This is a genomic window from Amycolatopsis pigmentata, from assembly GCF_042684065.1.
GTDB lineage: Bacteria > Actinomycetota > Actinomycetes > Mycobacteriales > Pseudonocardiaceae > Amycolatopsis_E > Amycolatopsis_E pigmentata.
The window spans coordinates 1-57,671 of the sequence record NZ_JBHUKR010000012.1; the positions used below are offsets into that span (position 1 = coordinate 1).

Consider the following 57,671-nt stretch of genomic DNA (forward strand, 5'->3'; position numbering starts at 1 on the left):
TGATGTGGCGGGTGGGGGGAAGTTGCCGGGGTTGGGTGAGCATGGCGGCGGTGAGCATGGTGGTGAGCATGGTGGTGTTGGGCAGTGGGGTGAGGCGCCGCCTCCGTATTCGCGGGAGGTGCCGGAGGGGCACAAGTCATTTCTTCCTCTTGACCAGCCCCAGCAGGTCACTCAAATTCCGGAAATCGGGCAGCCGGACCACCAAGGGCAGCAAGGGGAGCAGAACCAGCAAAGCCAACAGGGCCAGACCGCGCAACAGAACCAGCAAGGCCAAGGTGGTCACCAAAGCCAGCAGGATCAACAAAACCAGGCTGGGCAGCAAAGTCAGAGCCAGGCCGGGCAGCAGGGCCACACCGGTGCGCAGAGCCAGGCTGGGCAGCAGGGGCAGCACGCCCAGACCGGGCAGCAAGGCCGGCCGGACCAGGCCGGACAGCAGAGCCAGCAAGGCCATGGCGGGCAGCAAGGTCGGCATGCCGAGGCCGGGCAGCCGGGCCAGGGCCATGGCGGGCAGCAAGCTCAAGCGGGGCAACGCGGCGGGCATGGTCGGGTTGGTGAGCTGGCCCAGGCGGGTGAGCAGGCCCAAGGCGGGGCGCACGGGGGACAGCAGGGGCAGCAGGGCCATCGGCTGGGTGGGAGCGGGACGGAGGTCTCGGCTGGTTCCGGTCGTGGGGTGGTCGGTGGCGGTGAGTCCGCTGGTGTGGCCGGTGGTGTTGGCCGGGGTGAGTCTCCGGGTGTGGCCGGTGGTGAGTCCGGTGGTGGTTCTGCTGGTCGTGGTGATGGTGTGGCGGGCGTGGATGCGGGGGTTGGTGGTCGGCGGATGGGAGTGTTGTTCGCGGCGCCGTCTGGGGTGGGCGCCGGGGAGATCGCGCGTCCGGTGGTGGTGGTTTCGGATGGTGCGAGGGTGGTCGATGTCGGGGGTGGGCAGGTTGCGCAGGCGATGCCGATGGGGTCGGTGGGTCAGCCGAAGGTGGTGTCGGTTCCCGGAGCGTCGTCGTTGGTGTCGTCGCCGACGTCGTCCGGGCATGGCCTGTCTTCGTCCCCCACCTCGTCCGGGCATGGCCTGTCTTCGTCCCCCACCTCGTCCGGGCATGGCCTGTCTTCGTCCCCCACCTCGTCCGGGCATGGCCTGTCTTCGTCCCCGACGTCGGCTGGGAACGGCGGGGGAGTTCCGGGGGGCGGTCGTCCGTCGGTGGTGGCTGGTCCGGGAGCGGGTGGGCGACCGGAAACCAGCGTGACGCCCACAGCGGACGGCGAACACGCCGTCTCCGGTGGGAATGGCTCGCGGACCGTGCCGGTGACGACCAGCACCGGCACGCGTGATTTCTTGGTGGGTGAGCAGTCCAAGCCCCAGTCCGTCGTGGCGGGTCCCGGGGATCATGGTGGCCAGACCGGTGCGGGCAGCCCGGCGGGGGCGGCTCGCGGCAACGACTCCTTGACATCAGGGGCGGGAAACGGCCCGGCCCGGCCCGCCACCGTCCCGTCGTCCGGCCCGCGTCAGACGACTGACCCGGCCGTGAGGACGAATCCGCAGGCCTCTTCGGCGGAACGGCCCGCCGGAGCCCATCCACAGTCCATTGTGGATGGTTCGAGGCCGGTGAGTGACGGCCGGGGACCCGAGGGGCGCGCGGGGCGTGGCGACCAGACCACGACCGGTGAGCGACCGGTTTACCCGCACGGTGAGCCGCCCGCGACGGCGAGGGCGCCGGAGTGGCGAAAGCGGGTGGAGGCGGCGGAGTCCGCGCTGTTCACGGGAGACTTGCCACCGGAACGGCTCAACGCGGCGGTAAACCACGCCAGGACCGCCATCGGGGCCGTCGACCCCCGGGACGGTCGCGCGCCGGAGCACTGGGCCGACGTGCACGACGAACTGCTCACCGTGACCGCCGCGGACCTGCTCAAGGTGTGGGACGGCCGCACGAACGAGCCGAGCGCGGCGGGGATGACCGCCGTCACCAGGATGGCGCGGCAACTCCGCGATCAGCTGGGTCTGCCCGGCGCCACCCGGCCCGAAACCGGCCTGTCCCCGACGTCTCGTCCCAGCACGGTCTCCGGTTCGTCCCGTCCGGATACGCCGGGCACCGATCGCGGGGGTGTCTCGGAGCGCCACGGCGATCCAGTTCAGCCGGACAGGTCCGAACCGAAGGAAGCGGTGGCTTCCGCCGGCGAACCGGCTGGACGGGTGCCGGGTGACCGTCGGGGTGAGCAGGAGACCCGCCCGCGGTTCCGTCCTGAGCCGCCGGAGAAGCTCGACGAGTTCGAGCGGTCGGCGGTCGCTTCGGAGCTGGCTCGCCAGTTGAAACGGCCGGTGTCGCGTGAGGATGTCGACAACGTCTACCGAAGGTACCGAAGCCGGCGTCCGGAGGAAATGCCGGTCCCGAGCAAGGCCAGTGACTTCGCGTTCGACGTGGTCTCCGTTGGTTTGGTCAGTCATCGGGCGGGGTTGTTCGGCGCCGGATTGGGGGGTGAGTTCGAGGTCAATGTGGGGGTCAGTGGTTCGGACTTCCTGGTGAAGGGGCCCGGGTTCAAGCTGGTGTCCGACGAGTGGAAGAACCCGGTGACGGGGAAGGTCCAGCAGGTGTTCGAGATCGTCACCGAACCGGCGGGCATTGTGCGGGGTGAGCAGGCTCGCCGGAGCGAACACGAGTTGTGGACCGGGGTCGCTGACGCGTTGTCCCGGTTGCGCGGTGCGGTTCCGGGGACACGTCTCGACGAGGTCTTCCCGTCGGACGGCGGCTACGAGGTCGTCTCGGGTGGGCAGCTCAAGATCGAGCGGGCGAACGAGACGCAGCAGATCGATCCGCAGTTCACCGTGGGGGTTTCGGTCTACGGGCTGCGGGACCTGTTCGACGAGATCGCCCGGAGACCCGAGATAGCCCGGCTCGGGTCCGGGGACTTCGTGAAGAAGGCGTTCGGCGCGGCGCGGGAGTTCGGCAAGTCGCTCGCGGACGAGTTCCGGGCGAGCAGGCCCGAGCCGCCGGAGGGTGACGCGGTGGCGCGTGCGGCCGCGGAGAGTGATGCGCGGGCGCTGGAGGGGTACGCGACGCTGGTCTATACACAGCTCGCGGCCGGCACCGTCGGCCGGGCGAACAGTACGGGCATCACCCTGGCCAAGAGCAGTCTGCTCGGTCTTTCCCGTCCGCCGATGGGCGCGATTCACGAGGCTCTTCCCGCGTCCGCTGGGAATTTCCTGCGCGGGCGGGCCGATGAGTTGGTGTCGCGGGCGGAGGCACGGTTGCGGAGCGACCATCCGGACCAGTTCCGTGAGGTGGAGGCGCGCCTGCGTACGAACGACAAGAAGTCCGGCCGCACCGCGCTCGACCGACACATGTGGCGTGTGACCGACGGACCGAGGCCGACTTATCGGGAGTGGCTGCGTGATGCGTGGGACCCGGCTCGGAAGAACCGCGACAAGTTCAGTCAGGAAGCCGTTGTCGGCACTATGAAGTGGGCTCCGCAGGAGCTCGACGACGTCGGCGGGACGCGCTCCGAATTGCCTTTGATCCCGATCGAGTTGCGTTTCTTCGAAACGGCGCACGGGAAGACGAGTCTGGCGAAGGTCGCGGAGACCTTCGGTCATTGGGCCGACATCGCCCGGAATATCGACGAGCAGGCATGGGCCTCGTTGGCCGCTTCACGGGCGGGAGAGGAAGGAGGCAAGGCTCCTGTTCTGCCCGAGGCGTTGAAGCCGTCGCCTCCGGTGGCGATCCCTTATCACGTGGATCCGGTGGGGGTCCGGTTCCCGGAGCGTCACAGCGATGGTGCGGATCTGGACGCGAACCAGCGCAACGAGTTGTCGGAGTTCGTCGACGACGCCGAGGCCGCGGCGCGGCGGCTCCGTGAACTCGGCGCGACGGGGATGCGGGTGCGGGTCGAAGGTGGTGGCAATGGTCCGGCCATCGGCCGGCACGGGGGCGTGGCCTCGGGGCAGCGCCGGGCGGACGCTGTCGCCGCCCGGCTGGATGGTGATCTGCGAGGTGTCCGTCACCGTCTCGGCCCCGGGTTCTCCATCGAGGTACGGGCGACGTCCCGGGGATCGGGGCCCGGTGTTTCGCCGGGGTGGCGGCCCGAGTCGCAGGCGGACCACCGCGAGGTGCGGGTCTGGCTCGAACCGGTCGGCCTGAAGACCACGCGGGTGGCCGGTGACGAGGCGGCCGCCGCGGCGATGGCGGGTGATCACGCGACGCAGGCGGCGGTGATCGCGCCGTTCGTCCAGGCCCGGTTGGACGACGCCCGCCAGGACGCCGGCCTCGACCCGGTGGGGCGGCTGGGGAGTGACGAGGTCGCTTATGAGATCGGCCGGATGGCCCGGGACGAGGACGTCACCGCGCGGCCCACGCCGGAACTGATCGACGAAGTAGTGCGGCGCATCGTGGCCAACGATCTCAAGGCGTCCCAGGCCGGGGAACTGTCCATCAAGGGCAAGGGGCCGGAGCGGGCTCGGCCTGCGGAGGCCTTGGACGAGCACACCCGCGCGGACATCGCGAGCGCCTTGCGCAACCGGGGTGAGGAGCCGACCCGGGCCACGACACAGTCGGTCTACGACGCTTACCGCCGCCGCTGGCATGCCGGGCTGCCCACTCCGGGCAACCCCCGCCAGCGTGTCGACCAGATCGTCGCACTCGGGCGTGACGGGACCCTTCCCACGCGCACCCTGGGAGGAGCGCCAGGAGACGCTCCGCGGTCACCGTCCTCGCCGAGCGGCGAGCCCTCGGTTCCCCGGCGGGGGCCCGATGAGTCCGCGGGGGGAACAACGGCACCGGAAGTACACCGCTCCTCCACCGGCCCGGCGTCACGACCACCACGGACAAGGACCGGAGAACACGAACCGGCGCGACCGTTGCTGACCAGGATACGGAACCTGGTCCTGCCCGATGCGGTGGCGAAGCCGGTGGCAAGCCTGGGCAAAGACGTGTTCGGCTTTATGCGCCCACCGTCCGCACCGGACTTCCTGCGTCGTGAGAACGGTGGTGCCTACGATTTCGCCGCGCTCAAGGCTGACAAGCGGTCGGCGTTCTTCGAACAGATCGACCTGGCGCGGCTCGGCGGGGGCGTGTCCCGGGCTTCGTTGGCGCCGGACCGCTTGCCCAGCCGGGTGGACCGGGTGTCGGAGGGCCGGCCGGCCCTCAGCAGCAGGGGGTTGCCGAAAAGCCGCCGTGTGCCGCACCTGTTGCACTCGGTCTGGATCGGCGGCCCGTTGTTCGACGACGGGGAGAACGGGAGCCGTAAGCAGTTCCGGGACAATGTGGCCGAGGCGGCGCGGAACAACCCGGATTTCGATGTCGTGGTGTGGACCGACGTGGCTCGGGCGGAGATCGAAGAAGCCTCCGCGACGCTCCGGGCGGACGGTTTCGACGGCCTGACCGGGCGGGCCCGGGAAACCGCGGACATGCTGCGGTGGGCCCGCGAGTCCGGGGTACGTCTGGTGAACGTCGATGAGGTCTTCTCGGCGGATACGCCGCCGAGATTGGCCGCGGCGGGACGCGCCGAGCGGGCACGGCTCATCGGTGCCGGTTATGCCGCTTACAGCGATGTCGTGCGAGTGGAAATACTTGACCGTTTCGGTGGTATCTATTCCGACGGCGATAACCGCGTCGTCGGTCGTCTGCGGGATGTGGCCCGTGCCGTGGCTCGTTCTCGTGACGGCTTCGCGATGGTCACCGACAATCAGGGGAAGGTGAACAACGCGGCGATGGCGTCGGCCGCCCACATGCGGGCGACTCAGGAATATCTCAACGTGCTGGAAAACCGGTCCGGGAAGCCCATCGCGGAGTTGTACCGGGAAGAACACGGACGTAGTGCCGTCTTTGTTTCGCCCGAGTACGAAACACCGTTGCGCACCGGCACCGCTCACGGAGAGGTTGCCCGTGCTCTCGGTTACGAGGGCGTGAAGGAGCTGTCGCGGATTCCGGCGAGCCATATCGAGGTCAACGAAGACCACGCGTGGCACAGCACGCCTCCGCGTTCGCACGACCACGAGGACTTCACCGCCGAAATCACCAAGGCCGCTGTGCTGGAATTGCACCGGCAGCTCTGGAATTTCCAGGGGACGCTGCATTTGCAGGCCATCGCGGCGCAACTGAAGCAGATCGGTGACGCGGGGGAGCACGAAGAGGCCTGGCGAGCGGCGCTGACGACCTTCGCCGAGACGCTCGCGCCCGGAGAACATCCGGCCGTCATCAACACCGCGGCGCCAGGACTGGCGCACACCTCTCCGGTGCCGCGACCGATCCGCGATCTGCTCGGCACGCTCTTCCCCGGCACCGTTGTCGACGGGACGCGGCTGGACCTGGTGATCGCGCCGTTGGTCGAGGCCCGGTTGGACGATGCCCGCCGGGACGCCGGCCTTGACCCGGTGGGGTGGCTGGGCAGTGACGAGGTCGCTTATGAGATCGGCCGGATGTCCCGGGACGAGGACGTCGCCGGGCGGCCCACGCCGGAGCTGATCGATGAGGTATTGCGGCGCATTCTGGCTAAGGATCTGGAGGCGGCCCAGGCTGGGGGATTGTCCGGCAAGGGTAAGGGGCCGGAGCGGGCTCGGCCTGCGGAGGTCTTGGACGAGCACACCCGCGCGGACATCGCGAGCGCCTTGCGCAACCGGGGTGAGGAGCCGACCCGGGCCACGACACAGTCGGTCTACGACGCTTACCGCCGCCGCTGGCACGCCGGGCTGCCCACACCGGGAAGCCCCGGCGAGCGCGTCGGCCAGATCGTGTCACTCGGGCGCGACGGAACCCTTCCGGGCTTGCGGGGCGGCGCGCCCGGAGATGCCTCGCGGCCGCCGTCCTCGCCGAGCGGCGAGCCCTCGGTTCCCCGGCGGGAACCCGGCGAGTCCTCGGCCGCGAGCGAACCGCCGACTCGCAGCAGGGGCGCCGTGACAAAGCATCTGCGTCGGGTGAACGAGCAGCTGAAGAATGCTCCGGAGGACCGCGACCTGCTGCGGCAGAAGCACGATCTCGAACAGGAAATGCGCCGGGCGCGGGACAGGGAGAACGCGGTCGTGCGGGCGCGGTCGGGCAAGGCGGCGACCGCGCAGGCGGATCGGGAACGGGTGTCGCAGGCCTTGCACGACGAGAATCTGACGTCGGAGCAGCGGGCGGCGTTGGAACGCGACGCAGCCGACCTCGCCAAGCAGGAGGCCGCGCGGCGGGAAAGACTGGACGCGCAAGCGAAGGGGAAGAGGGAGAGACGGCAAACGCGGCAGGCTCCGCTTGAACCGGTAAGTGAATGGAAAGGATCGGTCAAGGAGGAAGACGGGGTACCGCGTCTTCGAGACGACGACATCGAGCGGCTGAAGCCGGTAGCCGCGAAACTGGTCCAGGAGGCGGCGCGGCGACGCGAAAACCCCGACGACCCCATACCGGTCCAGGACGTCCGGGTCCATGTCTGGACGCCGCGAGATTATTCCCAAGACCAGCGGAACGCGCTTTTCGACGCGGTCGTCGACACCATTACCGATCTCGGCGGGGATCCGGCGCTGAAAAAGGAGCACTTCACTCATGTTCCGGTCGACAAGAAGGACGGCGAGCGGCTGAAAGCCGCTGCTACCCCCACGGTCGAGGTGACGACGCATGACACCGGTGACCACCGCGCACAGGCCTACCGCGACGGGAGTGTGGTCCGTGAAGGTGGCGTCGGGTTGGATTTCCTGCCTCTTCGCGACACCTTGCCGGTTGCCGCGGCCGAACGACTGGACCTGGTGATCGGGGGGTTCACCGACCGCTCACTCGACGGAGCCCCGGACCGCCTCCGGATGGATGTCACGGCCACGGGACCCAGGGCCGCCAAGCGCATGGACACCATTTCCGGCACCGTGGAAAAGAGTGTGTGGAAGGAGGTGGACAAGAAGTTTCCGTACTCCTCCGACGAAGACCGGGCCGCCCAGGTGGCGAAAGTGCTGGCCAAGATCGAATTCCGGAAGGCGGGATTCGCGAAGGACAACGGTGGACATGCCCTGAGGGTCCGGGCGGCGGACGAGTCCGGAAAGGTGGCCGTCAACCGTCCGCGGCGTCCACCGGCCGACGACGGGGCCGCTGAGAACTCCGGGAATCGCGGCTTTGCGGGTTTCGGTGGTCTGTTGCCCGATGGTGGACTTGGTCTGGATTTCGAGCGGTTTCACGACATTCTGAAACCCGATGCCGAGACGCAACTGCACGACGTGCTCCAGCATTTCACCGAGCAGGCACTCGAAAACGCCGGCGGCCGCCTCAGGCTGGACGTGGTGGCAAAGGGTACGAAGGCCGCGAGCCGCAAGACGACCTTGCACGACCTTGTGCGGTCGACCGTGCCGGCAACGGTCGACCGACTGCTGGACGATTTGCCCCCCGAGGTACGCGCCGTCCGGGCGGCCGCAGTCGCGGCCAGGATCGACATCCGGCCGGTGGGATCTCTGAAGGAAATCGGAGGGCACTCCCTGAGAATCCGGTTGACCGATGACGACGGAGTGTTCGTCGTGGCAGGACGACGGCGTGCTGGACGCCGTCCTGCCGCGGAGTCGTCGGGCGCGCTCCTGGCCGATGCCGGAGAACCGGCGGAATCGCTTGCCACCACGGGTGGGCGAGGCCATGAGGACGGAATCGTGCCTGGTGAGAGCGCGCTGCGCGGCCTTGGGGAAAGCGCGATCCGGACCAGGCTGAAGTTGGTGAACGCACAACTGGCGGAGGCGGCTCCCGATGTCGCGCCCCGGCTCGACCAGCGGCGCCGGCAACTGGACGACCGGTTACGGCAACTGGCGGCCGAGCGGTCGAGCGAGCGTCGGAAGGAGAAGGGCAAGGAGAGAGCGAAGGGAAAGGAGAGCGGGAAGCGCAAGGGCCAGAGGAAGAGGATCGTCGGTCTTGCCCGGTATGCGGCGGCAGGCGAGTCGGAGATCCGCACTTCGAAAACGGTGCGGAAATACGTGAACGAACTGGCGGGTCAGCTGGCGGCTGCCGACCCTGCCCAGCGGCCCGCGTTGCTGGAATTGATGGAGGGGCTGACGCGGGAACTACGCCGGGCCTACGACAGGGAAAACGCCCTCAACCACCAGAAGGTGGCCGAGGGGAAGGCCGCTGAGCCGCGACTCCAACAAGTGCTGCGTGAGCTGGAGGACGAGAACCTGGAGTCCGATCAGCGTGCGGCCAAACTGAAGGAGAAGGCCGAACTCGAGAAGAAGATCGACGCCTGGCAGCGGTTCCGGGAGTCGAAGGCGAAGTACGAGCGGTACAAGAGGGTCAAACCCCAGCGGACGAACGCCGGGCTGTCGATCCGACCCCCTGAGCGCGTGGTGAAATGGACGGCCCCGATCAAGGAAGGCAGGTCGGGGCCGGGACTGTGGGTCGACGGTCTCGAGGCCCTCGCTCCGGTGGCCAGGGACTTCAACGACGAGGCGGCACGGCGACTCGGCGACGAGAACGGTCCGATCCCGATCCAGGACATGCAGGTCCACATCTGGGCTCCGAAGCACTATTCCCAGGAAAAGCGGGACGAGTTCTTCGATCACGTCGTCTCTTCGCTGATCGAGTCGGCCGGTGAGCATTCCGTCCTCACCAAGGACGATTTCACCCAGGTCCCCGTGTACGAGAAGGACGGCGTCAAGCTGCGCGAAAGCGACCATCCCCAGGCCGAGATCGTGGAGCACCACACCGACGACCGTCCCGAGCGGGAGTTCCGGGATGGAACCGTGTTGCGGGGACGTGGCCTGGCGATGGATTTCGTGCACGGGCAGGTCCGTTTGCCGGTCGCCGTGCGGAGACGGCTGGCGTTGGTGGTCGAGGGTTTCACTTCGCGGGCGCTCGCCGGCTCCACGGACGACCTTCGGATCTTCGTCACGGCGATGGGACCGAAGCGCCCGAAGATGTTGCGCGAAAACATCATGTCGGAAGTACAGGCACGGGTGGACAAGATTCCCTACCTGTACCAGCAGGAACGCGCCGCCCGGGTCGCGGAGGTGATGGCCAGGATCGATATCCGGCCGTTGCCCTACAGCTTCCGCAGGCACCACCTGTTGCTCAAGGTGGTCGACGAGGCCGCACGGGCCGCGGAAGTGGAAGCGCGGCGCCCGGAAACGGGAGTTGTCGCCGGATCTTCTTCCGGTCCTCGTGCCACTACGCCGGAGCCGATGGACGAATCGAGGGACACCTCCGATTCGGAGGATTCGGACGTGGTGATGGAGGACATCTCGCGGACGCCGGATGTCGAGATGGAGGAGGGGCCGGACCACAATGACCCGTGGGGACATCACCCGGACGTGACCGGTCCGGAAGCCACCGGGCTCCTGGCCGGCATGGGGAGTATGGCCGAGGGCGGCCATCAGTCGCCGCGCGACCCGGACGCGCTCGGCGATTATCCCGACGACTTCGATCCGGAAGCGTTCACGTGGTATCCGGACATATTTGATCCCGACGCGTTCATGAATGATCCGGATTTCCTTGATCCGGACGCGTTCGTGAGCGATCCGGAAAGCTTGGGCTCGGATGCGTTCATGAACGATCTGGAGAATTTCGATCTGGATTCGTTCATGAACGACCCCGGCTTCTTTTCCATGGATCCGTCCGGGGAAGCCGGGTGGCCGGATCGCGGTGACTCGCTCGGTACGGGCAGTGTTTCCGGGGGCTCGCACGACGCCCGTTCACCGGGTCCGGCCCATGATGATTTCCTGACGGGTCCGGACACGCCGGAAGCGGTCCGGGACGCGACCGAGCAGGTGGCCGACGGGAGTGGCCAGGCTGCCAGGAGCGAAGCGTCGCAGGCCGCTGATCTCCTTTTCGGACAATGGAGTTCCCGGTCGTCCTTGGCGGCGAGCGAACTGGAACGGCTTCCCGCCGCCGAGGCGGAGCAGGCGAGGGCCTGGGCGAGGACCGTGCTCGGTCCGGTCGACGCACCCCTCGGCGAACCGGCCGGGAGGCTGGCGAAGCTGCTTCATCAGCAGCTGGTCGATGTGGTCGCGGTGGACTGGATCGGGTCGGCCCCGGACGCGGCCCACAGAGGCGCGAACCTCGCCGAAACGCTCGCGGGCACCGAAGAAATGCGTGCGGATCTTTCGGTCTTCTACGCGCGTTTCGTGAACCCGCGGGCGGGATCGGACGCGCTGGACGCGTTCGCCCGCAATGGGGTGTGGCGTAGGCATGTGAACCGGACGACCCACGTGCATCACTGGCTCGACCGTGCCCAGAACATGCTGGAGCATTCGGAGGATGGCCTGGGCGAACGGGCTCGTCAGGCGCTGTCCGGCATGGCGACCATCGTGGCGTGGCGGTTGGCGCAAAGGTCGGCGGGACTGGCGCTTTCGCCTGGTGTCGCGCAGGAAGCAATCGCCCTTGACGCCGAGTTCGAGCGTGTCTTCGTGCGTGGTGATGTGCCGGAAGAGGAGGTTCTGCGCTTCGAGTCGAGGCTGTCGGGCGCGGAGCGGGCCTGGAACCAGTTGACTGCCCGGGAGGCCGCGGCCGAACGGTGGCGTGAACAGGCGGAGCGGCTGCTGGGCGTGCCCGAGGAGCGAGTTGCCGTGCCGGCTGACCGGGAGCCGAACCGACACGAGGAAACCGCGCTGCGTGAGCAGGAACTGCGCGGGCAGATGGTGGACGTGGTCGCCGCGTCCCTGCTGCGGCAGGACGAGACCAGGGTCCTGGCGGCGCGGTTCGCCGAGGCGTTCGCGGGGTTCTGGGACGCGGACCCGAGCACCCTGCGGGCTTGGCAACGGGACGGGCTCAGCGTTCTGGGCTTGCCGGAGCTGGCCAGGGAGAAGCGCGCCGTTCAGGTCCCGGAGGAGGTCGCGGCGATGGCCACCGCGGTCGGTTACCTCGCGGCGAACGGCTCTCCGTTGACCGAGTCCGAGACCGCCGTGTTCGGGCGAGCGGCGCGGGCGGCGACTCTGGCGTTCGCGGAGGCGTCGCCGGAGATGCGCGCACGGTGGGCACGGGAAGGCCATCGGCTGCTCGAGCGGACGGACCCGGATCTGGTGGCGTTGGATTCCAGCATCCAGGCACGGGTGCGCTACGGGCTGACAGCGGGCGTGCTGGGACAGCAGATGATGGCGGCGGGCGACCCCGAGGCGATCGCACGGGACCTGCGCACGCAGTTCGACGCAGTGCACCGTCGCTTCGACCCGCCGCACTATGTCCTGCGGGACCGTGTCGAGCGGGCCGCCCCGGCAGCCGGAGACGAGGCTGTGACCGCGCCGGAGGAGCGGCCCGCCGGTGCGGAAGCCGGGGGCGCCGGCGAACCGTCGCGCGGCGTGGCCTGGTTGTTCGAGCGCCGGTGGGAAAGCGCCCTGGACGATAGCCAACAGCGGCTCAACAACCTTGACGACGGCGAACGGGCCCGCTTGCTCGCGGAGGCGGCACGGATACTGGGAGATCCGCCGGAAGTCCAGGACGGCATGGCGCTGTCCGCGGCGGAGCGCGACCGCTTGTGGCAGCAGATGACGACCATGGTGGCCGGGTGGGCGGACCTGGTGGAATACCAGCGCCGCCAACGGATGGCCCAGGACGTCATCGACCGGCAACGGGACTGGAACGACGAGCGGACGGCCCAGCTGCGCGCCGGTTTCGAACGGCTGCTGCGCGACGAGAGTTCGCCGGTACAGCTCTGGGAGGATTTCAGGGAAGCGTTCGACCGGGATGTCAGTGACAACGACGACGTTCTCGCCGAGCACGAGGCGGAAACGGTGGACGCGGCCCGCGCGGTCGCCAGGACGATGCTCGGTCCGGAGCCGGCCGAGGTGCCGGGCGGGCTGGGGGCGGTTGAGCGCCGGGGCCTGTACGGAGACCTGGTGGACGGTGTGGCCGCCGGTCTGCTCAGGAACGACCGGCCCGTCACGGATTCGGTCGCGGCGCGGGAGGCGTGGTCGCACACCGCCGATCTTCGTGAGGGGGCGGACAGAGTCCTGCGGCAGACCCGGTTCGGTCCGCTACCGCCTGGATCCGGTGGAGCGTTCATGGTCCCGGAGGACGTCGCCGTGGAACGGCATCTCGACGCGACCGACCCGCACCGGCTGGATCTCGCGGCGCGGACCTTCGAAGACCACTGGGGACCTCACCTCGAGGCGGCCCGCCGGCTGCGGCAGCAGTTCGCCCAGCGGGCCGCCGAAACGCAGGCGCTGTACGACGAGGCGAGCGGACGCCTTGGCGGACCGCTGCCCTCCGGGCACGCCGAACGGGACCTGCTGGCACGGCAACTCGCCGCTACGGCTCATCGCCTGTCTCAGACCGACAGGCAGGCGGGCGAGCGGTACTGGGAGAACGCGGTGAGGCTGTGGCGACAGCGTCGGATCGCGGAACTGTCCGGACCCGAACTGGACGTCGCGGTCCGGCGGGCGCACGAGGCGCTGGAGCGCGGACGATTCGGGCCGCCGTTCGTCGAGGCGGGCCTGCGGGTCGATCCCATTGCCGCCTATCGCCGGGTCGCGGGCCGTGTCCTCGGTGGACTTCCGCTGGAGGGAGGCCGGAATGTGGACCTGCTCGCGGGAGCGATCGGTGCCCGCGTGTGGTACCTGCCTCCCGACCAACAGCGGGGCTTCGGCGAACTGGCGCGACAGCTCTGGCAACGGTACGAAATCCCGTACCTGGACGGCGAGACGCGGGTGCAGGCGATTCGCGATGTGGTCAGCGAGCTCCAGAAGTGGCCGTCGGTCTGGAGCGATGCGATGCAGCACGCGGTCCGGCGCGATCCCGCCCAGTTCGGGGACGCGGACTGGGCGAGTGCCGCACAGGTGCTCGGACAGCTTCCGCCCCGGGGTGACCGGAACCGGGATGTGCTGGCGGGGGCGATCGGTTCCGTCCGGGGAACGCTGCCCCCGCCCCTGCGTAACGCGTTCGACCGGATCGCCCGGACCATGTGGCACCGGGAGCGGCTCTCGGAGCTGTCCGGCGCGCTGGACGAGCCGGTGATGCGGGTCTACTCGGAGCTGCGGGTGACCGCGACACAGTTCAACGATGGCTGGAACCTGATCCGGCGCGAATATCTCGAACAGTGGGCACGGGAGACGCTCGATGTTCGCGACCCGGCAGGCACGCGACGAGTGGGAGCGCTTCCGCTCGACCGGGCCCGCGACTTCTACGACCGCGCGGTGGCGCTGGTCGCCCAGCAGATTCGTGATTACCCTGCCGACGAGCACCAGGTTCAGGCGGTCGCGCGCGAACTGCGCAACGGGACGATCGAGGACGGTAGCCATGTCCCGGGGCTCCGGGACATGCTGGACTGGCATTCACCGGAGACTGACGACATCGGCGCGCTGGGCACCTTCGACGTGCCCGCGATAGCCGATCGTGGCGGGGTCGCGCCGCGGGAAACCGAGGCGCCACCGCCGTATGACGTGGAGTTGGAGCGGGCGGCGGCCGAATGGTCGCATGTGCTGGACGCGGTCCCCGAACAGGCCCAAGGGGACCTGCGCCAGGATGCCATGGCGGCCCGGGGCCGGGGTTTCGTGCGGGCGATGCTGGGCCCGCCTCCGACCCGGTCGGCCGGTGCGTGGGCCGGGTTGCACCGGCGCATGGAGCGGGCGCTCCGGCACGCGTACCTGTATGACCGCCGGGGGTTCCGCGACCCGATCTCGGCCGAGACGGATTTGCCGGACCCCAATCAGACGATCCCGGCCGGTGGCCTGCTGGCGCGGATGTGGACGTCGATCGGGCCGGTGCTTCCCGTGGAGCCGCCTGAGTTGACGGCTCAGCGGCCGTGGTTGCACACCGTGGAATGGCATGCCGGCGAGTTCGCGACCCTTCCGGCGGAGGTCGCGGATCGGTGGCGGGCGGCGCTGCTGGACGAAGTGGCCGCGCGGACCGGCCTCGGACCGGATCGCCTCGACGCCCGTTTCGGCCCGGTGAGCCGGGCGGTGGATGCCTTGGCACATCAGGCTTATCTGGCCCGGGAGGCACCGGATCCGTTGGCCGTTCCGAGGCGGTTCGCCGGAGCCCTCCGGGACCTGGGCCTGGCCGGCCGTCTGGCGGCGGACACTGTGGTCGACGGTCCGGTGGACGACGCGCGTGGCGCGTTGCACGAGTTGTTCTCGGGGGTGGCCGGTGGGCCGAGCGAGCTGGGCAGGGCGGCGGCAGGGCTGAGTGATGTGCTGGACGGCGAGCACGGGCCGATCGCGCCTGAGCATCTCGAGTACGCCGAGAGGCTGGTCGGCCCGAGACCGGATTCCGGCCATTTCGAGTGGACTTCGATCCATGATCGCATGCGGACCGCGGTGGCGGACGCTTACCGGACAGGCGGTGAGGATGCCGCGCTGAGCGTTGTGTCGCGGCTGTGGATGGCGTTGGGTCCGCTGGCGCCGGCGGAGCATGCGGTGCAGGGGACCACCCGCGCGATGGGTGCCCATCAGATGGGTTTCTTGGGACTGCCCGAGGACGTGGCGAACGAGTGGTTGCGGCGAGTGGAGGGGCAACTGCCCGTGCGTTCCGAGCCGAGCCACCCGGCACTGGCCGCCGAAGCGATGGAAGCCTTGGCTCACCGGGCTTATCTGGATCGCGATGCGGCCGATCCGTGGGCGGGTGTCCGCAGGCTGGCCACGAATGCCAGGAACGACGAGTTCGTGATCGACTGGCTGACGGACGCGGCAGCCGAGCACGGCCCTTTTTCCCAGGACGCGATCGCGGCCGCGCATCGCGAACTGCGCGATTTGTTCACGGCTTTGGCCGATGTCCGTACCCCGCTGGGACGGGCCGTGGCACGGGCGGACGTGCCGGAGGCCGGGCACCGGCCGGCTTCGGAGCACCATGTCCAGCGTGCCGGGGAACTGCTGGGTCCATCTCCTGTGGACGGTCATGCCGAGTGGGCCGCGGTGCACGAGCGAATGGTGGCCGCGGTGGCACGGGCCGGGGAGGACGCCGCCCGGACCGCGGAGGCCGACGCCGAGCGGCGGATCCGGTCGGAGAGCGCGGAATGGGGTGGTGGCCGGGCTAGCGCGGCCGCGCAGGCCTGGTACTGGCACGCGAGTGAGTTGGGCAGGCTGGGGCCGGAGGAAGCCGGTCATTGGCGGGATACCGTGCGCGGCGAGCTGGCGCGGCGCACCGGCGCCGATGCGCTGACCGGCTCGCCGATGGTGTCGCGGGTGGTGGACGCGATGGCCCACCTGGCGTATCTGGACCGTGCGTCGGGAGACCAGTGGAGCCGCGTTCGGCGGTTCGCTGGAGCCGCTCGTGAGCTGGGGCTCGCGGAGGTGTTCGCGGAGACGGAGCCGAAGTCGGTCGACGCGCCGGCGCGCGAGGCGCGGGATGTGCTGGACCGGATGCTGTCGGCGATGGCCGAGCCGCCTGACGGGCAGGGGGTGGCTTCGCACGTGGTGCCGGAACGGGTTCGGCGGACGGTTCGTGAGGCCGGGGAGACCGCTGCCCGCGAAGCGATGGAGAGCGCGGCGGCGCGCTTCTGGTCGGTTGTCGGTCCGGAAGTGCCGCGGGAAAGCCCTGAGATCACGGCCCGGCGGCCGTGGGCGGCGACGGTGAACTGGCTTGCGAGCGGGTTGCCGGACGGGGCGGCCGGCGAGCGGTTACGGGTTCTGCCGTCGCTGATTCCGGACGACGCGATGAGCGCGGCGGAGTTGCGGCGGGCGCGTCCGGTGCGGCACGGGCTGCTGGACGCGTTGGCTCACCTGGCGCACGAGGACCGGGCCGCCGGCGATCCACTCGGGCGGGTGAGGTCCTTTTTGGACGCTTGGCGGGAGGCTGGGCGTGATGCCTTGCTGGTCGACTCCGCCCCCAGCCGGATCAGTGTGCCGGAGGATCCGGCACACGCGTGGCTGGACCGGGCCTTCGACACCGCACTGTCCCGCACGCCGTCCGAACCGGTACCCGATCTGTCCACTGTGGATGGTCTGGTCGAGCGGGCTCGTGAGGCCGAACGGGAACCGCACGGATTGTCCCGGCGCGAGCGCGAAGCCCTGAGCAGGCGGGCGGAGGAATTGCTGCCGCGGCGGCCGTCTGTGCGGGAGCGGTTCGAACCGGGCAGCCGTGACGGTCTGGGGCGGATGGGCCGCCGGGTGGTCGCGCACGAAGTGCTGCTGTCGGCGCGGCGGCAGGGAATCCCGGTGGACTCCTTCCGGCTCGACCTTTCCTCGGCGCGGGCGGTCGCCGTGCAGGTCTCGGCACTCTTGAGCCGTGAGACCGAGAGCGGGCCTGTCTCTCGCGCCTCGGACGAGGTGCGGGGGGATCACCGGCTGCAATCGTTGCTGGGTGCGGTGGAGGTGGCTTTGGAGGGGCTGCCGGAGTCGCGGGCGGAGTTGCGGGATCGGCTGCGGGGTGTGGTCGATGACGCGGTGCTGGCGGCGGCGCAGGTGCCGTCGCGTGAGGTGCCGGGCGCCTCGGGCGCGCCGCGGCTGTCTCCGGCTCACTTGCGGGCCTTGCTGGACGATATCGGCCGGACTGTGGTGCGGGGCGGGGATCCGTTCGCGGACGAGGGGTCGATGCTGGCGGGCGTCGACTACCGTCCGGGCGATCCGGAATCCTTGGCGGACGCGTTGGCCACCGGCGCGGTTCCTGATCACGATCAGGAGGCGCACCCGGATTCCGGGGCCGACGACGGGGTCCGGGTGTGGTCCCGGGAGAATTTCGCCACCGATGAGGACGCCGCCGCGGCGGCGAGGATGTCGTTCCCGGATTTGGTGGGAGTGAACCGGGAGCGTTTCGTGGCGGGCGAGCGCGGGTTCCGGACGAACTGCGTGCGGGCGGCGATCGCGGGATTCAACACCTTTTTCCGGGTGGAGGGCCGGACGCATCAGGCCGAGGCCGCTCCGGAACAGACGCCCGGCAGGCCGGCCGGTGAGCCTCGGGCGGTGCTGGAACGCGAGTTCGGTCGCGCGTTCCAGCCGGTGCGCGATCTGGGCGTGGTGGAGCAGTATCTGCGGTGGCAGGAGCCGGGTTCCGGCTACGGCCATGTGCGGGAGACGTTGCCCAGTGGCGCGGGCCATGTGATCACGGTGTTCCGTGACGAGGACGGCTCGATCAAGTATTTCGACATGCAGGCCGGCACGTTCGCCTCGCTCGAAGGGGTGACCGGGTTGAAGTTCCAGCCCGTCGCCCCACCCGAACGCCGGCCGGCCGCACCGGGGGGCGACCACGATCCGGATTACGACAGTGATCACTCCGCCGACCACGACTATGTCCAAGGCGACCGGGACGACGCGGTGGCGGGCCGGAATCCGGACGCGCCCGGCAGGGCGGATGAACCTCCAGGATCCGAGCCGCTGCTCGCCGCGGACGTCCTTTTCGGACAATCACGTGCCCTCGCCGACCAGGCGACGAGGGAACTGGAGCGGCTCCGGCGACCGGAGGCGGAGCGGGCGAGGGCATGGGCGAGGGCGGTGCTCGGTCCGGTGGATGTCCCGGCGGACATACCCGCCGGGAGGCTGGTGAACCACCTGCACGAGCGGCTGGTCGAGATGGTCGCGCTGTCCTGGGTTCGTTCCGCGCCGAATCCGCAAGACCGTGGCAGGAACGTGGAAGAAACCCTCGCCGCGACACAGCCGATTCGTGCCGCGCTTTCGGATCTCTATGCGCGGTTCGTGGGTCCCCAGGCGCGGTTGGATGTGCTGGACGCGTTCGAACGGGACCCGGGTTGGCGTCACATCGCGAGCCACACGGCTCGTATCGATCACTGGCTCGAGCGCGCGAGTGAGATGCTGGAGCTACCGGACGAGGGGTTGAGCGAGCGGGCTCGCCAGGCACTCAGCGGTGTGGCGGCCCTCGTCGCGTGGCGCGCGGCCGAGGCAGCCGCCGGCTTGGCGGACCCGGCCGCCGTCCGCCGCGAAGCGCACGATTTGCGTGACGATTTCCACCGTCTCTTCGTTCGTGGGGACGGAGGGGAGGACGAGATCGCGCGGTTCGAGTCGCGGGCACCGGAGGCGGTGCGCGCGTGGGACGAGTTGACGGCGCGGGAGGAGGCGGCGGAACGGTGGCGTGAGGAGGCGGAGCGTCTGCTGGATCTGCCCGGAGAACGGGCGAATGTCTCGGTGGACCGGGAACCGACGGAGCAGGAGGAAGCCGCGCTGCGCGAGCAGGAACTGCGTGAGCGGATGGTGGACGTCATCGCCGCTTCCTTGCTGCGACGGGATGAGTCCCGCATAGTGGCGGAACGGTTCGCCGAGGCGTTCGCGGGCATGCGGGACGCCGACGAGCGAACGTTGCGGGACTGGCGGCGCGAAGGGCTGAGCCACCTGGATCTGCGTGGCCGCGATGAGGAAAAGCGCACGGTGGCGGTGCCGGACGAGGCGGGGGCGGTCGCGACGGCGGTGGGATACCTGGTGGCGCACGGGTCCCCGTTGACCGGTGACGAACTCGGTGTGCTGGCCCGGGCGGCGCGTGCGGCGGGCCACGCGTTCGGACAGGAGGATGTGCCGCCGTCATGGCAGCGGGAGGGCGGCCGTCTGCTGGGGGAGGCGGACCCGAACCTGCCGCGGCTATCGCGTTTGGACAGTCGGGAAAGGACGCTGTACCGGTCGTTGGCGAGCGTCTTGGGACAACAGTTCGTCGCCGGACTGGATCCCGCGCGGCACGCGCGCGATCTGCGTGCGCGGTTCGACGGGCTGCGCCGGCGGTTCGATCCGCCGCCTTCCGTCGTCGGGTCTCTGGTCGAGGCCCGGCTTGCCGGCCCCGGCGCGGCGGGGATCGGCCGATCTGAAATCCGCGAGAGCCCGGAAAACCGGCGGACCGCACCGGGGCACCGGTTCCGCGCCCTGCGTCATCCCGGGCAGGCCCTGCGAGACCTGCGTGCACGGTTCGACGGATGGCCGAGGAGGCCCGTCGCCGAAACCCGGACCGGCAACGAGAACGTTCCGGAGAGCGCACCCGTTACCGAGGAATCGCCCGGAAGGCCGGAAGCCGGACTTCCCGCCGAACTGGCGCGTGACGTTGCTTGGTTCGAACATCGGTGGGACCGTGCCTCCCGTGACGGCGAGTCGAGCCTCAACGGCTTGCCGGACGGCGAACGAGGCCGACGGCTCGACGACGCGGCCCGGTTGCTCGGTGAACGCCCTCGGGTCCCGGACAACGCCACGCTGCCTTTGGCGGAGCGGGATCGCTTGTGGCGGAGGATGACGGCCGCGGTGGTCGGCTGGACGGATGTGCCCTCGAGGATGCGCAGGCTGGGCGCGTCCCACGCCCGGCTTGAGGCGGAGCGGCGCTTGCTTCCCTCGAAGGTGAGCGAGATCCGGGCCGATTTCGAGCGCATGCTTCAGGGCGCGCGGTCGCCGGAACGGGTCTGGGACGAGTTCCGGCGGACGTTCGAGCCTGACCTTCGCGACAGCGTCGAAGCGCTCGAACAACACGGCACGGAGTCGGCGGAGTCGGCTCGGGCGTTCGCCCGGGCGATGCTGGGCCCGGAGCCGGCCGACGCTGCGCCGGGCGGGGTGGGGACCGAGGCGCGCCAGGCGCTGTACGCGGGCCTGGTGGACGCCGTTGCCGCCGGCCTGATCAGGTCCGAGCGGGACGTCACCGATCCGCTGGCGGCGCGGGACGCGTGGAGGGCCACCCACGGGCTTCGAGAGGCGGCGGACAGCGTCCTGCGGCAGACCCGGTTCGGACTTCTCCCACCCGGCGCCGATGGTCGGTTCACGGTGCCGGAAGACGTCGCGCTGCAACGGCATCTCGACGTGGCCGACCCGGACCGGCTGCACACCGCGGTTCGAACCTTCGAGTCGTACTGGCACCTTGATGACGGGTCGGTGAAGCTGCGGAACATCTTCGCCCGGAGGGAAGCCGAAGCCGAAACGCTCCGCGCGGACGCGGCGCGCATCCTCGGTGGGTTGCTGCCTTGGGGGCACGCGGGACGTGACGAGCTGGCCGAGCGGATCGCCGCGGTGTGGACGAGCTTGCGCGACTCGGCGGACGGGGACCGGACGTCGGCGTTCCTGGCGTCGGCGCGAGAACAGTGGCGGTCGCGATGGATCGCGGAGTTGTCGGGACCCGAACTGGACGCCGCCGTCCGCGATGCCCATACCGCACTGCGGGACGACTGGGGAGATCTGTTCGAGCAGGCGGATCTGAGCGGTGGCGCTGCCGCGCGCCGGGTGACCGCGACCGAACTGCTGGGCGCGTTCTCCCCCTCCGGCCATGACGGACGGGATGTCCTCGCACGGCAGATCGCCGCCACGGCTCGGCACCTCGCGCGCACCGATTCCGACGCCGCACGGGCGTTCGAGGGCGAGGCCGTGGTGACATGGTGGGACCATCGGGTCGCCGGGTTGTCGGGGCGCGAGCTGGACGAAGCGCTTGAGCGGGCGTACGAGTCGCTGGAGCGGGGACGCTGGGGGACGGCGTTCGCTGACCGGGCCCCGGAGGTCGATCGTGCCGCCGCCTATCGCCGGTACGCGCGCCGGATCCTCGGAGAGCTTCCGGTGCCCGGCGTCCGGCAGCGGGATCTTTTGGTGGCGGTGATCGGTGGCGCGTGGCTGGAGCTGCCGAGCGACCAGCGGGCCCAATTCGTGCAATTGGCGCGTACGGCATGGGACAGGACGGAAGCCGGTTCCCTGCCCACGGGCCGGCCGCTGCGGTACGCGTTGCATCTGGTGGTCGGGGCGATCCAGGGAACGTGGGCTTTACCGTTGCGCGATGCCCTTCGACGGAACCGTGAGGAGATCGACCCCACGGACCGGGAGAGCGCGGCGCGCCTGCTCGGGGACCTTCCTCCCGAGGGCGACGAGGAGCGGGACGCGCTGGTGGCGGCGATCGGCGCGCTTCACCGGACGCTGATCGACGACGCGCATCGCTCGTTCGAGGCGGCCGCGCTGAGCGGGTGGGGACCATCCTCGATCGTCTCCGCGACCGACCTCGACATCAGCGACGCGGTGCAACGCGTGACAACCGAGTTGCGATGGTCGGCGTCCCAGACGCCGGCCCGGTGGGGCCGGGCCATGACCAGAGCCGAGAACCAGGCATTCCGCGCGTATCTCGAGACGTGGGCACGGGAGACCCTCGACGTGCCGCGTCCGCATCCGGCGCGCTGGGGGCAACGCGGTCTTCCGGTCGACCGTGCCCGCGCGCTGTACGACAACGCCGTTGCCCTCACCGCCCAGGGACTGACCCAGCACGGTCAGGACTACCTGCTCGCCGGCGAGGAACTCCGCGACGGAACACTCGATCACGGTCGGCACATTCCCGGGCTGCTGGATATCGTGAACTGGCGCACGCCGGACCCGAACACGCTCGGCGACCTGGGCACCGGAGAAGTACCGCTGGCCGCCGACCGCGGTGAACTCGCGCCGCGCTGGGGGACCGAGACGCCACCGCCGCCACCGCCCTACCGGAGCGAGCGGGAGTGGGCGGCGGCCGCGGCGGCAGGTGGCCCGACCGAGCTGGACCAGGTGATCGCCAGGTTGAGCGACGTGCCCGATGCCGACTACGGACCGGTCGAGCAGGCGGACCTGGCCGTCGCCGAGAGGTTGCTCGGCGCGAGGCCGGAGTCCGGTCCTCCGGACTGGCTGGCGGTTCACGACCGGGCGCTGCGTGCCGTCGCGCATGCTCACCGCACCGGGGGCAACGCACACGCGCTCGCGGCACGGCTGGTGATGGAACTCGGTCCGGTGGCCGCGGGGCGGGTCCGGGGCTGGGCCCGCCGGACGATCGCCGCGCACCGCGACGCGTTCGCCGGTCTTCCCGCGCGGGAGCGGGAAATCTGGCGCGGGCGGATTCTCCAGCGGCTGGCCACGCCGCCGGCGATGGACGACACGACCGTTGAGAACATGGTGAACGTCTTCGCTCACCGAGCCTCTTTGGATCGTGACGCGGCCGATCCGTGGGCGGGCGTGCGACGGCTGGTCACGATGTTCGGGGACCTCGGTTTCCACGACGCACCGCTGCGGGGGATTTTCGAGGCCTTGGCCGATGCCCGCACCGGTTTGGGCCGGGTCGCCGGACTGTGGTCGGGTGTGCTGGACGTGGAGCACGGGCCACTGCCAGACGAACACACCGGCCGTGCTCGTGACCTGCTGGGTCCCTCCCCTGTGGACGGTCGTGAGTGGGGTGCGGTGTATGAGCGGCTGGCCGGGGCGGTGGCACGGGCCGGTGAGGAGGCCGCCCGCGCCGCCGAAGCGGAGACCGAGCGCCGGCTCCGGTCGGAGTCGGCGGAATGGGGTGGTGGCAGTCCGAGCGCGGCGGCGCGGGCGTGGTACTGGCATGCGGCCGAGCTGGGCAGGCTCGGTGCGGACGAGGCCGCTCGGTGGCGGAACATCGCGCTGGCGGAGGTGACCGCGCGGACGGGGATCGGTTCCGGTGCGCTGACCGGATCACCGGTGGCGTCGCGGGTGCTGGATGCGCTGGCGCATCTGGCGTATGGGGAGCGGAACGCCACGGACCGGTGGGCGCGCGCGGGACGGTTCGCCCACGCGGCAACCGAACTCGGCCTGGCGGACGTGTTCGCCGACGGAGCGCGCAAATCGGTCGACGCGCCCGTGGCCGAGGCACGGGAGACGCTGGACCGGGTCTTCGCCGCCTTGGCGGTGACGCCGGGTCGGCATGCCTTGCCGGCACGGGTCCGGCAGCAGATCCGGGAGGCGGGACAGGCCGCGGCCCGGGAGGCTGCCGAGGGTTTGGTGGCGCGGCTTTGGCCCGACATCGGCCCGGAGGTGCCGCGGGAGAGCGCCGAGGTGGTCGCGCGGCGGCCGTGGGCCGCGGTGGTGGCCTGGCACGCACGCCGACTGACCGGCCTTCCGGCCGAGGACGCGGGCCGGGCGCGGTTGCGGGTGTTGCCGTGGGTGGCCGCGGCCGAGGGCATGAGCGCCGCGGATCTGCGGCGGGCCCGGCCGGGACGGCACGCGTTGCTCGACGCGATGGCGCATCTGGCCCACGAGGACCGTGGTTCGGCCGACCCGCTGGCCCGGATAAGGTCCTTTGTGGACGCTGGAAGGGCGATCGGGCTGGACGCGCTGCTGGCCGACGCGGCTTCTGCCCACGAACCCGGCGACACCGCTCATACCGCGCTGGACGAGTTGTTCGACACCGCGATCTCCCATCAGGACCCGGAACCCGCACACGTGCCTTCCGCTCCCCCCGAAGCCGAGGCGTTGACGGTCACGGGGTTGACCGAGCGGGCACGCGAAGCCGAACGGGCACTTGCCGCGTTGACCCGGCGGGACCGTGAGGCGGCGCGGCGATTGGCGGAGGAACTGCTGCCACAGCCACAGCGGCCGCGACACCGGTTCCGGCTGGACAACGGCCGCTCCGCGGTGGGGCGGATGGGCCGTCAGGTGGTGGCGCACGAGGTACTGCTGTCGGCCCAGCGGCAGGCTGCCCGGCTGGATTCCCGCTGGCTCGACCTCACCTCCGCGCGGGCGGTCGCGAACAAGATCTCCGAGCTGATGAACCGGGAAACGGAGACCGCGGGACCGTCCGGCACCCGGCGCCGTCCGATCGGTATGCCATCGGCCGCCGCTGGGCCGGTGGCTTTCGCGGGAGTGACCTGGTCGGTGCCCCCGGCAGGGCATTTCTTCCCGCCAGGGCCGGATCCCGCACCGGCGGTGTCGGGCGTCAGTTTCGCGCCGGAGGACAAACTCGGGCACAACGCGTATCTGCAGGCGAAGTATCCAGGTTTCCAGGAGATCAACAGACTGTTCAGTCTCGCCTACTACGCGGGAGCCCCCAGGCGGGACGAGTTCGTGAGCAACTGTTTGACCGCGAACGTCGAGTTCCTCAACCTCGTCCGGACGGGCCGCCACCGCGTGGCGCTGCCCTCCGCCGCCATAACGCCGGAGGAGTACGACGCGTGGCGCTCCACCACTTTTCCCAACGCGAGGTACGAGACCTATTCCAGCGCCGCCGACGTCATGACGTACCTGCGAAGCAGGCCGCGTGGCACGTTCGTTTTCGTCACCGCGACTCCCCGGGACGAAAGCGATGCCTACGACCACCAGATGAGCGCGCACCGCCATCCTGTCGACGGCAGCGTCAACGTGCTCGATCCGCAACTGGGATCCATGCCTCGCCGCCTGGACGCCTACGAGCGGTTCGAACTGATGGACATCGGGGTGGTGCTCCCACATCCGTCTGCGGGGATAGTGGTGCCGCCCGGCGGTTTGGATGTGTCGACTCCGGGGGCGTTGGCTCAGACGGCGGTCGAAGCTCGTCAGGAGCTGGGCACGCTGCCCGGGGCCTGGCCGGATGTGCTGTTGGGTAAGGCCGAGGAGTTGCTCGCGGCGTCGCTTCATCCGGCGATGGTGGACCGTGGGGCGTGGGATGCCGCTCGGGACGTGGTAGCGCACGAGTTGTTGCGGTCGGCGGTCCGTGCGGGGATGGTCCCGTTGCTGCCGGACATCCGTTCGCGGGTTCTGCCGCCGATCCCGCAGGGGATCGAACACGTCGACACGCCTTCCGCGCTGGCGCTCGCGCAGCGTGCGGCCGGCACTCTGACCGGCGCTGGGACGAACGACGTGGTGCCGGGTGCGGCGGCGTATGCGGGCCCTTCGTCGAGCAGGCCGTTGGGCATGCCATCAGCGGCCGAGGGGCCGGTGACGCATGCTCCGGTGGGATGGGCGGTGACACCTGCCGATCATTTCTTCGCGCCTGGGACGGAACCGGCGCCGGTGGTGTCGGACTACAGTTTCGCGCCGGATGACAAGCGGGGACAGAACGCGTATCTGCAGGCGAAGTATCCCGGATACCAACGGATCAACAGGTTCCTCAATCTCGCCCATCGCTCCGGGGCCGTTGGGCGCCATGAGTTCAACTCCAACTGTTTCGCCGCGTGCGTCGAGTTCCTGAACCTTCTGCTGACCGGACGGCCTCGGGTCGCCCTCCCCAGTGATTTGGTGAAACCGGAGGAATTCGACCCCTGGTTCGAGGAAAATTTCCCCGACGCGACCCGCCATGTCTACGACAACCTTGCCGATGCCATCGATTATCTGCGGAGCAGGCCGGCGGGGACATTCGCCTTCTTGGGGCTCAACCGCGCGGACGGCCTGTCGGGTCATATGACCACCGCACACCGGCATCCGGCCGACGGCAGTGTCAATCTCCTGGATCCGCAGGCGGGTGCTTTGACCCGCCGCCTGGCCGCCTACGAGCGGTTCGAAGTGGTCGACATCGGGGTGGTGGTTCCGCTTCCCTCGGCGGAGTTGGTGCTGCCGCCCGGTGACGTCGACGTGTCCACTCCGGAGGCGCTGGACGTGGCGGCGCGCGCTGCTCGCCGGGAGTTGCGGACGGTGCCCGAAGCCTGGTCCGACACGCTACGCGCGAACGCCGAGCGGCTGCTGGCGGGTTGGCTCGATCCGGCGGCGCCGGTGGACTGGCTCCTGTCCGCCAATGCGAGAGACGCGGTCGCGCACGAGATACTGCGGTCGGCGGTCCGTGCGACCGTCATCCCGGTGCTGCCGGAGATCCGTGAGCGGATTCTCTCGCCGGTCCCGCACGGGATCGATGCCGACGACAGATCCTCGGCCTGGGCCATGGCGCGGCGTGCCGCCGATACCCTGACCGGCGGTGGCCAGGACGCCGTGGTGCGAAGCCTGCCGGGGCCCACGCACGTGGGCCCGCCGATGGGCATGCCGGCGCCGGTTCACATCCAGGTCGCGGACGGGGGAGCGGCCTGGTCGGTGCCGCCTGCCGGTCATTTCTTCCCGCCGTCGCTGGATCCGGCGCCGGTGGTGTCGGACTACAGCTTCGCGATAGACGACCAACGGGGCCAGAACGCTTATCTGCAGGCGAAATATCCCGGCTTCCAGGGAATCAACAGGTTCTTCAATCTTTCCCACCACGCCGGCACTCCCGGACGTGAGAAATTCCACCAGAACTGCTTTCCCGCGAATGTCGAGTTGCTCAACCTGCTCCGGACCGGCCGCCCGCGCGTCGCCCTGCCCAGTGATCCCACGAGCCAGGAGGAATACGATGCCTGGTTCGCGGAGAACTTTCCCCAAGCCGCGTCCGAAACCTACGACAACCTGGCTGACGTCCTGGTGCACCTGCGGAGCAAACCCGTCGGCACCTTCATGTTCGTTGTAGTGTCGGATCCGGACAAGGACTACCTGCACATCATGGCCGCGCACCGGCATCCGGCCGACCGGAGTCTCAACCTGCTGGACGGGCAGACCGGATTCTTGTCCCAGGCCATGGATTCCTACCGTTCTTTCGAAATCATCGATATCGGGGTGGTGTCGTTCGATCCTTCGGCGAAGATACTGCCGCCGCCGGGCGGGGTCGATGTGTCGACACCGGCGGCGTTGGCCACAGCCGCCGCCGAGGCGCGGCGGGATCTGACCACGGTGCCCGCGGCCTGGGCCGAGGCGATGCGGACGGTCGCCGGACGGCTGCTGGGCGAGTCACTCGGCCCTTCGGTACCGGTGCACCAGGACCGGTGGGAGGAGGCGCGGGACGCGGTCGCGCACGAGGTACTGCGGTCGGCCATCCGTGCGGCCGTTGTCCCTGTCCTGCCGGAGATCCGGGGGCGGATCCTCCGTGGAGCCCCGCACGGGATCGACGACCTCGACGCGCCTTCGGCCCGGTCTCTGGCGCGGCGCGCGGCCGCGACCTTGACCGGCGGTGGCCAGGATGCCGTGACGAGTTGAGGGGAAATAAAGTCTCGTCACCGACGATGAAGAGCATGAACGAAGCTTCACCCGCCCCGGCTGACGGAGACGTGCCGCGGCCCGACAGCGTCCATCGGCATCGGGTGGATTTCAGCCTGGTACGGGCCCGGCAGGATCCGGTCCGGCTCGAAGCCGACGTGCGGTACCACACCCGGGATCCGCACGCGATCACCATTTCCTTCTGCTACGGGCGGCTGGAGTGGGTGGAGTGGGTCTTCGCGCGTGATCTTCTCGCCAGCGGCCTGGGCGCACCTGCGGGCTCGGGTGATGTCCGCATCCGGCCGTCGGTGCGGGAGCCGGATTCCGTCTGCCTGCACCTGATCTCACCGGCCGGGACCGCGCACCTGCACGGTGATCGCTACCAGTTGACCAGGTTTCTCCAGTGCACGACCCGTCTGGTGCCCTTCGGGGACGAAGCGCGATGGCTGGACGTCGACTCGTTCCTCACGCGCGTGTTCACCGGCCGGCGCTAGCCGGGCCCCGTCGAGGGAGAAAGGCGATTTCCATGGCACTTCCGAAAATGCGGAGCCTTCGCCGTCGCGAGACGAAACCGCCCATCCGGCCCGTGGGTCACGCGTTGGTCGTGCACCGGCCGGACGGGATGACGGCCGAAGCCGGGGTACTGGCGGAATCCCTGCCCGCCGACCCCGAATGCGCGCTGGTCGTGGTGGACCTGCCCGTCGACGGCCAGACGTGGGAGTCGATCGCGGCGGCCGTCCCGGCCGACGGCCGGGCGGTGCGTCTGGTGCCGTGCGGCGAAGTGAGCCAGGTCATCCTGCCCGCGGCGCAGTTGCTGTCGGAGGGACTCGGCCGCACCGTCTTCGCCCCCGACGGTGCGGTACGGACCGGTTCCCGGGGAGTCTCGTTCCTGCCGGCAAACCGGAGCAAGGGCTGGGCCCGGTGCACGCCGGGGGACGAACCGGTCTGGGCGGGCAGGCGTTACCCCGTGCCGTCGTGGGAATCGCCCGCCGTGACGAGTCCGAGCGGAACGGGCGGCATCGGTGTGGTCGAGCCGTTGCCCGCCGGAGTGTGGATTCGCCCCGACGGCCCGGAACGCTACCTGGACGGTGGCCGGGTCAGGCTCGCGCGCTGGCTGTGCTTCCAGCCCGATGTCCTGACCGTCGTGCTCGGCGGGCACGGCACGCCGCCACTCCCGCTGGAGGACGTGGCGCGGTGGTGGGCCTCGGTGCCACCGCCAACGCGGGCCATCACACGGTTCGTGTGTTATGGCCCGGCCGTGACCCCCGAGGGGACCGCGCCCGGGCAGGCGCTCGCGGACACCCTCGACGAGGAAATCGTCTGTTACAACGGTCTTCCGGTCGGGCCTCCCGGTGCGCCGGACGTGTTCGTCCTGCGTCCGGACGGCTCCCATGGCGTGCGTACGTTCGCCGAGCAGATCGCGTACCGGCCTCGCGGCCAGGGAGCGTCCGGTTCCGCCGCGCCGGTGATCCGTCGCGCTCGTAAGCCGCTCGACGATCTGGCGGAGGTCGCGCCGGGGGTGTACCGGCATTCGTCCGGTGCGGCGGTCGAAATCGTCCAGGCCGGGCTGTGGATCCGGTCACCGCGTGACGTCACGAGGGCCACCCTGGTCCGGTCGAGGCCCGCCGACCCGGACGCGCTCGTGATCTTCCACGACGCGGACGGCGAGGAGCGGGCCGAGCGAATGCGCGCGACCGCCCTGGACCTGCTCAAGAGGCTTGAACGGCCGGGCCGGTCGATGGTCAGGATCGTCGAGACCACTTCGCTCGAAGGGTTCGGGCCCCCACCCTCGGAGGTTGTGCCGGATTCCGAAGTGGACCCTGGCCTGGACCGGACGACTCCGCTGGTGCGATTGCCGCGCCTGGCCAAACTTCTGCGGAAGGGCGCGGCCGAAGAAGCCGCCGGGGATGCCGCGCACAGTGATCCCTCCCTGAGCACGGTGAGGATCGAGTATCCCGCTGCCTCGGCGAAGACGGCCGAGATCGTCCAGCCGGTGCCCGCGCCCCGCCTGCGCGTGTGGCCTCTGGGGCCGGAGTTCGTCCCGGAACCAGACGTCGTCCGTGCGGGCCGGGAGGATGAGTTCGATGCGTGGTCAGAGCGGATCAAGGCGGGCCGGGAACTGCCGGAGGATGTAGTGACCGTGGCGGTGGCCGCCGGGCTGTATCTGTCCGGGCACGACCCCGAGGTGGATGCCGGCCTGCGCACCGCCACCGACGGCCCGCACGTGGCCTTCGGCCGCCATGTGGCGGCGGGCTTGGCGAGCCTTCCGCCGTACCGCAAGGCGGCGATGTCCGTGGTGATGCCCACCGAGGCACAGTGGGAGGCGCTTCGCGGCGAACCGGTGTTGCGGGAATGGGGATTCCTGCACTTGATCACCGAGTCGTGCGCGGTCGACGACGATGCCACCGAACTGCTCGTGTGGTCGATGACCGGACGGCGAACGGCGTTGATCGAGCCTGCGGGGGAAGGGGTCACCGGCCGGGTGGTGTTCTTGCCCGGCACCCCGTTCAAGGTGATCGAAGCGACCGAGCCGGGTGACGGAGAGCGTGGCCGGATCTTGATGCGTGAGCTGACGGCGGCCGAGTTCGACGACGGCGCCCAGGGCAGCGGTTCGCTGGACGAGGTGGTCCGGACCTCGCTGCTTCGCTTTGCCGGCCAGGTCTCCGAACCCGGCGTGGGAATACCGGACACGCAGTCGTCTCGGTTCCGGAGACTGCCCGGAATGCTGTAACCGTCCGAAAGGGAAGAAGAGGTCATGGAAGCGAGTGTCGGCGAACAGGCGGCCGGGCCCCAGGGCGAGGACGACGTCATGTTCCTCGTCGATCCGGCGTTCCTGGCCACCGAGGAACAGCCGAGCCCGCCGGTGAAGGCGCTGATCGGCGCGTGGCTGGTGGACGAGAACGGGAACAGGAGCCGGTTCCAGCCGAATCCCCTCTACGAACCGGGTTCTCCGGATTCACCGCTCGACCCGGTGGACGCGCTGCTCCGGGGACTGGCCGATGACGGCGGACTTGCCGACCATCTTCCGGTCGCGCTGCGCGATGCGATGCTCGGCATCGCGGTGGAAGAGAACGGAACCGCGCTGGTTCGGCAGGCTCCCGACGGTGTTCCTTCGGTGCTCGTCACGACCTCCTTCGGCCACCGGCGTAATCTCGTGGTGCCCCAATGGCTTGACGTCACCATCGAGGAGTTGGCGGAGGCGTTGCCCAGCGAGGGCGTGGACGTGCTGCTGAATCCGGGCGCGGCCGCCTCGATGCGGCTACTGGCCGACGCCGTCCGTGACGCGGCACGGGGCAGCGACATCGCGCGAGACTGAGGGAGACGCCTTGTCATCGACAGAGACCGCCGAGTTCGATTTCGCGCGGATGGCGAAGACGTTCGATCTGGTGCTGCCACTCTTCGAGCCGGTCACCGGCCCTCTCCTCGCCCGCGCTTCGGTGTCGGACGGTGAGTCCGTGCTGGACGTGGCGTGCGGCACCGGCGAACCCGGGCTCACGGTGGCGGAACGGTGTCCCGGTGCCGACCTTCTCGGCGTCGACGCGGCTGAGCCGATGATCGACATCGCGCGGGCGAAGGCCGGCGCGAAAGGACTGTCCAACGCGCGGTTCGAGGTGATGAAGAGCCAGGATCTCCGGATCGCGGACGACAGCGTGGACGTTGTCGTCTCCCGGTTCGGGATGCTCTCCTTCGCCAACCCTGCCGGTGACGCACGGGAAGCGGCGCGGGTACTCCGCCCCGGCGGGAGGGCCGCCATCGCGACCTGGGACGGCTTGTGCCGGAACCCGATCAGTTACGCGATGACCACGGCTGTTCGCGACTGGCTTCCGCCGGAAATCGAAACCGGATTCCGCCTGCTGGACGAGTACGCGATGCCCGGACGGCGGGAATCATGGCTCGAACGCGGCGGGCTTACGCAGGTGAGCAGCGAACCGTTCTCCTGGTCCACCGGGTTCCCGGACGAGCCGGCCCTGTGGGACTTCGCCGCCGGCCCGACCGGCCTCGGCCCGGTGCTCGACGAACTCGACGACGACCAGGTGGCGACGGCCCGGCAGGAGTTCGACCGCCTGATGATCGACTATCGCCGGCCCGACGGATCCTACGTCTTGCTCTTCACCTGCCGGCTCTTCCAGGCACGTCGGTAGGTCTGTTCGACGTCGGGTTCCGTTTCCCGGATGCGTTTGGATTCGGGTTTCGTCGTAGTGCGCCGGGTTTGGGTTCGTGGAGGTGGGCCGGGCTTGCGTGCGGTCGGCCAAGGTCGGGCGAGGGTCGGCTTGTGGCTTATGGCTTATGGCTTATGGCTTATGGCTTATGGCTTATGGCTTATGGCTTATGGCTTATGGCTTATGGCTTATGGCTTATGGCTTATGGCTTATGGCTTATGGCTTATGGTGCCACATACCAGTTCTGTCGTGGTGCGCGTCGGGCCGGTCGTGTTCGGCCGTTTTCACACGTTCCGGTGAACTGGGTCTTTACCTAGACTATCGCGTTCAAACGTTCGATAACATAGGACGCATGAGCGCACCTACCCTGCCCCCTCCGCCCGGTTTCCCGGTCCTGCCGGAGTTTCCGGAGTTTCCGGTGACTCTGGAGGGGTTGCGGCGTGAGTTGCAGGCGGCGCAGGGGTTGGTGAATCGGATACAGGCCCGGTATTTCGAGGTCCTGGCCCGTTTCGCCCGCGCCGCCGAGGAACCCGCGACCGTTCCGCAGGAACTCGCGCTCGCACTCGCCATCAGTAAGCAGGCAGCGGAAAGCCAGGTCGATCTGGCGGAGGCGTTGACCACCCGGTTGCCGCGCACGCTGGAGGCGATGCGGCGTGGCGAACTGGATGGTTTCAAGGCCTCGAAGATCCATGAGCCGACTGCGGTTCTGACCGATGAGCAGGCGCGGGAGGTCGACGCCATCATGGCCACCCGCTTGGCCGGGAAGGACCCGGGTGGTCTGCGCCGGTCTGTGAATCTGGCGGTGATCAAGGTCGATCCCGATGGTTACGCCCAGCGGTGCCGTGCCCGCCGCGCCCAGCGGCGGGTCGAGTTGATTCCCATGGATGAGGGCATGGTCCGGTTGTGCGGCGACCTCCCCGCCGAGGAGGGTGCTGCCGCTTATCGCCGTATCGACACCGAAGCCCGCCGACGACGCCGCAAGGACAAAACCAAAACCTTGGAGCAACACCGGGCCGAGGTGTACTCCGACCTGCTCCTCACCGACAACCACGGCCTCCGGGTGGGCCCGCGTGCGGAAGTGTTTGTCTACCTCGACTTTATGACCTGGCTCGGTCTCAATGACGAGCCAGGGAACCTGGCGGGGCATGGGGTGATTCCGGCGTGGCTGGCACGCAGGATCGCCTACGGCGACAACGCGACCGTCCGGCGCGTGATCACCGACCCCGACACCGGGCAAGTGGTGTCGGTGGGGCGCAACGCTTACCGGCCACCCCGAGACCTCGCCCGCCTGATCCAGGTGCGGGACAGGGAGTGCCGCTTCCCGCATTGCCACCGGCCCGCCCAGGCCAGCGACCTCGACCACAGCGAACAATGGATCGCCGACCAGGGTGAAACCGCCGACGAAAACCTCATCGCCCTCTGCCGGAAACACCATCGACTCAAAAACCAGCCAGGATGGCGATTCCACCTCGACAAAACCACCGGCCGCCTCACCGTCACCACCCCCACCGGAAACCACCACACCACCAACCCCGAACCACTCCACGAACCCAGACCAACCGACGAACCGGGTCCACCCGAACCCGACAACCGACAATCCACAATGGACGATCCGATGGCGGTCGAAGCGTCAGAGGCCAACGGCGTGCCCGAGAATCACGATAACGGCGGAGAACCACCGCCACCGGACCCCGGCACCCAAGACCCACTACTGCCCTAAGGGCTGTCTCGTAACCCCGCTGGAGGGCGGGGTGGACCAGCGTGATAGTTGATCTTGGTGTGGTGCAGTTGATTTCGGCGTCGTGTTCGGAGTGGATCGTGCCGTTCACTGGTTTGCAGCCGGGCCAGTTCCGCAAGCTGGTACGGCTGGTGGCCCAGCGCGGAGGCCCGGACATCGACGACGGGCGTCCGGGCCGGCCGTGGGCGTTGCCGCTGGCGGACCGGGTGCTGCTGGTGGCGACCTACTGGAGGACGAACCTGACCATGCGCCAGATCGGCCCGTTGTTCGGGGTGTCGCACTCGGCCGCGCACCGGGTGATCGACAGCCTGAGCCCGCTGCTGGCACTGGCCCCGGTCCGCACACGGCGAGTGGACTCGGTCGCATCGTGGACGGCACCCTGGTCCCCACCAGGGATCACCGCGTGGCCGCGCGGAGTAAAAACTACCGATACTCCACCAACGTGCAGGTCGCCATCGACGCCGAGACCCGCCTGGTGATCGCCACCGGCAACCGGGCAACCGCAACGACTGCACCGTCTACCGCGACTCGGGTATCGCTGACACACTCGCCGGCCGGCCGGTCATGGCCGACGGCGGCTACCAGGGAAACCCGAGCGTGATCATGCCCTACCGCGAACCGGCCGACGGCAGCGATCTGCCCGAATGGAAACAAGAACTCAACGCCACCCACCGCAGCATCCGCGCCCGGGCCGAACACGCCTTGGCCCGCCTCAAGTGCTGGAACATCCTGCGCGACTACCGCCGCGCCGCCCACACCCTCGCCGACACCGTCTCCGGAATCGCCCACCTCCACAACATCTGCCTCCTCGGCTGACCACAATCCCCAACCCCACCAACAACAAGATCAATTACGAGACATCCCTTAGTGATTCGTCAACGTTGGTTGCAGTGGATCAACCGCACGGCGAAGGACCGGGTGCGGTTGCGGCGGGCGATGCGGGTGCTCGACCTCTGCGACCATCCGCCTGCCGAGGGACGGGTGATCCGTGCGGACGAGTTCGGGCCGCTGAACCTGATGCCCCGCAAGGGCAAGCGCGGCGGCCGCTCCGGCACCCGAAGCGACACCGCAAAGCCCTGCGCCGACGCCGGCCCGGCCAGCGCCTGTATCTCGTGGTGGACAACTACGGACCCCACGGAGCCCAAGATGGCTGCACGCGCGTCTTACCCCCGGGCAGCAGAGGTTCCAGGACCCCCACTGCTCGTCGGCGAAGGAATCGGCCCGTCGCCACTACGCTGAAACGCGAACCGGCTCCGAAGCCTGGCGGAGCGGGACTTCCCGGATGCGGCAGGCCGCGGCGAAACCGAGCGCGCCGACCACGGCCGCCACGAGGAAGATGCGGGTCTCGCCTTCGACGACTCCGCTCACGACGGAGCGTCCGGCTCCCGTGCTCGCGGTCAGCAGCGCGCCGAAGACCGACGTGCCGACCGCGCCGCCGATGGTGCGGAACATCGTCGTGTTGGCCGTGGCGACGCCGATTTCCTCGACGGGGACGGTGTTCTGGGCGATGAGGGTCATCATCTGCGTGGCGAACCCGAGCCCGAACCCGACGAGCACCAGGGCCAGGCTGGTGACCAGCACGGGCGTGTCGGCGCGGCCGGTGGCCAGGACGGCGCAGCCGGCGGTCAGCAACGCCGTGCCCAGGACCGGGAAAAGCTTGTACCGGCCGGTGCGGCTGCTCACCCGTCCGGCGATCTGCGACGCGACCACCACGGCCCCGGTCATCGGCAGGAGCAACGTGCCGGAGCCTGACGCGGAGGCGCCCTGCACGGTTTGCTGGAACAACGGCACGAAGGTCACCGTCCCGAAGCTCACCACGCCCACCACGAAAATGATGGCCGTGGTCAGCACGATGTTGCGGTGGCCGAACAGGTTCAGGGGCAGCACCGGTTCGCGGGCGCGTCGTTCGGCCGGCACGAACAGGGCCAGCGCGAGGACCGCGATGCCGAGCAGGACGCCGGGCGGCAGCGGCGCGCCGCCCTGCCCCGCCGTGCTGGTGAACAGCAACAGCGCGGTGATCGCCACGGTGAGCAGGAACGCGCCCGCGAGATCGAGGTGCACCCGCCTGCGGGGCACCGGCGGCACCACCAGGACGACGGCGGTGGCGGCCAGCACGGTAAGGCCCAGTGGCAGGTTGAGATAGAAGGTCCAGCGCCAGCCCAACAGGCTCGTGACCACCCCGCCGAACAACGGCCCGCCGATCTGCCCGGCGGCCATGACGCTGGCCATCATTCCCTGGTAGCGCCCGCGATCCCTCGGCGGCACGAGGACACCGATCAGCGACAGCGCGCCGACGGTGAGCCCGCCCGCGCCGACACCCTGCACGGCGCGGAACGCGATCAGTTCGGTCATGTCCCGGGCGAGGCCGCAGGCCACCGACGCGGCGGTGAAGATCCCGATCGCCACCAGGTGCACGGCCTTGCGCCCGTAGAGGTCGCCGAGTTTGCCCCAGATCGGCGTGGTGGCCGCGGTGGTGAGCGTGTAGGCCGACACGACCCACGACAGTTCACGCAGACCGCCGAGTTCGGCGACGACGGTCGGCATGGCCGTGCCGACCACCGTGTTGTCCAGCATCGCGAGCAGCATCGCGAGCAGGAGCACGCCGAACCCGGCCCGGAGCCGGGCCGGGCTCATCGCCGCACCTGGCGGCGCGCGGCAAGGACGAGGTCGGCGACGACGCCGGGCTTTTCGAGTTGGGGCTGGTGTCCCGCTTCGCGGATGACGGTGAACTTCGCGCCTTCGTCGTGTTCCCCGGCGAACGACGCCGCATAGGCGCGGCCGTAGGCGACGTCGACGATGCCGTCGCTCTCGCCCCACACGACGTGCACGGGCAGCTTGACGGTTTCCAGACGCGCGCGAAGTGCGGGGTCGTGCATGTAGGGGTCGCCGGCGTATCCCGCGAGGGCGGCACCGTTCGCCTTCATCGCGGCGAGCCGTTCCGGCGGCAGCGACGCCGGGTTCATCCGGAAGCGATCGGGGTTGTGGAACACGTAGTCGGCCAGTTCGCTCGGCGGCTTCGCGGAGAGGTCGGTGATCGGGTGGCCGTCGATGGCGACACCGACCGCGTTCACCAGCACGAGCCCGCCTACCCGCGCCGCTTCACCGGCGTCGCGGGCGGCTTGCTCGTCGACGCCCATCTGGGCCGCGATCCAGCCACCGACCGAGTTGCCGACGACGAGGACCTCGGTGACGTCGAGCGCTTCGAGCAACTGCCGGAAGGCCACGGCCAGATCGGCGACGGTGCGCAGCCGGTCCGATCCGGCTGTGCCGTCGAAACCGGGAATGATCGGCGTCAGCACGCGAACACCCCGGGCGCCGAGCACGTCGGCCAGACCGGTCACCGACGCCGGTCCGGCGCCGCCGTGGATCAGCAGAACCGGCCGTCCCGCCCCGCGCTCCTCGACCTTGACCGTGATCCCGCCGGGAAGTTCATGTTCCGTGACCTTGGTGTCCACTGTGGACTCCGGGTGGGCGTCGGCGTAGGTGGTGGCGGGTTCGGTGTGGTAGTGGGCCATGACTTCGGTGATCTCCTCCGGCGTCGGCTCCCGCCCCGCCGCGGCCGCGAAATCGCGCAGGTCACGGAAGTACTGGACGTACAGGTCGGGGGTGAAGGTGTTCAGGACGACCGCGGGCTCGTCGCCAGGGTTGGCGAAGGTGTGCGGCGCGCCCGGCGGGACCATCACCAGCGTTCCGGCTTCGGCGTCGTGCGACTCCTCGCCGACGGTGAACCGGACCGTGCCCTTGACGACGTAGAAGCCCTCGTCGTGCTGCGCGTGACGGTGCTGGGGAGGCCCCGCGGTGTGCGGCGCCACCACGATCTCGCCGAGGCCCAGCCGGTGGTCGGTGGTGCTGCCGTCTTCGAGGATCCGGAGCTGGATCGGGCCGGTCAGGGCGATCTCCCCGTCCTCCGGGCCGACGATCACGATGCGTGCCATGGAAGAACTCCTTTATGAGAGTGAACTGTCATGAAGACAGTAGATCATCATGATTGGTTCATGCAAGTCCACTCTCATGAACGGTCGAGTGTCTCCCGGGTGAGGGTGATCGCGATACGGGCGAGACTGGCCACGGCCTGCTCCGGAGTCAGGCGATGCTGGTCGAGCAGGCCGAACAGGGCTTCGGCGCTGACCACGACGGAGAGGTCCCGCTTGAGCTGGGCCAGCGCGTCGCCGTCGAGGCCGTTCAGTTCGGCAGGCGGGGCGAGTGACTGCTCGATGAGACCGAAGCGCAGGCCGGGGCGCGCGGTGGCATCGGCGGGGCGGGTGATCGTGGCCGCGATCATGGCGCGCACCGCGCCTTCGTGTGCAAGCACATGGCGGAGCAGGTACTCGGCCGCGGTGGCGACGCGCACGACCGGATCGGGGGAACGCTCGACCGGCCGCAACGCCTCGACGGGGTCGAACAACTGCCCGGCCACGGCTTCCCTGAGCAGGGTGGGAAGGTCGGGAAAGTAGCGGTACGCCGTGGCCTCCGACACCAGCGCCTCCCGGGCGATCTCCCGCATGGTCACCTGCCCGCCGTCGCGGAGCAGTTCGGTGGCGGCCCGCAGGATCGCGGTGCGGGTGCGCCGTTTCTGGTTGATCCGGCCAGTGCTGTGCTGCGTCATCGCCCACCCCGCCACGTTCTAGCCAACTCCAATAATGAGAGCAGTCTTGCATGAGGGGGTGGGAAGTCCTAGAAGGTCAGCTCTCCGCTCAGCATCGCGGTGGACAGTTCGATGCGGGACCGGTAACCGGTCCGGGAGAAGAGCCGGCTCAGCCTGCCTTCCACGCTCTTCTCGCTCGCCAGTAGTGCCTTGGCGATCTGTTTGTTGCTCAGGCCTTCGGCCGCCAGCACGGCCAGTAGATGCTCGTTCTCCGTCACCGTTTCCTGCCGCCCCGGGACGCCGATCCCGTGTTCCCGCATGAGACTCCGGGTCCAGGCGCGGTAGAGCAGCGCTTCGAGACTTCCCAGGATGTCGTAGGCCTCGCTGAGCAGCGACGGCTCGGCGGCTCCGTGCTTGACCAGGCGGACGATCGTCCAGGCCAGTTCGAAGGGCTGGGCGCGCTCGCGAGCCAGCTCCAGACAGTGGCGTGCCGCGTCCCGGTCATGGGCGACGACCGCGCGCAGATACCGCGCGTGCAGGATCGCGCGGCCGGTCGAGGAGGTCGTGGCCACTTCCTCGGCCGCCTTCAGACAGGTGCGCGCCGCCTCGCGGTCACCGCGGTCCAGTGCCAGGTCCGCGAGTTCGGACTGGGCGAGGTCCGAGCCCACGACCAGTCCCCGCGCCCCGCTTTCGGAGAGCGCGCCGGAAATCCGTTCCGCCGCACGACGGTCTTCGCCGAGCGCGCGGTCGACCTGTGCCTCCGTGAGGTCGAGCAGGTGCGCCAGTACGGGGGTGGTGGCACGGGCCGCGGCCAGCAGTTCGCGCGCCGTGACCAGCCTGCCCTGCGCCACCAGCGCCGACACGGTCGCGTGGTGCATGCCGACGGTGCCAGGATCGAAGCCGGACGCGGAACGGTTCGCCACGCTGCGGCACGCCAGTTCGGTCGCCCCGCCGAAATCGCCCTTCAGGACCGCGGCCATCGCGCGGTCCGGCTCCTGCATGTCCTCCCAGGTGAGGTCTTCGTCGCTCAGCAGTTTCCGGGCGCGGGTGAGGTCCCCGTGCACCAGCAAAGCCGTGACATGCGCGTTGACCTGGTCGATCCGGTGCCGCCGGACGGCGCGCAGTGGCCAGCTTTCCCGCCCGCGCAGGCTGCGTTCGAAGGCCTCCGGACGCCCCTGCCACAGGTCGCCCATGGTCTGGACCAGACCGGCGAGCATCCTCGAGGTCTGGTTTCCGGTTTCGAGCTCGGACAACAGCGCGGTGGCTTCGGGCCAGCGGTCCAGCAGGCCGCAGGCGAAGGCCCGGGTCACGGTGGGGAGGCCGTCGTTACCGGCGTTACCCGGCCACCGCGACGCTCCGTCCGCGATCTCGTGCAAGGCTCCGGTCTCGCCCGTGCTGCTGAGGGCGCGGACGGCCAGCGCCTGCACTTCCTGAGCGGTGTCCGGGGCGAGCTGGTCGGCGAACTCGCCGAGGAGTCTTCGCGCGCCGCGCAGGCTTTGTTCGTGGTCGCCGTGGAAGTGGCAGGTCGAGGTGTGCATGAGCAGCACCATCGCCTGTTGCGCCCGGTTCTCGGCGAGCCTGGTGGCGGCGCCGAGCCACTTCAACGCCGGCTCGGCGTGTTCCTCCCGCATGACCGCGGCGCGGCTGAGCAACTCGCCCAGCGCCCGTTGCGGGGCGACCAGGCGGCCGGCGTCGGCCACCAGGTTCGTGCGGTACTCCGGGTCGGCGCACTTCGCCGTCCCGTCCCAGAGCGCGGCGACCGCCTTGGCCGCGAGCCGTCGTCGTTCGTATGGTCCGCAGCTCGCGGTCAGCGCGTCGGCGACCAGCGGCACGGTGAAGCGCCAGGACGTTCCGTCGCGGCCCCGGTGCAGAATTCCTTCACGGCACAACACTTCGAGCGACGAAAGGGCCTGCTCTTCGCCGATTTCCAGTGCCTCGCCGACGAGCCGGGGAACCGCCGCGCCGAGCGGCGCCAGCACCGCCGCGGCCTTGGCCGCCGCCCCCACCGCGACACCGAGTTCGCGGACGGAGCGGACGAGGTGGCCGTGCCGCGGCGGATCCGCCGGTGCGGTGCCCTGAACCAGGTAGGCGCGGCGGTCCACCACCTGGATCGCCGCGCGCAGCCGGAGCATTTCGATCGCGTCGCGCGTCGCGGCGGGGATCCCCCGGCCGAGCTGGCGCAAACGCTTGATCAGCGCCGGTTCCGCCACGGCGGAAAGCGTCGCGGTGACCAGGCCGGCCAGTTGCGCGTCGTTCATCGGGCGCAGCCGTACCGGGTGTGCGAGGCCTTCCCTGCGCAGGCGCGCCAGCACCGCGGGACCGTCGGGAAGGGCGGCGTTCCCGGCGGGAACGCGAAGCGCGCAGACACAGGTCACCGGGCGCCCGGCGATGATCCGCACCAGCGCCTCCAGCACCGCGAGGGAGTCACGGTCGATCCACTGGACATCGTCGATCAGCAGGACGGCCTCGCGGTTGTGACGTTGGAGCGCGACGACCGCCGCGGTGGCCGCGCGGTGGGCCACCGCGAATTCGTCGGCGGCTCCGGCGACCGGACCGATCGACGCCCACAGCGAGCCACCGTGTTCAGGGCCGCCCAGCCGCACGATGGGGCCCGAGGCGTCGTTGTCGGCGGGCATCGCGAAGCTGGCGGGAAGGACGTTCCCGTCGCTGGTGAACCGCAACGCCGAGACGTGCGCTCCCTCGGCCGAGAGGTGCTCGCTCAGCCGGGCGAGCATCGTGGTGCGGCCGACCCCGGCGAGCCCGGTGAGCACGACCAGGGGTGCTCGTCCCGTACGGATCACGTCAAGAATCTCGTCCACGTCCGCATCATCGGCCGGGGAAAGCCCACAGCGGTGCCGTCGGCGGCACATGCGAGATTTTCTTCCCCGGATATGCCCTAAGTTCTCCGTGCTCCCCGGGGCGAATGAGCGGGATAGAGAATTCGTTGAGTCCTTCTTGGTCAGCTTGCGCCGAGAGAACCGCCGGCGCGTACGAGCGCGCCGGGGCGCAGGCGAGAGGAGGAGCCGGGAAACGTGAACGTCATCATGGTCACCCAGACGCCGGGCCAGGGTTATCAGCGCATCGGCGACGCGGTGGCCGGGGCACCGCACGGCGCGCTGATCGTCGTGAGCCCAGGGCGTTACCACGAGAACCTGGTGCTGTCGAAACCGGTGACCATCACCGCGGAAGACGGGCTCGGCTCGGTGTCGCTCGCGGTGAGTTCCGGCGTCGCGGTCACCCTGGATGCCGATTCCGCGGCCCTGTCGGGGATCACGGTGGTCTCCACCGACGAGGAGAATCCCGCGGTGCTGGTCGCGCGCGGACAGCTCGGCATCACCGAATGCTCGCTGCGGGCGGCCGCCTGGTCCACGGTCTATGCCGCGAACGAGGGCACCGTGCTGATGCGCGACTGCGAGGTGACCAACGAAACCGGCGCCGGGGTGGTGGTCACCTCGCCGCACGGCGGCGTGCTCGACACCTGCCGCCTCGACGACCTGGGGACCTCCGCCGTGGTCGTGGCCGACGACGGAACGCTGCTGGTCCGCGCGTGCACCATCAAGAGGGCGGCGGGCAACGGGATCTGCCTCAACGGCCGTGGCAGGCTCACCGTCGAGGACACCGTCGTTTCGGACACCCGCAAACCCGCGGTCGCGGTCGAACAGCAGGCCGCCCTCACCGCGGCCCGGTTGACCATCTCCGACGTGGACGGCATCGGGATGTACCTGGCGAGCAGCGAGCGGGTCAGCCTCGAGGGCTGTGCTCTCGAGCGCGTGCGCGGCCAAGCCGTCTTCGTGGCCGAAGGCTGCGCGCCCTCGCTTCGAGAGGTCCGGGTCCGGGAGGCCGGTGAGTGCGGGCTCCACTTTTCCGCCCGGTCCGGCGGCAGCGCGACCAACTGCGATATCTCCAATGTGGACGGTGTCGGGGTGAGTGTGAGTGATCGCTCTTCCCCCGAGTTCGACTACCTTTCGGTGTCCGCTTGCCGCCGTGCGGGGGTTCGGGTCACCGACGGAGCGGACCCGTTCTTCCGGCGGCTGAGGGCCGTGGGCTGCGATGGCGCGGCCATCGAGGTCGACAGCGCTCGCGGGACGCTCGAGAACGTCGAAATCGAAGACGGGGGTGTGGGACTTTCCGTCGCGGGGTCGTCGCGGCTTTCGGTCAGCGGGCTCAGTGCGCGCGGTACGGCAGGCGCGGGAGTCAAGGTCGTCGGCGCCGCGCTGGCCCTGACCGACAGTGTGATCACCGGTGCCGGTGCCGACGGGATACAGGCGGGTGAGGGGGCCGACCTTTCCCTGCGACGGTGCCGGGTACACGACAGCGCCGGGACGGGGTGCCTGTTCACCGAGGGCGCGTCGGGCACGGTGACCGAATCGGAGTTTTCCGGGGGAAAGGCGGACGGGATCCGGCTGGACACGGAGGAAGCCGTTCGCGTCACGAACTGCACGGTGCGCGACAACCACGGCAGCGGCGTGCACCAGACCCGGCCGGGCAAGGCGATCGAGGTGCTCGACCTGATCACCAGCGGCAACTTCAAGCCCGACGCGTACGGGACCTCGGCGTCGGCCAAGCCGCCGGAGTCCGCGCCCGAAGCACCTCCCGCGCCACGGCCCGGCGGGTCCAAGGACCCGCTCGTGGAACTGCACGGGCTGGTCGGGCTCGAAGGGGTCAAGCGCGAGGTGACCTCGTTGATCAATCTCAACAAGATGGCCAAGCGCAGGCAGGACGCCGGGCTTTCCGCCCCGCCGATGGCCCGCCACCTGGTGTTCGCGGGCGCGCCGGGCACCGGCAAGACCACGGTCGCCCGGCTCTACGGGCAGGTGCTGGCGCAACTCGGCGTGCTGCGCGAAGGCCATCTGATCGAAGTCGCGCGGGCGGATCTGGTCGCGCAGATCATCGGCGGCACCGCCATCAAGACCACCGAGGCGTTCAACACCGCGCTCGGTGGCGTGTTCTTCATCGACGAGGCCTACACGTTGAGTTCCAGCAAGGGTGGCAGCGGACCGGATTTCGGTCGCGAAGCCATCGACACGCTGGTGAAGCTGATGGAGGACCACCGCGAAGACGTGGTGGTGATCGCCGCGGGCTACTCGAAGGAGATGCGGAGCTTCCTCGAAGCCAACCCCGGCATGGAGTCCCGGTTCAGCCGGACCATCGAATTCGAGAACTACACGGCCGACGAACTCGTGACCATCGTCCGTACCCAGTGCGCGAAGCATGACTACCGCCTCGACGACGGCGCCGCCGAGGCGTTGTTCACCTACTTCGAAAAGATCCCGAAGGACGGCACGTTCGGCAACGGCCGTACCGCCCGGCGGGTCTTCGAGCGGATGGTCGACCGGCAGGCTTCGCGGCTCGCGGAAACCGCTTCGGTCAGTTCGGCCGACCTGGCGCTGCTGACCGCCGAGGACCTCGACGCCGGCCTGTGAGCGCCGGAAGACAGGACGGCCTGGCACGAAGCGCGAAGGCAGGGGAGAAGATGAACGACAGGGCCGCGAAACCGGCGCCCGACGCCTCCGACTGGGTCGCCGACCGGCATGGCGAGCACGTGCTGCTTCGCAGGCGCGGTGCGGGAGCCGGGAAGGACAGCCTGATCGGCTGGCCACCACCGGTCCCCGGGCAGGTGTTCGTCCTGGTCTCGCCGGACGCCGCGCCGGACTCGTCGCTCATCGATGTGCTGCCGTCGCTGCTGCTCCGCCATGTGGTCGCGGCGGGCGTCGACTCCGTGCGGATCGGTTTGCCGGGGCTGGGCAAGGATCCGGTGGTGCCGCAGGCGCTCGCCGATGTGCTGAAGGTCGACCTGTTCGCTCCGGACGGCGCTTTCCTGATCGCTCCCGGGGCGGCGCTCTACGCGGGACACCCGGCCGCCGGCTGGCGGCGGTTCCGCCCGAACCTGCCTCCGGTTTTCGGTGGTCTGCGCCATCCCGTGCCCCAGTGGGAGCCCTCGATGCCGGCCTCGCCGGTTTCGCCGGCGGGCGCGGTCGCCGAACCCGTGCCCGCCGGTGTGTATGTCCGGGACACCGGTGAGCGCGCGGCGACTATGGGGGACAAGGCCTTCGCGGTTCCGGTGGATCCCACGCAGCCCAAGGTCGTTGTGGGGCAACAGGGTTCCGTGCCCGGCCCGGCCGCGACCGCTGACGTGGTGCGCGGACTGGCGACCGGACCGCTGCGGCTGGTGCCGCTGACGGCCGAGCCGCTGACCCACGCCTGGCTGGCCGAGTTCACCAAGTTCCTCGGCCGGGACGTCACCGTGGCCACTGTGGGCTCGCTGCCTTACCGGCCGTTCGCGACCGTGCTCCGGCAGCGCGCGGACGGCGGCCAAGAGGTGGTCGAGGCGCTCGCGCCACCACCGGGCTGGACGCGGTCCGGTCCGAGGACCTACCGCCTTGGCGACGTCGTGGCCGATGTCGTGCCGTCCGGTCTGGTGCTGGGCACAGGTCCCGGTGACTCGGCCGCGGACGAGGCGCCGTTCGACCCGGAAGGATGGACCCTGCACCTGGGGGTACCCGGGCAGCCGATCTCGCCGGACGTGCTCACCGCCGCGGAAACCCTGCTCGACTCCCTCGATGGCGCGACCCGTGAGACGGCGCGCCCACGGCTCGTCGGCACGCTCGACGACCGGGCACACGCCCTGCTCGGCCCGAACGCGGTGACCCGCGTTCGTCCACCACAGCCCGCGCCACCGGCGATGCCCAGGGTCTCGCGGCCAAAGCCTCCCGCCGCACCTCCCTCCGTGCCTCCCTCGGCGGCTCCCCCACTGCCTCCCGCCGCACCTCCCGGGCGGCGCGGTCCCGTGGCGCCGCCCGGAATCCTGGTTTCCGCCGCGCCGGTGCCCACCGTTTCCGGCCTTTCGACCCGGAAATCCCCACCGGCTCCGGCGAACACCGCGCCGTCGCGGCCGCCTGCGGGCGACCCGCCGTCGTTGCGGACCGCGGGGAGCCAGCCGCCACCACCACCGCGACCGCCCGTGGATGCCGGGGCCACCGTTCCGGAACTTCCCGTCACCCCGCAGCGGACGGACGAGAGCAGCCCGTACGCCGAATCCGCGACCGAACGCCTCGTGATGCCGACGGCACCCCCCGAGACGACCCTTTCGGCACCGGCACCGGCACCGGCCGCGCAGGCCAAACCGGATCCCGAGGACCAACCGCCCGACGAGGTGGACGTACCGGCCGAGCCCGAACCGGTCCCGGCCGGTCCAGCGCTGGTGATTCCGGACCGGGCGAGTACGAACGCCGAGCAGACCCGGTTCGCCGCGGCGGCCGGGGAAGCCTTCGGCGAGGCGCTCGCCACCGTGAACGCGGCATTGGCGACGTGGCCGTCGATGCGGCAGGAGAACACGCCCGGGGTCAAAGCGGACTACGTGGCGGTCTGCCTGTATCTCGGGAACGGACCCGGCGGTGCGGCCGAGGTCAACCGCGCCGTGCGAACCGGACGGGAGGCTTCGGTCGACGGGCAGATCCCTTGCCTCGCCTCGGGCCTGCGCCGGTTGCCGACCCACCGCCGTGCCGTGCTCCGTCAGGGGAAGGGGGGAAAGTCGCTGGAGCGGGTGAGCACCCCCGGCGCGCTGCTCACCGAACCGGGATTCCTGGCCGGCAGCATCGACCTCGACGTGACGGTGCCCGGCGCGGATCTCGACGTCCTGATCTGGCCGGCGTCGGCGCGCAGGACCTCCGAACTGGCCGACGGCCGGTCCCTGAACGAGGCGGTCTTCCTGGCCGGGGCACGGTTCAAGGCGCTGGCCGTCCGGACCGCCGAGGCCGCCGGGGAATCCACTGTGGACGGACCTGTCGCGCCGCAGGTCGCCGCGTTGTTCCGGGAACTCGCTCCGGGTGAGCCCGCCTCGTCGTCCGGGGATCTCGACGAGCAGGACCTCGCGGTACTGGCGAAGCTCGACAAGGTGCTGGCCCGTCGTCAGCGCACCGCGTTGCGGGTGCTGGACGATCCGTCCGTGGTGAGCCGTCTGACGACCTCGATGGTGGAGTGGGACGAGAGCATGGCCGCTCCCGCCGGGACCGGGCGGACCGCGACGTTGACGTCGTGACGCGGCGCCGGTCGGCTTGGGTCACCACGGAGCGATGTGCGGGAGTTCCGTGGTGATGAATTCGGCGATGACACCGAGGGTGGCTTCCAGCGACTCGACCTGCGGCATGTGGCCGGTGTCGGCTATCGGCTGGAACCGTGCCCGTGGAAAGGCCTGGGCGTAGACGAGGCCGTATTCGAGCGGAGTGATCTGGTCGCACTCACCCCAGATCACCAGCACCGGAACGGTCACGCGCCGCAGGCGGCGGCGCAGTTTCGGATCGTGCATATACGGTTTTCCGCCGTACAGCCGGAGCATGGGCACGTTGCTCTTCGGCTCGGTCCGTGACTTGGCCCGGTGAGCGACGAAGCGGGCATGGGCGTCCGGGTCGTGGAAGATCCGTCGCACGAACTCGGCGCGATCGACATCGATGGCTTCCTCGATCTCCCGGGGGTCGTTCGCGCGAATCCCGACCGGGCCGATGAGCACGAGGCCACCGATCCGGCCGTGGTTGTCGCGCAAGGCCATTTCCGCGGCGATCCAGCCGCCGAGGGAAATCCCGATGACGAGGACCTCGCTGAGGTCGAGTTCGTCCAGCACGTCCAGATACGCGGTGGCGAGGTCACCGACGCTGTCGAACCATTCGGGACGCGGCATTTCGTCGAAACCGGGGTGGATCGGGGCGAGCACCCTGGCGCGTGCGGACAGATGGTCCGCGAGTCCGGTGACCGAGCAGATTCCGGCTCCGCCGTGCAGGAGAAGCACGGTGCACTTGCTCGTCGCCTCTCCCCGCTCGATGAGCGTGAGGGTGAGTCCTTCCCCCATTTCGAAACGGCGAACCGCACCGGCGGATCTGGAAACGTCCATTCGGTGGATTCCTTTCGTCACCGCTACCGAGGGGAGGCGGTCGGAACGGTCGGCGCTGCGGCGGGCCGGTCGGTGCGAAGGTTCTTCGGGCGCCACCCGGAGGTTGATGAGCGGCGACCCCGGCGACTATAGGCAACTGGGCAGCGTTATGCAAGTACGCTGTCATTATGAAGGTTGGCTGTCAACAACGGAGGACAGCGGCGGCCCTATTCAGCCTAGAGTCGTCCATTCGTCAGAGCCGACTCTGGCGAAAGGGTACGGATATGATCGCCGCCATGGCAAACGCGCGGAGCGGCACCCCTCCCATGGGAAGGAGGGCCGAGTACGCCGAGCTGACCCGGCGGGCCATCCTGGACGCCGCACATGACCTGTACGTGCGGAAGGGATACTTCGCCACGAAGGTTGAGGAAATCGCCCACGCGGCCCGCGTCGCGCCGGCGACCGTCTACGCGGTGGGCGGTGGAAAGAGCGGACTGCTTCAAGCGCTGGTCGAATCGGGCATCGCGGCCGAGGACATCCCACCGATCGTGCGCCGGATCGAGTCCGCGGACGACCCTGACGAGCTGCTCCGTTTCATCGTGCACATCACGCGCGTCAAGTTCGAGGAGTGGTCAGGCCTGATCCGGCAGGTTTTCGCCGCGGCCCCGCGGGAGCCGAGCGTCCGGCAGGTTCTCCGGCTGGCCAATGGCAGTCTGCGCGGCGGGCTGACCTTGACCGCTCATCAGTTCCAGCGGATGGGTGCGCTCCGGAAAGGTCTGGACGTTTCCAAGACCACCGAGGTGCTCTACTTCTACCTCTCCAATGCCGCCTACTTCATCCGCACCGACGACCTCGGCTGGTCGTTGGACGAGTCCGAGCCCTGGCTCGTCGAAGCGTTGCGCTTCGCCCTGTTCGACAGGACTTCCCGGTAACCCTCGCTCAGCGCTTGTTCTTTCTGGCTTCGCGTGACGCGGCCCGCGTGAGCGTCGTCGCGGTGTGCACGATGCTCACGATGGCCTCTTCGGGCGGCAATCCGCACTGGTCGAGGAGGCAGAAGAGCGACTCCGCGCCGACGACGACCGAGAGGTCGCGTTTGAGCTGGACGAGCACGGGATCATCCTCACCCACGGCCTCGGCCAACGGCGCGAGGGCGTGGTCGATCAGGTCGAACCGCAGGCCCCGGCGGGTGGTGGCGGCTTCTTGGGGAGCGCCGATGGTCGCGGCGATCGTGGCCCGCACCGCGTTCTGGAAGGTCAGGACGTGCCGCAGCAGATACTCGGTCGCGGCCGTCACGCGCTTCACCGGGTCGACGGAGCCGGCCACGGAGGCGAGCGCCTCCTCGGGGCGGGGTCGCTGTTCGGACATGGCCTTCTGCAGCAGCGTGTTGAGGTCCGGGAAATACCGGTAGGCGGTGGCCTCGGACACCAAAGCGGCGTTGGCGACGTCGAGCATGGTGAAGGCGCGGTCGGTGCGGATCAGCTCCTTCGCCGCGTCCAAGATCGCTTTGTAGGTGCGTCGTTTCTGGTTGACACGACCCGTCGTGGTGTGCGACGTCATCCTCGACCCCTTCTCCGCTTCGAGCGAGCGTAGCAGCGCCCTCATCGTGAGAGCATAGTCGCGTAACGAGAAACGGGGTGGGAGGTGACGGTCGCCTGATCGGGCGCCCAGGGAGATTCCGGTGCGGAGGACTCCCGGTGTAGAGATTTCGTTGAGTCGCCCTTGGTGGACTGTCGTTCGTGAAAAGGTGGACTCGCCGGCCCGTTGTGCCGTTCTTCCTGGTCGTGGCCGGGCTTCTGGGCGTGGTCCTGCCCGCCCCCGCGGCGGCGGACTCCTCCGCCGCACCCCTGCCGAACGGGCAGAAGGGCTGCCTGCCCGCGCCGCCGAGCACGCAGTCGGCGGTGCCCTGGGCGCAGAGTGAACTCGCGCCGCAACGCGTGTGGCCGTTGACGAAGGGAGCCGGTATCACCGTCGCCGTGGTGGACACCGGTGTCGACGCGCACACTCCTCAGCTCGCCGGCCGGGTGAGCGGGGGTAAGGATGTCACGGCGGGTGGTGGGTCGGCCGACGACGACTGTTTCGGGCACGGCACATTCGTCGCCGGGATCATCGCGGCCGCGATCGCTCCGGACACCGGTTTCAGCGGAGTGGCGCCGGAAGCCACGATCCTGCCGATCCGGGTCGCCAAGGCCACCGACGACGGGTCGCCACCGACCCTGACCGCGGACGGGATGGCCGCCGGCATCCGGGCCGCGGTCGACGGTGGCGCCCGGGTGATCAACATCTCCGCCAGCACGACAGCGCCCGACGCCGGTCTTGCCGACGCCGTCCAGTACGCCGCGCAGCGGGATGTGGTGCTCGTCGCCTCGGCGGCCAACAGCGCCAAGAACGGTGATCCGGTCACCTATCCGGCGGCCTATCCGTCGGTGATCGCGGTCGGAGCCGTCGACGCGACCGGCAAGCGGGCGGACTTTTCCCAGACCGGCCCGTTTCTTTCCCTGGTCGCTCCCGGCGTCAGCGTGGCGAGCATCGGTCCGCGCGGTGCCGGGCACTGGCTGGGCAGCGGCACCAGTTACGCGGCCCCGTTCGTCGCCGGTGCCGCCGCGCTGGTCCGGGCCTACCATCCGACGCTGACCGCCGCGGAGGTCAAGCACCGGCTCGAAGTGACCGCGGACCACCCCGCCGCCGCCCTGCCCGACCCCGGGATGGGGTGGGGAACGGTGAACGTGACGGCAGCCGTGACCACGGTGCTGCCGGAGGAGAACCAAGGCACGGCGCCCGTCATCAAGGCTCCTCCAGCCTCCCCGCCGCAGAACGGTGGACTCGACACCACCGGGCCACTCCTGGCGGCCGTCAGCGTGGCCGGTGTGGTCGTTCTCGTGCTCCTGCTCGTGGTGGTATCGAGGCTTTACCGTTCCGGCCGTGGCCGCGGCTGGCGCCCGGCGAGGGTCATCGAGGTGCGGCCGGTGCCTCAGGAAACCGTGGAACAGCGCTGAATGGTTTCCAGAACCGCGTTGGTCGATAGGTCATAGTGATCGGAGGAATCCATGGTGCCTGTTTCCGCCATTCCGGAAGTCCTGTTTCCTTTGTCGGACCAGTTCCCCCTCGGCCGCCCCTCGGCGAGGTTCAGGCGACGCCTGAACCCGCGACGGAGGTCCGGCCATTCGGGCTGAGGCCGGCCGTCCCGCCGCGCGTGATTTCCTCGCTGGACATCGATAGCCTGGGGTACGACGACGAGGCGCAAGTCGGGCTTGTCCGCTGCGACGGTGCCGGCATGGTGCCGCTGGCCAGGCATACCGACGGGCAGACCAACACCCAGACCGACGCAGACGGGCATCAGGGCAACGACTCCGACACCGATCATCGAGAGGACTGAGGGCACGTGTGTGGTGCCCGGTCCGTCGTGATCCTTACGCACCGATCCGACCGCGGACAAGGTCGTCGGAGAGTTGAACAACCGGCAAGTGCCGGTGTTCCGTTGCGACGCAAGTGAGTTTCCCGAGGAGATTTCCGTTGATGCCGGGTTCGGTGACGGCGCATGGTCGGGTCGGATGCGAACCACCCGCCGTACGATCGAGCTTACCGACATCTCAGGCATCTATTACCGTCGGCCGACGAATTTCGCGTTTCATTCCGACATGTCAGGCAACGAGCGCAGGTGGGCAGCGATACAGGCTCGTCTCGGTTTCGGTGGGCTTCTGGCTGCTCTCGGGCCATGGCTCAACCACCCCCACCAGATCGGATATGCGGAGTACAAGCCGGTTCGGCGCGCGGCACGTCCCGGAGGGGCACCGGGTGCTGGAGGTCGGCACCGGCACCGGTTACAACGCCGCGCTCCTCTGCCACCGCCTCGGGGCGGAACGTGTGACGAGCATCGACCTGGACACCTCGCTGGTCGAACGCGCGCGGCAACGACTTGCCCACCTCGGCTATGCGCCGCACCTCGCCGCCACCGATGGCGCTCTCGGCGCTCCGCGGTTCGCGCCGTTCGACCGGATCATCGCCACCGTCGCGTTCGACCGCGTGCCCGGTGCGTGGATAGCGCAGACAGTGCCTGGCGCGAAGATCCTCATGCCCGTCGACCTCACCGGACGCGCCGGACTGCTGGTGCTCCTCACCACGGACGGGACCGGCCTCGCCCAGGGACATTTTCTCTCACACCAGGGTTGGTTCATGGCGACCCGGGCCAATCCGGATGCCCAGCCACTGCTCGGGAAGGCACTCGACGACAAGACCGGCTCCACCCGGGAAACGGCCCTGCCTGTGACAGTCGCCGCGAACGCACAGGAGCCCTTCGAATTCTTCGCGGCGTTGCTCACCGGTGGCTATGCTTGGCTGGAATTCACGCCCAGCGACGGCGGCCCACGACAAACGGTGCTGGCACACCGGGACGGATCATGGGTCAACCACACCGCGACCGGCGGAGATCAGGCTCCCTGCACCGTCCGGCAAGGCGGACCGCGGCTGCTGTGGGACGAGATCGAGCGTCTCCATGAACAATGGACCGAACTTGGCAGACCCGTCCGTGAACGGTTCGGGCTGACCGTCGCCGGAGGCGAACACGTCCTCTGGCTCGACGATCCACAGGGGCCTCATCGCTGGACGTTGCCAGTATCAGTGCTGGAGTGACGGGCCGCCCGATGGCCATCCACGGATAAAGTTCCGCCCCGGAGGTGGCCTTCCCAGCCGGGAAAAGCCACCTCCGGGCAGACCCGCCGGAGCTCAGGAAGCCGCCGTGGTGTCCACCAGCGGCGTCTGCACCAGACGGACCGATCGGCGCCGGTTGATGAACTGGGCGCGCCCTGGCGGCAGCACGCGCGGTTTGACGTTCCCGAGGAAAGCGCCCTCGGTTTTGGGGCAGGACAACATCAGCGCCGGGGTGCCCAGCTCCCACATCCGCCGGATCGCCGGGTTGGACAGGGACCGTCCGGCACCCGCCGTGCCGCGCGCGATGATCACGTGCACGCCCACGTCGGCGGCCTGCGCGAGGATGGGCAAGAGCGGTTGCAACGGTCCGGCGCTCCCGCTTTGCTCGGCCAGCTCGAAATCGTCGATGATGATGTAGAGCCTGCCGCCCTTCCACCAGTCCCGTTTGGGCAGACGGCTCGGGCTGATTTCCGGTCCCGGAATGCGCTTTTCGAGGACCGAGGCGATGCCGCCGATGGACTTGGTGAGCGCCTCGGAACCGACCGCGTACTCGAGCTGGTGCTCTTGCGGGATCGAGTCGTACAACTCGCGGCGGAAGTCACCGAACATCACCCGTGCCTCGTCCGTGGAGTGATGCGCCACGATCGACCGGGCGATGTGCCGCAGCATGTTGGTCTTCCCGCTTTCGGTGTCCCCGTAGATCAGCAGGTGCGGGCTCGCGTCGAAGTCGTGGATCTCGGGCGCGAGGTTCACATCTTCGATGCCGAGCGCCATCCGCATTTCGGCGGAAGGCGACGGTGCGCTGGGCGCGGGCAGCTCGTTGACGGAAAGGGTGTGCGGGAGCAGCCGGACCTTCGGCGCCCGGGGCGCGCCGGGCACCGCGAGCGCTTCGGCGAGCTCGACCGTGGCGTCGGCGAGGTCGTCGGTGCTGCGGTCACCGTCGATCCGGGGCAGGGCCGCGAGGAAGTGCAGGCGGTCCGGTGTGATGCCCCGGCCGGGAATCGACGGCACGGTCGCGGCGAACCGGCTGTTGATCTCCGAGTCGACCGGGTCGCCGAGCTTGAGCTCGAACCGGGTGCCCATCACGTCCCGCAGCCACGGCCGCATTTCCGACCACCGGTTGGACGCGATGATCAGGTGGATGCCGAAGCTGAGCCCGCGCGCGGCGAGTTCGGTGAACTTGTCCTCGATCTCCTCGAAATCCTGCCGGATCGTGTACCAGCCGTCGACGACCAGGAAAACGTCGCCGTACGGATCGAGGTCGCGGTATTTGCCTTCGCGGCGCGCCTTCCGGTAACTGGTCATCGAGTCGATGTTGTGCTCGGCGAAGATCCCTTCGCGGCGCGCCATCAGGTTCGTCACTTCCAGCACCGTCCGGGTGACGCGGTCGCGGTCGAGGCGGTTGGCCACGCTGCCCACATGCGGCATGCCGGACAGCGCGCTCAGCGTGCCACCGAAGTCGAGGCAGTAGAACTGCACTTCCTCGGCCGTGTGCGTGACGGCGAGCGCGCAGATCAGGGTGCGCAGCAGGGTGCTCTTGCCGCTCTGCGGGCCACCCACGATCGCCGCGTTGCCCTTGCTCCCGGACAGGTCGGCGGTCAGCAGCTCGCGTCGTTGCTGCGCGGGCAGGTCTAGCAGTCCGACCGGGACGGTCAGGTTCGCGGTGAACAGGTCGCCGACGGGGCGCGGGCCGAGCGCCGGATGGTCCACCAGCGGTGGCAGCAGGTGGTCGAGCGTCGGTGATTCCTTCAGCGGCGGCAACCACACCTGGTGCGCGCGCGGCCCGACACCCTTCAGCCGCCCGAGAAGCACGTCCAGCATGGTCAGCACGCTGTCGTCGTCGTCGACTTCCGGTTCCGGTTCGGGCTCGGGTGCTACCGGAGGCTCGATGTAGCTGGTGCCGAACGGGACGATGTGCTGCCCCACCGCGGTGAGTCCGCTTTGCCGCCGCTTCGGCCGATACGGAGCCGAGGAGTACGCGCCCTTGAAGCGGATCAGGGTCTGCGTGTCCGGGCGCAGATAGCCGTTTCCTGGGCTATTCGGCAGTTCGTAGGCGTCGGGCACGCCGATGACGCTCCGGCTTTCCATCGCCGAAAAGGTCCGCAGGCCGATGCGATAGGACAGATGGGTTTCCACCTTGTGGATGCGGCCTTCGTCGAGGCGCTGCGAAGCGAGCAGCAGGTGCACGCCGAGGCTACGGCCGAGGCGTCCGATCATCGCGAACACGTCGATGAATTCCGGTTTGCTGGACAGCATTTCGCTGAACTCGTCCACCACGATGAACAGCGCCGGCATCGGTTCCAGCGGCACGCCCTGGGCGCGCGCGGCTTCGTAGTCGCGTCGTGACGCGTAGTTCCCGGCCGCGCGCAGGTGCTCCTGACGCCGGTTCATCTCACCGGTCAGCGCGTCCTGCATCCGGTCGACCAGTTCGAGTTCGTCGGCCAGGTTGGTGATCACCGCCGAGGTGTGCGGCAACTGGTCGAAACCGAGGAAGGCCGCGCCACCCTTGAAGTCCACCAGGACGAAGTTCAGGTCCTCCGAAGAGTGTGTCGTGGCCAGCGCCAGCACCAGCGTGCGGAGCAGTTCGCTCTTGCCGGAACCGGTGGCGCCGACACACAACCCGTGCGGCCCCATGCCGTCTTCGGCGGACTCCTTGATGTCCAGTTCCAGCGGGCCTCCGGAGCCCGCGATACCGATCGGCACCCGCAGCCGCCGCTTGCCGGTCATCCGCTCGCGGCGGTACTTCACCGGCTCGAAGGTGGCCACGTCACCGATTCCGAGCAGGGTCGCCAGGTCGTAGTCCACGGCCATCGGCTCTTCGTCTTCGGTCGCCTCGCCGATCCGGAACCGCGCCATCGTCCTGGCCAGCGCGCCCGCCGCGATCTCGCTGAACCGGTCCGGCCGGCACAACCGCGCGGTGTGCTGCTTTCCGACGCGGTCGAAGGAAACCGTTCGTACTTCTTCGTCGTCGACTTCGAGGAAAAGCGCACCGAGGCGGGGTTGCCACGGCAGCGAACCGGAGATGTCGAGGATCAGCGCGTTGCGGTAGCCCTCGTCGGCCATCCGGTGATCACCCGGCACCGCGACGCCGTCGAGGACGAGGACGACGAACGGCTCGGACGCGGTGACCGGGGTGTCCGCCTCGAATCGTGGCCTGCCCGTGAACGAGGGTCCACCGAGCAGCAACTCGATCTGGTTGATGTCGCCGGCCGCGAGCCGCCGCGAGCCCGCCGCGTCACGGCTGTCCGGATCCTGGTTGTGGGGCAACCACTTCAGCCAGTCCCATCGTCCGGCCCGGTCGTCGGGAGCGCAGACGGCGAGCCGCACGTCACCGGGCGCGTGCGCGGTCGCCAGTTGCGCGATCATGGCCCGCACCATGCCCAGCACGGCTTCGTCGTCGCCGCTGAACTGGATCTGCCCGAAGCCGCGCAGGTAGACCGCGATCGGGGCGTCCGGAAGAGTGTTGTAGGCGCGCATGAACCTGCGTAACCCGTGCGCGGCCAGCGGTTCCAGGTCCTCGATCGGCTTGCTGTCCGGCGTCAGCAGTTTCAGCGCGGAACGCTGGGTGCCCAGTCCGATCCGGACGTCACCGAAGTCGTCATGTGCCGGGCGCCGCTCCCACAACCGGTAGCCCAGCGCCACCGACCACAGCGCGTGCGGATCCGGGTGGGTCCAGCGGGCGGCCTGCTGCTGGGCCGTCAGTGCTTCGCGAACCTGCCTCCGGAGCTGCCCTAGGTAGCGGATGTAGTCACGGCGGTGGCCGTTCAGCTTCTGCTTGTGGGTCACCGAACCGCGCACCATCTGGGTGAGGAGCATCCCGACCGCGGACAGGACCATCATCCCGCCGCCGACGTAGGCGAAGGCCCCGGAGCCCGGCCTGACGAACATCATCACCATGGCCAGCGAACCCAGGCCCATCGGCGCGTACATCAGGACCGAACTGATCCCGCCACCGGTGTCCTCGGGAACACCCGGCGGTGCCTGGAGCTCGATCTCGGAGTCGGGCACGGGCGGCTTGGGCCGCCGCGCACGCCGAGCGAACAGAGTAGTTGCCACGGACTCTCCCTCGGTGAGTGGACTTCCCCATTTTCGTGGTCACGGACCCTCGCCGAGCCGTCGTCGCGTCGCGCGCGGCTAGCTTCGGTCCGTCACAGGTCCGGCCTGGCAGGGGAAGACCTGGCATCCGATGGAAGAGCAGATACCCAGTATGGAAGAGCAGACACAGCATCGCACAACCACCTCGACAAGGCTACGGCTCGTCCTCGGTGAAAATGTGCGGGATTTCGCTTTACCGGCCGAGGTTCCGCTGGCGGACCTGCTGCCCGCGGTCCTGATGCAGTTCGGCGCCGACGCGATCGAGCGAGGTTCGGAGCACGAGGGCTGGATCGTGCAGCGGGTCGGGGAGAAACCGCTGGACGAAGATCGCACCCTGGCCGAGTTGAACGTCTACGACGGGGAAAGTCTTCATTTGCGGCCTCGCTCCGCGCAACTCGCCGCGATCGACTACGACGACCTGGTCGACGGCATTGGCGAGCAGGTTCGCGAACACCCGGGTGTGCTGACTCCGGCACGGAGCCGGTGGTTGTTCCGCACCGGCGGCGGGATCGCGCTGCTGACCGGGACCTGGTGTTTGCTGGCCGGGACCGCTTCGGCGGCACAGGCCGAAATCGCGGTGGGTTTCGCGTTCTTACTGCTGGCGGGCAGCGCGCTCGTGGCCAGGGGTGCGGCGAAGCCCGTCGTGGCGACGGTGCTGGCGGGCGCGGGCGCGTTACAAGCGGCACTGGCCGGAGCTGTCCTGGTGACCGTGCTCGACCAAGCCGCGAGTCCAATGGTCCAGGTGACCGGCGCGGCGGCGGGCGCGTTGCTCGCACTCGTCGCCGGACTGCTGATCGTCGCGGACGCGGCCCAGCTGTTCACCGGGGCGATCGTGTTCATCCTCGTGTTGCTGATCACGGGACTGATCGGCGCGCTCAGCCCGGCGACGCCGCCGGAGGCAGCCGCGATCGGCCTGGTGGTATCGCTGATCATCGGGCTCTTCGTGCCGCATACTGCCTTCCGCCTTTCCGGTCTGAACCTGCCGATGCTGCCGGGCGGGGCCGACGAACTGCACGAGGACATCGAGCCTGTGCCACACGAAATCGTGGCCGATCGGGGGGTGCTGATTTTCGGCTATTCGACCGCACTGCACGTGGGCTTGGGCCTGGCCCAGGCGCTCCTGCTGCCCATCCTGGCCGGTGCGGGCGACGAATGGTCGATGGCGCTTTCGCTGGTGATGGCGTTGCTGCTGCTGCTGCGTTCGCGGCATCCGGCCGGCCTGGTCCAGAAATCGTTCGTGCTGGTGCCCGCCGCGGTCGCGATCGCGGTGAATGCCATGCGCGTCAGCGCGGAGCAGCCCGCGGCGGTCAGGCTGTTTCTCGTCGTTCCGCTGATCATGGTGGCGGGCCTGCTGGTGCTGCTGGCCGGTGAGCAGTTGCCCGGCCGGAGGTTGCGTCCGTATTGGGGCCGGGTCGTGGAAATCTTCGAGTCGATCACCGCGATCGCCGTTCTGCCGATTCTGTTGCAGGTTCTCCAGGTGTACACCTTCATGCGAGCGCTGGCGGGCTGATGAAGTCGCGTAAGGATCAGGTACAGGCCTATTTCTTCGTGGTGGGCAGGCTGGCCGCGGCGGTGACGCACGGCAAACCCGACGTGCTGCACGCGCCGAGCAAGCGGATGAGTACCGGCACCGTGCTCGGCGTGGTGCTGGCCGCCGTACTCATGGGCATTTTCGGCATCGTGGGGCTGTTCGTGCCTTCCGCCGGCAGTTCCTCCTGGCGGCAGGAGGGCGCGATCGTGATGAACAAGGAAACCGGCGCCCGCTACGTCTATCTCGGCGGGCAGCTGCGTCCTGTTCTCAACTATTCGTCCGCCCGCCTGGTGGCGGGCAAATCCGGTTCCGGCGCTGTGGCTTCGGTTTCGCCGGCTTCACTGGCAGGCACCCCGGTCGGTCAGCCCATCGGAATCCCCGGCGCGCCGGACGCCCTGCCCGCCGTGACCAAAGTGGACGGTGGATCCTGGACGGTCTGCGCACAGTCTGCCGGGACGGGACAACCCGTGGTGACCTTGCTGCTCGGACTTCCCGCTGAGCAGCCACTGAACGAGGCCCAGGCACTTCTGGTTTCCGCGTCGGACGGCACCGATTACCTGGTGTGGCGCGGAAAGCGGCTCCGGATACCCGAAAGTTCCGT

At 69.4% G+C, this 57,671-nt stretch carries 23 protein-coding genes and 2 pseudogenes (1 of these 25 running past the window's edge); 17 read left to right on the forward strand and 8 right to left on the reverse strand.

All coding sequences use genetic code 11. The features are described 5' to 3' along the window. Nucleotides 1–136: 136 nt before the first annotated feature. Nucleotides 137–1,024 carry a hypothetical protein gene (locus ACFSXZ_RS24980; RefSeq protein ID WP_378267615.1) on the reverse strand — a complete coding sequence of 296 codons (888 nt, stop codon included), beginning with the start codon at nt 1,022–1,024 and terminating at the stop codon, nt 137–139. A 207-nt stretch (nt 1,025–1,231) separates the two neighbouring features. Here ACFSXZ_RS24980 and ACFSXZ_RS24985 point away from each other — a divergent pair, with 207 nt between their 5' ends. From ACFSXZ_RS24985 to ACFSXZ_RS25020, 8 genes and pseudogenes are all read left to right on the forward strand, one after another. Next, nucleotides 1,232–27,454, forward strand: a complete 26,223-nt coding sequence (locus ACFSXZ_RS24985; RefSeq protein ID WP_378267616.1) for a glycosyltransferase — start codon at nt 1,232–1,234, stop codon at nt 27,452–27,454. Nucleotides 27,455–27,489: 35 nt separating this feature from the next. Continuing rightward, on the forward strand, nt 27,490–27,948 hold the full coding sequence (locus tag ACFSXZ_RS24990) for an SsgA family sporulation/cell division regulator (RefSeq protein ID WP_378267617.1): 459 nt from the start codon (nt 27,490–27,492) through the stop codon (nt 27,946–27,948). 32 nt (nt 27,949–27,980) lie between these two features. Next, complete coding sequence (locus ACFSXZ_RS24995; protein ID WP_378267618.1) at nt 27,981–30,185, forward strand: hypothetical protein; 2,205 nt, start codon at nt 27,981–27,983, stop codon at nt 30,183–30,185. A gap of 24 nt (nt 30,186–30,209) precedes the next feature. Next, nucleotides 30,210–30,770 (forward strand): type VII secretion system-associated protein, encoded by a 561-nt coding sequence (locus tag ACFSXZ_RS25000; protein WP_378267619.1) that lies wholly within the window; start codon nt 30,210–30,212, stop codon nt 30,768–30,770. 10 nt (nt 30,771–30,780) lie between these two features. Continuing rightward, the gene (locus tag ACFSXZ_RS25005; RefSeq protein ID WP_378267620.1) at nt 30,781–31,596 is read left to right on the forward strand and encodes a class I SAM-dependent methyltransferase; all 816 of its coding nucleotides are present in this window, start codon (nt 30,781–30,783) and stop codon (nt 31,594–31,596) included. A gap of 370 nt (nt 31,597–31,966) precedes the next feature. Continuing rightward, nucleotides 31,967–33,334: an HNH endonuclease signature motif containing protein gene (locus ACFSXZ_RS25010; protein WP_378267621.1), complete on the forward strand. Its 1,368-nt coding sequence runs from the start codon at nt 31,967–31,969 to the stop codon at nt 33,332–33,334. 62 nt (nt 33,335–33,396) lie between these two features. Continuing rightward, nucleotides 33,397–34,168: pseudogene (locus ACFSXZ_RS25015) on the forward strand (transposase family protein). Between the two features lie 51 nt (nt 34,169–34,219). After that, a complete protein-coding gene (locus ACFSXZ_RS25020) occupies nt 34,220–34,591 on the forward strand; it encodes a hypothetical protein (RefSeq protein WP_378267622.1) in 372 nt (123 codons plus the stop codon). Here ACFSXZ_RS25020 and ACFSXZ_RS25025 read toward each other — a convergent pair. The 4 genes from ACFSXZ_RS25025 to ACFSXZ_RS25040 all read right to left on the reverse strand — a co-directional run bounded on the left by ACFSXZ_RS25025 (nt 34,583) and on the right by ACFSXZ_RS25040 (nt 40,756). Then, nucleotides 34,583–35,986, reverse strand: coding sequence for an MDR family MFS transporter (locus ACFSXZ_RS25025; RefSeq protein ID WP_378267623.1), 1,404 nt, complete (start codon nt 35,984–35,986; stop codon nt 34,583–34,585). The genes ACFSXZ_RS25020 and ACFSXZ_RS25025 overlap by 9 nt on opposite strands. Beyond that, nucleotides 35,983–37,287, reverse strand: a complete 1,305-nt coding sequence (locus ACFSXZ_RS25030) for an alpha/beta fold hydrolase (protein WP_378267624.1) — start codon at nt 37,285–37,287, stop codon at nt 35,983–35,985. The genes ACFSXZ_RS25025 and ACFSXZ_RS25030 overlap by 4 nt, the downstream gene beginning before the upstream one ends. Before the next feature lie 74 nt (nt 37,288–37,361). After that, nucleotides 37,362–37,958 carry a TetR/AcrR family transcriptional regulator gene (locus ACFSXZ_RS25035; protein WP_378267625.1) on the reverse strand — a complete coding sequence of 199 codons (597 nt, stop codon included), beginning with the start codon at nt 37,956–37,958 and terminating at the stop codon, nt 37,362–37,364. Between the two features lie 68 nt (nt 37,959–38,026). Continuing rightward, the gene (locus tag ACFSXZ_RS25040; protein ID WP_378267626.1) at nt 38,027–40,756 is read right to left on the reverse strand and encodes an AAA family ATPase; all 2,730 of its coding nucleotides are present in this window, start codon (nt 40,754–40,756) and stop codon (nt 38,027–38,029) included. A 225-nt stretch (nt 40,757–40,981) separates the two neighbouring features. On the opposite strand from ACFSXZ_RS25040, the gene ACFSXZ_RS25045 reads away from it, so the two are divergent. Beyond that, a complete protein-coding gene (locus ACFSXZ_RS25045; RefSeq protein WP_449224290.1) occupies nt 40,982–43,360 on the forward strand; it encodes a right-handed parallel beta-helix repeat-containing protein in 2,379 nt (792 codons plus the stop codon). A gap of 50 nt (nt 43,361–43,410) precedes the next feature. Further along, entirely contained in the window at nt 43,411–45,975 is a 2,565-nt protein-coding gene (locus ACFSXZ_RS25050; RefSeq protein ID WP_378267628.1) for a hypothetical protein, read from the forward strand. Nucleotides 45,976–45,996: 21 nt separating this feature from the next. Here the strand turns inward: ACFSXZ_RS25050 and ACFSXZ_RS25055 are convergent, their stop codons facing one another. Next, the gene (locus tag ACFSXZ_RS25055; protein WP_378267629.1) at nt 45,997–46,821 is read right to left on the reverse strand and encodes an alpha/beta fold hydrolase; all 825 of its coding nucleotides are present in this window, start codon (nt 46,819–46,821) and stop codon (nt 45,997–45,999) included. Nucleotides 46,822–47,096: 275 nt separating this feature from the next. Between ACFSXZ_RS25055 and ACFSXZ_RS25060 the strand changes: the two genes are divergently transcribed. Beyond that, nucleotides 47,097–47,732: a TetR/AcrR family transcriptional regulator gene (locus ACFSXZ_RS25060; protein WP_378267630.1), complete on the forward strand. Its 636-nt coding sequence runs from the start codon at nt 47,097–47,099 to the stop codon at nt 47,730–47,732. Between the two features lie 7 nt (nt 47,733–47,739). On the opposite strand, the gene ACFSXZ_RS25065 is transcribed toward ACFSXZ_RS25060, so the two are convergent. Then, complete coding sequence (locus tag ACFSXZ_RS25065) at nt 47,740–48,402, reverse strand: TetR/AcrR family transcriptional regulator (RefSeq protein WP_378267631.1); 663 nt, start codon at nt 48,400–48,402, stop codon at nt 47,740–47,742. Between the two features lie 134 nt (nt 48,403–48,536). Here ACFSXZ_RS25065 and mycP point away from each other — a divergent pair, with 134 nt between their 5' ends. The 4 genes and pseudogenes from mycP to ACFSXZ_RS25085 all read left to right on the forward strand — a co-directional run bounded on the left by mycP (nt 48,537) and on the right by ACFSXZ_RS25085 (nt 51,426). Then, a complete protein-coding gene (mycP, locus tag ACFSXZ_RS25070) occupies nt 48,537–49,793 on the forward strand; it encodes a type VII secretion-associated serine protease mycosin (protein ID WP_378267632.1) in 1,257 nt (418 codons plus the stop codon). Between the two features lie 35 nt (nt 49,794–49,828). Continuing rightward, nucleotides 49,829–50,173: a putative ATP-grasp-modified RiPP gene (tgmA, locus tag ACFSXZ_RS25075; protein WP_378267633.1), complete on the forward strand. Its 345-nt coding sequence runs from the start codon at nt 49,829–49,831 to the stop codon at nt 50,171–50,173. Nucleotides 50,174–50,234: 61 nt separating this feature from the next. After that, a pseudogene (locus ACFSXZ_RS25080) lies at nt 50,235–50,522 on the forward strand (MvdC/MvdD family ATP grasp protein); the annotation flags it as partial. Between the two features lie 19 nt (nt 50,523–50,541). Then, complete coding sequence (locus tag ACFSXZ_RS25085) at nt 50,542–51,426, forward strand: methyltransferase domain-containing protein (RefSeq protein WP_378267634.1); 885 nt, start codon at nt 50,542–50,544, stop codon at nt 51,424–51,426. Between the two features lie 93 nt (nt 51,427–51,519). On the opposite strand, the gene eccCa is transcribed toward ACFSXZ_RS25085, so the two are convergent. Continuing rightward, entirely contained in the window at nt 51,520–55,500 is a 3,981-nt protein-coding gene (gene eccCa, locus ACFSXZ_RS25090; RefSeq protein WP_378267635.1) for a type VII secretion protein EccCa, read from the reverse strand. 151 nt (nt 55,501–55,651) lie between these two features. On the opposite strand from eccCa, the gene eccD reads away from it, so the two are divergent. Further along, complete coding sequence (gene eccD, locus ACFSXZ_RS25095; RefSeq protein ID WP_378267636.1) at nt 55,652–57,049, forward strand: type VII secretion integral membrane protein EccD; 1,398 nt, start codon at nt 55,652–55,654, stop codon at nt 57,047–57,049. Further along, nucleotides 57,049–57,671: the start of a type VII secretion protein EccB gene (eccB, locus tag ACFSXZ_RS25100; protein WP_378267637.1), read on the forward strand. The gene runs 799 nt beyond the window's last position; the window shows 623 of its 1,422 coding nt (coding positions 1–623); its start codon is at nt 57,049–57,051; its stop codon lies beyond the right edge, outside the window. Before eccD ends, eccB begins: the two co-directional genes overlap by 1 nt.

What these genes read in the sequence shown, in the direction of transcription:
- ACFSXZ_RS24980 (WP_378267615.1), bottom strand. Translation starts at nt 1,024, where the DNA reads ATGCCCGGACGACGTCGGCGACGACACCAACGACGACGCTCCGGGAAC.
- ACFSXZ_RS24990 (WP_378267617.1), top strand. Translation starts at nt 27,490, where the DNA reads ATGAACGAAGCTTCACCCGCCCCGGCTGACGGAGACGTGCCGCGGCCC.
- ACFSXZ_RS24995 (WP_378267618.1), top strand. Translation starts at nt 27,981, where the DNA reads ATGGCACTTCCGAAAATGCGGAGCCTTCGCCGTCGCGAGACGAAACCG.
- ACFSXZ_RS25000 (WP_378267619.1), top strand. Translation starts at nt 30,210, where the DNA reads ATGGAAGCGAGTGTCGGCGAACAGGCGGCCGGGCCCCAGGGCGAGGAC.
- ACFSXZ_RS25010 (WP_378267621.1), top strand. Translation starts at nt 31,967, where the DNA reads ATGAGCGCACCTACCCTGCCCCCTCCGCCCGGTTTCCCGGTCCTGCCG.
- ACFSXZ_RS25025 (WP_378267623.1), bottom strand. Translation starts at nt 35,986, where the DNA reads ATGAGCCCGGCCCGGCTCCGGGCCGGGTTCGGCGTGCTCCTGCTCGCG.
- ACFSXZ_RS25030 (WP_378267624.1), bottom strand. Translation starts at nt 37,287, where the DNA reads ATGGCACGCATCGTGATCGTCGGCCCGGAGGACGGGGAGATCGCCCTG.
- ACFSXZ_RS25035 (WP_378267625.1), bottom strand. Translation starts at nt 37,958, where the DNA reads ATGACGCAGCACAGCACTGGCCGGATCAACCAGAAACGGCGCACCCGC.
- ACFSXZ_RS25045 (WP_449224290.1), top strand. Translation starts at nt 40,982, where the DNA reads ATGGTCACCCAGACGCCGGGCCAGGGTTATCAGCGCATCGGCGACGCG.
- ACFSXZ_RS25050 (WP_378267628.1), top strand. Translation starts at nt 43,411, where the DNA reads ATGAACGACAGGGCCGCGAAACCGGCGCCCGACGCCTCCGACTGGGTC.
- ACFSXZ_RS25055 (WP_378267629.1), bottom strand. Translation starts at nt 46,821, where the DNA reads ATGGACGTTTCCAGATCCGCCGGTGCGGTTCGCCGTTTCGAAATGGGG.
- ACFSXZ_RS25060 (WP_378267630.1), top strand. Translation starts at nt 47,097, where the DNA reads ATGGCAAACGCGCGGAGCGGCACCCCTCCCATGGGAAGGAGGGCCGAG.
- ACFSXZ_RS25065 (WP_378267631.1), bottom strand. Translation starts at nt 48,402, where the DNA reads ATGAGGGCGCTGCTACGCTCGCTCGAAGCGGAGAAGGGGTCGAGGATG.
- ACFSXZ_RS25085 (WP_378267634.1), top strand. Translation starts at nt 50,542, where the DNA reads ATGCGGAGTACAAGCCGGTTCGGCGCGCGGCACGTCCCGGAGGGGCAC.
- eccD (WP_378267636.1), top strand. Translation starts at nt 55,652, where the DNA reads ATGGAAGAGCAGACACAGCATCGCACAACCACCTCGACAAGGCTACGG.